General features: G+C 71.2%; 64 protein-coding genes and 1 tRNA gene (2 of these 65 only partly in view). 38 read left to right on the top strand and 27 right to left on the bottom strand.

The features are described from left to right. Positions 1 to 722, bottom strand: partial view of a citrate synthase gene (locus FB388_RS07485; RefSeq protein ID WP_142098726.1) — the 5' portion only. The gene continues 478 nt to the left of window position 1, outside the view; the window shows 722 of its 1,200 coding nt (coding positions 1–722); it begins with the start codon at positions 720 to 722; its stop codon lies beyond the left edge, outside the window. Between the two features lie 67 nt (positions 723 to 789). Between FB388_RS07485 and FB388_RS07480 the strand changes: the two genes are divergently transcribed. Next, a complete protein-coding gene (locus FB388_RS07480) occupies positions 790 to 2,007 on the top strand; it encodes a LeuA family protein (RefSeq protein WP_142098723.1) in 1,218 nt (405 codons plus the stop codon). A 13-nt stretch (positions 2,008 to 2,020) separates the two neighbouring features. On the opposite strand, the gene FB388_RS07475 is transcribed toward FB388_RS07480, so the two are convergent. Then, positions 2,021 to 2,980 carry a bile acid:sodium symporter family protein gene (locus FB388_RS07475; protein WP_142098720.1) on the bottom strand — a complete coding sequence of 320 codons (960 nt, stop codon included), beginning with the start codon at positions 2,978 to 2,980 and terminating at the stop codon, positions 2,021 to 2,023. A gap of 198 nt (positions 2,981 to 3,178) precedes the next feature. Here FB388_RS07475 and FB388_RS07470 point away from each other — a divergent pair, with 198 nt between their 5' ends. From FB388_RS07470 to FB388_RS07435, 8 genes are all read left to right on the top strand, one after another. Further along, a complete protein-coding gene (locus tag FB388_RS07470) occupies positions 3,179 to 4,234 on the top strand; it encodes a TRAP transporter substrate-binding protein (protein WP_142098717.1) in 1,056 nt (351 codons plus the stop codon). Positions 4,235 to 4,247: 13 nt separating this feature from the next. Next, positions 4,248 to 4,751: a TRAP transporter small permease gene (locus FB388_RS07465; protein WP_142098715.1), complete on the top strand. Its 504-nt coding sequence runs from the start codon at positions 4,248 to 4,250 to the stop codon at positions 4,749 to 4,751. Positions 4,752 to 4,766: 15 nt separating this feature from the next. Next, positions 4,767 to 6,071 (top strand): TRAP transporter large permease, encoded by a 1,305-nt coding sequence (locus FB388_RS07460; RefSeq protein ID WP_142098712.1) that lies wholly within the window; start codon positions 4,767 to 4,769, stop codon positions 6,069 to 6,071. Positions 6,072 to 6,085: 14 nt separating this feature from the next. After that, complete coding sequence (gene kduI, locus FB388_RS07455; RefSeq protein ID WP_142098709.1) at positions 6,086 to 6,916, top strand: 5-dehydro-4-deoxy-D-glucuronate isomerase; 831 nt, start codon at positions 6,086 to 6,088, stop codon at positions 6,914 to 6,916. 25 nt (positions 6,917 to 6,941) lie between these two features. Continuing rightward, positions 6,942 to 7,712, top strand: a complete 771-nt coding sequence (locus FB388_RS07450; protein ID WP_142098707.1) for an IclR family transcriptional regulator — start codon at positions 6,942 to 6,944, stop codon at positions 7,710 to 7,712. 22 nt (positions 7,713 to 7,734) lie between these two features. After that, on the top strand, positions 7,735 to 8,523 hold the full coding sequence (locus FB388_RS07445; protein ID WP_142098704.1) for an SDR family oxidoreductase: 789 nt from the start codon (positions 7,735 to 7,737) through the stop codon (positions 8,521 to 8,523). A 120-nt stretch (positions 8,524 to 8,643) separates the two neighbouring features. Continuing rightward, on the top strand, positions 8,644 to 8,931 hold the full coding sequence (locus tag FB388_RS07440) for a YciI family protein (protein WP_142098701.1): 288 nt from the start codon (positions 8,644 to 8,646) through the stop codon (positions 8,929 to 8,931). A 171-nt stretch (positions 8,932 to 9,102) separates the two neighbouring features. Further along, positions 9,103 to 10,470, top strand: coding sequence for an APC family permease (locus tag FB388_RS07435; protein ID WP_211361811.1), 1,368 nt, complete (start codon positions 9,103 to 9,105; stop codon positions 10,468 to 10,470). A gap of 778 nt (positions 10,471 to 11,248) precedes the next feature. Here FB388_RS07435 and FB388_RS39840 read toward each other — a convergent pair. Beyond that, entirely contained in the window at positions 11,249 to 11,779 is a 531-nt protein-coding gene (locus FB388_RS39840; RefSeq protein ID WP_211361810.1) for a hypothetical protein, read from the bottom strand. Between the two features lie 328 nt (positions 11,780 to 12,107). On the opposite strand from FB388_RS39840, the gene FB388_RS39835 reads away from it, so the two are divergent. After that, positions 12,108 to 13,112, top strand: a complete 1,005-nt coding sequence (locus tag FB388_RS39835) for a hypothetical protein (protein WP_211361809.1) — start codon at positions 12,108 to 12,110, stop codon at positions 13,110 to 13,112. Positions 13,113 to 13,122: 10 nt separating this feature from the next. On the opposite strand, the gene FB388_RS07425 is transcribed toward FB388_RS39835, so the two are convergent. After that, a complete protein-coding gene (locus tag FB388_RS07425; protein WP_142098696.1) occupies positions 13,123 to 14,010 on the bottom strand; it encodes a bifunctional helix-turn-helix transcriptional regulator/GNAT family N-acetyltransferase in 888 nt (295 codons plus the stop codon). A 178-nt stretch (positions 14,011 to 14,188) separates the two neighbouring features. On the opposite strand from FB388_RS07425, the gene FB388_RS07420 reads away from it, so the two are divergent. Beyond that, positions 14,189 to 14,449, top strand: a complete 261-nt coding sequence (locus FB388_RS07420; protein ID WP_170225513.1) for a DUF1540 domain-containing protein — start codon at positions 14,189 to 14,191, stop codon at positions 14,447 to 14,449. A gap of 30 nt (positions 14,450 to 14,479) precedes the next feature. Here the strand turns inward: FB388_RS07420 and FB388_RS07415 are convergent, their stop codons facing one another. Beyond that, positions 14,480 to 14,635 carry a hypothetical protein gene (locus FB388_RS07415; RefSeq protein WP_246121716.1) on the bottom strand — a complete coding sequence of 52 codons (156 nt, stop codon included), beginning with the start codon at positions 14,633 to 14,635 and terminating at the stop codon, positions 14,480 to 14,482. Positions 14,636 to 14,743: 108 nt separating this feature from the next. After that, positions 14,744 to 15,640: an NADP-dependent oxidoreductase gene (locus tag FB388_RS07410; protein ID WP_142098693.1), complete on the bottom strand. Its 897-nt coding sequence runs from the start codon at positions 15,638 to 15,640 to the stop codon at positions 14,744 to 14,746. 56 nt (positions 15,641 to 15,696) lie between these two features. Between FB388_RS07410 and FB388_RS07405 the strand changes: the two genes are divergently transcribed. Then, positions 15,697 to 16,062 carry a hypothetical protein gene (locus FB388_RS07405; RefSeq protein ID WP_142098690.1) on the top strand — a complete coding sequence of 122 codons (366 nt, stop codon included), beginning with the start codon at positions 15,697 to 15,699 and terminating at the stop codon, positions 16,060 to 16,062. A gap of 27 nt (positions 16,063 to 16,089) precedes the next feature. Here the strand turns inward: FB388_RS07405 and FB388_RS07400 are convergent, their stop codons facing one another. Further along, positions 16,090 to 16,488 (bottom strand): nuclear transport factor 2 family protein, encoded by a 399-nt coding sequence (locus tag FB388_RS07400; protein WP_142098687.1) that lies wholly within the window; start codon positions 16,486 to 16,488, stop codon positions 16,090 to 16,092. A gap of 82 nt (positions 16,489 to 16,570) precedes the next feature. Here FB388_RS07400 and sigJ point away from each other — a divergent pair, with 82 nt between their 5' ends. Beyond that, on the top strand, positions 16,571 to 17,440 hold the full coding sequence (gene sigJ / locus FB388_RS07395) for an RNA polymerase sigma factor SigJ (protein ID WP_142098684.1): 870 nt from the start codon (positions 16,571 to 16,573) through the stop codon (positions 17,438 to 17,440). Between the two features lie 63 nt (positions 17,441 to 17,503). After that, positions 17,504 to 18,301 (top strand): alpha/beta fold hydrolase, encoded by a 798-nt coding sequence (locus FB388_RS07390; RefSeq protein ID WP_142098681.1) that lies wholly within the window; start codon positions 17,504 to 17,506, stop codon positions 18,299 to 18,301. On the opposite strand, the gene FB388_RS07385 is transcribed toward FB388_RS07390, so the two are convergent. The 5 genes from FB388_RS07385 to FB388_RS07365 form a co-directional block, all read right to left on the bottom strand. Next, the gene (locus FB388_RS07385; RefSeq protein WP_142098678.1) at positions 18,287 to 19,015 is read right to left on the bottom strand and encodes a DUF899 domain-containing protein; all 729 of its coding nucleotides are present in this window, start codon (positions 19,013 to 19,015) and stop codon (positions 18,287 to 18,289) included. The two genes, FB388_RS07390 and FB388_RS07385, sit on opposite strands and share 15 nt — an antisense overlap. A 12-nt stretch (positions 19,016 to 19,027) precedes the next feature. Further along, complete coding sequence (locus tag FB388_RS07380) at positions 19,028 to 19,357, bottom strand: ArsR/SmtB family transcription factor (protein WP_142098675.1); 330 nt, start codon at positions 19,355 to 19,357, stop codon at positions 19,028 to 19,030. Continuing rightward, positions 19,347 to 19,778, bottom strand: coding sequence for an SRPBCC domain-containing protein (locus FB388_RS07375; protein WP_142098673.1), 432 nt, complete (start codon positions 19,776 to 19,778; stop codon positions 19,347 to 19,349). The genes FB388_RS07380 and FB388_RS07375 overlap by 11 nt, the downstream gene beginning before the upstream one ends. A 42-nt stretch (positions 19,779 to 19,820) precedes the next feature. Continuing rightward, positions 19,821 to 20,840 carry an RNA polymerase subunit sigma-70 gene (locus FB388_RS07370; RefSeq protein ID WP_281290383.1) on the bottom strand — a complete coding sequence of 340 codons (1,020 nt, stop codon included), beginning with the start codon at positions 20,838 to 20,840 and terminating at the stop codon, positions 19,821 to 19,823. A 90-nt stretch (positions 20,841 to 20,930) separates the two neighbouring features. Beyond that, a complete protein-coding gene (locus FB388_RS07365; RefSeq protein ID WP_142098668.1) occupies positions 20,931 to 21,752 on the bottom strand; it encodes a mycofactocin-coupled SDR family oxidoreductase in 822 nt (273 codons plus the stop codon). Between the two features lie 85 nt (positions 21,753 to 21,837). Here FB388_RS07365 and FB388_RS07360 point away from each other — a divergent pair, with 85 nt between their 5' ends. Then, positions 21,838 to 22,557: an HD domain-containing protein gene (locus FB388_RS07360; RefSeq protein WP_142098665.1), complete on the top strand. Its 720-nt coding sequence runs from the start codon at positions 21,838 to 21,840 to the stop codon at positions 22,555 to 22,557. Here FB388_RS07360 and FB388_RS07355 read toward each other — a convergent pair. Then, positions 22,487 to 23,788: an MFS transporter gene (locus FB388_RS07355; RefSeq protein ID WP_142098662.1), complete on the bottom strand. Its 1,302-nt coding sequence runs from the start codon at positions 23,786 to 23,788 to the stop codon at positions 22,487 to 22,489. The two genes, FB388_RS07360 and FB388_RS07355, sit on opposite strands and share 71 nt — an antisense overlap. Before the next feature lie 91 nt (positions 23,789 to 23,879). Here FB388_RS07355 and FB388_RS07350 point away from each other — a divergent pair, with 91 nt between their 5' ends. Next, the gene (locus FB388_RS07350; protein WP_142098658.1) at positions 23,880 to 24,566 is read left to right on the top strand and encodes a LysR family transcriptional regulator; all 687 of its coding nucleotides are present in this window, start codon (positions 23,880 to 23,882) and stop codon (positions 24,564 to 24,566) included. On the opposite strand, the gene FB388_RS07345 is transcribed toward FB388_RS07350, so the two are convergent. Beyond that, complete coding sequence (locus FB388_RS07345) at positions 24,528 to 25,211, bottom strand: GNAT family N-acetyltransferase (protein WP_211361807.1); 684 nt, start codon at positions 25,209 to 25,211, stop codon at positions 24,528 to 24,530. The two genes, FB388_RS07350 and FB388_RS07345, sit on opposite strands and share 39 nt — an antisense overlap. A gap of 45 nt (positions 25,212 to 25,256) precedes the next feature. On the opposite strand from FB388_RS07345, the gene FB388_RS07340 reads away from it, so the two are divergent. Continuing rightward, positions 25,257 to 25,928 (top strand): hypothetical protein, encoded by a 672-nt coding sequence (locus FB388_RS07340; protein WP_246121713.1) that lies wholly within the window; start codon positions 25,257 to 25,259, stop codon positions 25,926 to 25,928. On the opposite strand, the gene FB388_RS07335 is transcribed toward FB388_RS07340, so the two are convergent. Further along, positions 25,925 to 27,130 (bottom strand): erythromycin esterase family protein, encoded by a 1,206-nt coding sequence (locus FB388_RS07335; RefSeq protein WP_142098652.1) that lies wholly within the window; start codon positions 27,128 to 27,130, stop codon positions 25,925 to 25,927. The genes FB388_RS07340 and FB388_RS07335 overlap by 4 nt on opposite strands. Positions 27,131 to 27,594: 464 nt before the next feature. Between FB388_RS07335 and FB388_RS07330 the strand changes: the two genes are divergently transcribed. From FB388_RS07330 to FB388_RS07320, 3 genes are all read left to right on the top strand, one after another. Beyond that, positions 27,595 to 28,707: a M23 family metallopeptidase gene (locus FB388_RS07330; RefSeq protein WP_142098649.1), complete on the top strand. Its 1,113-nt coding sequence runs from the start codon at positions 27,595 to 27,597 to the stop codon at positions 28,705 to 28,707. A gap of 233 nt (positions 28,708 to 28,940) precedes the next feature. After that, complete coding sequence (locus tag FB388_RS07325; RefSeq protein WP_142098646.1) at positions 28,941 to 30,065, top strand: hypothetical protein; 1,125 nt, start codon at positions 28,941 to 28,943, stop codon at positions 30,063 to 30,065. Positions 30,066 to 30,486: 421 nt separating this feature from the next. After that, entirely contained in the window at positions 30,487 to 32,076 is a 1,590-nt protein-coding gene (locus FB388_RS07320) for an alpha/beta fold hydrolase (protein WP_142098643.1), read from the top strand. 366 nt (positions 32,077 to 32,442) lie between these two features. Here the strand turns inward: FB388_RS07320 and FB388_RS39270 are convergent, their stop codons facing one another. The 4 genes from FB388_RS39270 to FB388_RS07305 form a co-directional block, all read right to left on the bottom strand. Further along, entirely contained in the window at positions 32,443 to 32,613 is a 171-nt protein-coding gene (locus FB388_RS39270) for a hypothetical protein (RefSeq protein ID WP_170225512.1), read from the bottom strand. Positions 32,614 to 32,732: 119 nt separating this feature from the next. Then, positions 32,733 to 33,167, bottom strand: a complete 435-nt coding sequence (locus tag FB388_RS07315; RefSeq protein WP_142098641.1) for a hypothetical protein — start codon at positions 33,165 to 33,167, stop codon at positions 32,733 to 32,735. A gap of 321 nt (positions 33,168 to 33,488) precedes the next feature. Further along, complete coding sequence (locus FB388_RS07310; protein WP_142098638.1) at positions 33,489 to 34,577, bottom strand: hypothetical protein; 1,089 nt, start codon at positions 34,575 to 34,577, stop codon at positions 33,489 to 33,491. A 9-nt stretch (positions 34,578 to 34,586) separates the two neighbouring features. Beyond that, positions 34,587 to 34,814: a MerR family transcriptional regulator gene (locus FB388_RS07305; RefSeq protein ID WP_142098635.1), complete on the bottom strand. Its 228-nt coding sequence runs from the start codon at positions 34,812 to 34,814 to the stop codon at positions 34,587 to 34,589. Positions 34,815 to 35,253: 439 nt separating this feature from the next. Between FB388_RS07305 and FB388_RS07300 the strand changes: the two genes are divergently transcribed. The 11 genes from FB388_RS07300 to FB388_RS07250 all read left to right on the top strand — a co-directional run bounded on the left by FB388_RS07300 (position 35,254) and on the right by FB388_RS07250 (position 42,288). After that, on the top strand, positions 35,254 to 35,463 hold the full coding sequence (locus FB388_RS07300; protein WP_246121712.1) for a helix-turn-helix domain-containing protein: 210 nt from the start codon (positions 35,254 to 35,256) through the stop codon (positions 35,461 to 35,463). Between the two features lie 254 nt (positions 35,464 to 35,717). Beyond that, entirely contained in the window at positions 35,718 to 36,305 is a 588-nt protein-coding gene (locus tag FB388_RS07295; RefSeq protein ID WP_142098632.1) for a toprim domain-containing protein, read from the top strand. Further along, the gene (locus tag FB388_RS07290; protein ID WP_170225511.1) at positions 36,302 to 36,460 is read left to right on the top strand and encodes a hypothetical protein; all 159 of its coding nucleotides are present in this window, start codon (positions 36,302 to 36,304) and stop codon (positions 36,458 to 36,460) included. The genes FB388_RS07295 and FB388_RS07290 overlap by 4 nt, the downstream gene beginning before the upstream one ends. Positions 36,461 to 36,526: 66 nt before the next feature. Beyond that, positions 36,527 to 36,709: a hypothetical protein gene (locus FB388_RS07285; protein WP_142098627.1), complete on the top strand. Its 183-nt coding sequence runs from the start codon at positions 36,527 to 36,529 to the stop codon at positions 36,707 to 36,709. Positions 36,710 to 36,917: 208 nt separating this feature from the next. Then, a complete protein-coding gene (locus tag FB388_RS07280; RefSeq protein ID WP_170225510.1) occupies positions 36,918 to 38,057 on the top strand; it encodes a DUF3631 domain-containing protein in 1,140 nt (379 codons plus the stop codon). A 407-nt stretch (positions 38,058 to 38,464) separates the two neighbouring features. Continuing rightward, the gene (locus FB388_RS07275) at positions 38,465 to 38,767 is read left to right on the top strand and encodes a hypothetical protein (protein WP_142098621.1); all 303 of its coding nucleotides are present in this window, start codon (positions 38,465 to 38,467) and stop codon (positions 38,765 to 38,767) included. Further along, positions 38,764 to 39,309 carry a hypothetical protein gene (locus FB388_RS07270; protein WP_142098618.1) on the top strand — a complete coding sequence of 182 codons (546 nt, stop codon included), beginning with the start codon at positions 38,764 to 38,766 and terminating at the stop codon, positions 39,307 to 39,309. The genes FB388_RS07275 and FB388_RS07270 overlap by 4 nt, the downstream gene beginning before the upstream one ends. Positions 39,310 to 39,537: 228 nt before the next feature. Further along, positions 39,538 to 40,230: a recombinase family protein gene (locus tag FB388_RS07265; protein ID WP_142098615.1), complete on the top strand. Its 693-nt coding sequence runs from the start codon at positions 39,538 to 39,540 to the stop codon at positions 40,228 to 40,230. Beyond that, entirely contained in the window at positions 40,230 to 41,516 is a 1,287-nt protein-coding gene (locus tag FB388_RS07260; RefSeq protein ID WP_142098612.1) for a tyrosine-type recombinase/integrase, read from the top strand. Before FB388_RS07265 ends, FB388_RS07260 begins: the two co-directional genes overlap by 1 nt. 20 nt (positions 41,517 to 41,536) lie before the next feature. Continuing rightward, positions 41,537 to 41,890 (top strand): hypothetical protein, encoded by a 354-nt coding sequence (locus FB388_RS39830; RefSeq protein WP_211361806.1) that lies wholly within the window; start codon positions 41,537 to 41,539, stop codon positions 41,888 to 41,890. Between the two features lie 179 nt (positions 41,891 to 42,069). Beyond that, a complete protein-coding gene (locus FB388_RS07250) occupies positions 42,070 to 42,288 on the top strand; it encodes a hypothetical protein (RefSeq protein ID WP_142098609.1) in 219 nt (72 codons plus the stop codon). Positions 42,289 to 42,299: 11 nt separating this feature from the next. Here the strand turns inward: FB388_RS07250 and FB388_RS07245 are convergent, their stop codons facing one another. After that, positions 42,300 to 42,794: a hypothetical protein gene (locus tag FB388_RS07245; protein ID WP_142098606.1), complete on the bottom strand. Its 495-nt coding sequence runs from the start codon at positions 42,792 to 42,794 to the stop codon at positions 42,300 to 42,302. Between the two features lie 121 nt (positions 42,795 to 42,915). After that, positions 42,916 to 43,134: a hypothetical protein gene (locus FB388_RS40255; protein ID WP_246121710.1), complete on the bottom strand. Its 219-nt coding sequence runs from the start codon at positions 43,132 to 43,134 to the stop codon at positions 42,916 to 42,918. Between the two features lie 115 nt (positions 43,135 to 43,249). Here FB388_RS40255 and FB388_RS40250 point away from each other — a divergent pair, with 115 nt between their 5' ends. Further along, on the top strand, positions 43,250 to 43,444 hold the full coding sequence (locus tag FB388_RS40250; protein WP_246121708.1) for a helix-turn-helix transcriptional regulator: 195 nt from the start codon (positions 43,250 to 43,252) through the stop codon (positions 43,442 to 43,444). Between the two features lie 170 nt (positions 43,445 to 43,614). On the opposite strand, the gene FB388_RS07235 is transcribed toward FB388_RS40250, so the two are convergent. Beyond that, positions 43,615 to 43,689: transfer RNA gene (locus FB388_RS07235), tRNA-Ile, on the bottom strand. Between the two features lie 114 nt (positions 43,690 to 43,803). Continuing rightward, positions 43,804 to 44,805 (bottom strand): DoxX family protein, encoded by a 1,002-nt coding sequence (locus FB388_RS07230; RefSeq protein ID WP_246121706.1) that lies wholly within the window; start codon positions 44,803 to 44,805, stop codon positions 43,804 to 43,806. 86 nt (positions 44,806 to 44,891) lie between these two features. Here FB388_RS07230 and FB388_RS07225 point away from each other — a divergent pair, with 86 nt between their 5' ends. From FB388_RS07225 to FB388_RS07215, 3 genes are all read left to right on the top strand, one after another. Continuing rightward, positions 44,892 to 45,836: an ROK family protein gene (locus FB388_RS07225; protein WP_142098601.1), complete on the top strand. Its 945-nt coding sequence runs from the start codon at positions 44,892 to 44,894 to the stop codon at positions 45,834 to 45,836. Between the two features lie 80 nt (positions 45,837 to 45,916). Continuing rightward, a complete protein-coding gene (locus FB388_RS07220; RefSeq protein WP_142098598.1) occupies positions 45,917 to 47,524 on the top strand; it encodes an alkaline phosphatase D family protein in 1,608 nt (535 codons plus the stop codon). 10 nt (positions 47,525 to 47,534) lie between these two features. Further along, on the top strand, positions 47,535 to 48,056 hold the full coding sequence (locus FB388_RS07215; protein ID WP_142098595.1) for a GNAT family N-acetyltransferase: 522 nt from the start codon (positions 47,535 to 47,537) through the stop codon (positions 48,054 to 48,056). Here the strand turns inward: FB388_RS07215 and FB388_RS07210 are convergent. The 3 genes from FB388_RS07210 to FB388_RS07200 all read right to left on the bottom strand — a co-directional run bounded on the left by FB388_RS07210 (position 48,037) and on the right by FB388_RS07200 (position 49,784). Beyond that, the gene (locus FB388_RS07210; protein WP_246121704.1) at positions 48,037 to 48,615 is read right to left on the bottom strand and encodes a hypothetical protein; all 579 of its coding nucleotides are present in this window, start codon (positions 48,613 to 48,615) and stop codon (positions 48,037 to 48,039) included. The two genes, FB388_RS07215 and FB388_RS07210, sit on opposite strands and share 20 nt — an antisense overlap. Before the next feature lie 114 nt (positions 48,616 to 48,729). Then, positions 48,730 to 48,951 (bottom strand): hypothetical protein, encoded by a 222-nt coding sequence (locus tag FB388_RS07205; RefSeq protein ID WP_142098593.1) that lies wholly within the window; start codon positions 48,949 to 48,951, stop codon positions 48,730 to 48,732. An 86-nt stretch (positions 48,952 to 49,037) separates the two neighbouring features. Continuing rightward, entirely contained in the window at positions 49,038 to 49,784 is a 747-nt protein-coding gene (locus FB388_RS07200; protein ID WP_142098590.1) for a maleylpyruvate isomerase family mycothiol-dependent enzyme, read from the bottom strand. Between the two features lie 73 nt (positions 49,785 to 49,857). Here FB388_RS07200 and FB388_RS39825 point away from each other — a divergent pair, with 73 nt between their 5' ends. From FB388_RS39825 to icmF, 3 genes are all read left to right on the top strand, one after another. After that, positions 49,858 to 50,133 (top strand): hypothetical protein, encoded by a 276-nt coding sequence (locus tag FB388_RS39825; RefSeq protein ID WP_211362087.1) that lies wholly within the window; start codon positions 49,858 to 49,860, stop codon positions 50,131 to 50,133. Positions 50,134 to 50,186: 53 nt separating this feature from the next. Beyond that, positions 50,187 to 50,783 (top strand): phosphotransferase, encoded by a 597-nt coding sequence (locus FB388_RS07195; protein ID WP_246121702.1) that lies wholly within the window; start codon positions 50,187 to 50,189, stop codon positions 50,781 to 50,783. 90 nt (positions 50,784 to 50,873) lie between these two features. Continuing rightward, positions 50,874 to 54,071 (top strand): fused isobutyryl-CoA mutase/GTPase IcmF, encoded by a 3,198-nt coding sequence (icmF, locus tag FB388_RS07190; protein WP_142098585.1) that lies wholly within the window; start codon positions 50,874 to 50,876, stop codon positions 54,069 to 54,071. Positions 54,072 to 54,096: 25 nt separating this feature from the next. Here icmF and FB388_RS07185 read toward each other — a convergent pair whose 3' ends face one another. Further along, positions 54,097 to 54,839, bottom strand: the 3' portion of a protein-coding gene (locus tag FB388_RS07185; protein WP_142098582.1) for an MFS transporter. It continues 505 nt past the right edge of the window; 743 of the gene's 1,248 nt are visible here — the last part of the coding sequence; its start codon lies beyond the right edge, outside the window — the gene reads right to left on this strand; its stop codon occupies positions 54,097 to 54,099.

Here is a 54,839-nt window from a genome sequence, read left to right as displayed (position 1 = left end):
TACGGGTCGGCCCGCACCGAGGCCGCCACGCGGGCGGCGAGCGTGGAGGCGGCCAGCTCATGGTCGGCGAGCAGCACCATCGTGGCCTCGAGGACGTCGAGCAAGCCGTCCGGCGGGCGCGTGGTGAGCCGGCACCAGAGCCGCCGCGCGACCGAGCCGTCGAGCCGCGAGCCGCCCTCGGGGATCGGCAGGCCCTCGACCAGCCCGGCCACGATGGTCTGCCCGGCAGCGACCACAGCGGGCGGGTCGAGCTGGAAGCGGAGCGGGTCGAGACCGGCCAGCACGGTGACGATCACCGGCATGCGGTCGAGCGGCAGCAGGTCATCGGGCAGCCCGCGCTGTGCGTCGCGCGCCGCGGCCGCCGCATCGGGTGCCACCTGCCAGCGCTGCACCGGATCCGTCAGGGCCTCCGGCTCCCCCGTCCAGAGCCAGGCGGCCACCTGCTCGTATCGGGCGGCGCCGGCCAGCGCCAACACGTCGTGTCCGCGGTAGTAGGGGCGGCCACCGACGAGCGCCGTGATGCCCGACTCGACCACCAGCTCGGTCTCGGGCGCACGCCGCGGCCTGCCCCGGCGGGCGAGCAGCTCCACCTCGGCGGCGTCGAACGTGCTCCGCCGCCCGTCGCTCCTGCGACGGAGGACTCCCCGGCTGACGTAGGCGTACAGCGTGGCCGGCTTGACCCCGAGGCGGCGCGCGGCCTCCGCCGCGTCGATCTCCTCCACACCCACCCCTGTGTATTGACTAAAATCAATATTGATACACGTTGAAGACGTGTGTCAACGTCGCCGTATGCCACGAGTGCATTTCCTGGACGTCACCAACCGCGACGGCGTGCAGACCGCACGCATCGGCCTGTCCAAGTTCGGCAAGACGGTGGTCAACTGGTACCTGGGCCGGCTCGGGGTGGCGCAGTCCGAGATCGGCTTCCCGTTCCTCCACCACGAGGTGCCCTACGTCCGGGCGCAGGTGGCGTTGGAGAAGGCGGGCGCGTTCGGCGACCTGCGCCTCGCCGGCTGGTGCCGCGGCGTTGCGGCGGACGTCGAGAAGGCCGTGCCGCTCGGCCTGCGGCACTACAACCTGTCGATCTCCACGTCCGACTACATGATCAAGAACAAGTTCCGCGGGAAGCTGGACCGCGACGCGATCATCCGGGAGACCACCGCGGCCGTCCGCGTCGCGAAGCAGGGCGGGGCCGAGACGGTTGGCGTGAACGCCGAGGACGGCTCCCGCACCGACGACGGCTTCCTCCTGGAGTTCGCCCTCGCCGCGAAGGAGGCGGGCGCCGACCGGGTGCGCTACTGCGACACGATCGGCGGCGACACCCCCGGCCGCATCCGGGAACGGTTCGCCGGGCTCGCCGCCGGTTCCGGCATGCCCGTGGAGACGCACTGCCACAACGACCTCGGCATGGCCGTCGCCAACTCCGTGTCAGGGGCGCTCGGCGACCTCGACGCCGGGCAGGACGCCTGGATCAACACCTGCGTCAACGGCATCGGGGAGCGCTCGGGCAACGCCGACCTCCTATCGACGATCCTCGCCTTCGAGCACGGCTTCGGCGTCGACGCCGAGATCGGCGACGCCCTCGACCTCCGCTGGGCCCGCCGTTTCGCGCTGTGGGCGAGCTACGCGTTCGGCCAGCCACTCCCCCACAACCAGGTGGGCGTGGGCCGCAACGCCTTCGCGCACGAGTCGGGCATCCACGCCGACGGCGCGCTCAAGGACCACGGCAACTACGAGCTGTACGACGAGGCAAGCCTCGGCCCGTTCCCCGACGACTGGCACGCGCGCTCCGGCCGGGTCGTGCTCACGGGCGAGTACGGCGGCAAGGCCGGGTTCCGCCACGTCATGGAGGGCCTCGGCCTCGAACCGGTCGACGAGGAGCGCTCGTTCGAGCTGGTGCAGCTGTGCAACGCGATGACCGGCCGCCCCCTGACCGACGACGAGCTGCGCCTGATCGCCACCTACCCCGCAGAGCTCTCGCTGCTGTTCCCGGGCCGGCTCGACTGACCGCGGCCGACCGCTACGGCCTGGAGTGCGCCCGGTCCCGCGTGGCGGCGACCGGGCGGCGCGCCCAGTAGCCGGCGAGGATCGACCCGCTGACGTTGTGCCACACCGAGAACACGGCAGCGGGCAGCGCCGCGACCGGGTTGAAGTGGGTGGTGGCGAGACTCGCGGACAGGCCCGAGTTCTGCATCCCGACCTCGATGGAGATGGCCCGGCGGGCGGTCTCGTCGAGCCCGGCGAGCCGGGCGGCGAGGTACCCCAGCCCCAGGCCGAGCACGTTGTGCAGCACGACGGCGACGCCGATCACGAGCCCGGACGCCAGCAACGCCGACGCGCTGCCCGCGACCACCGCCATGACCACCGCGGTGATCCCGACGACCGACACGAGCGGGAGCGCGGGCACGACCTTCTCGACCTGCCGCTCCGCGAACCGCCGCAGCAGGAACCCGAGCACCACGGGCACCAGCACGATCTGCACGATCGACAGGAACAGCGCCCCGGGCTGCACGGGCAGGAACCGACCGGCCAGCAGCAGCACGAGCATCGGCGTGACCAGCGGCGCGAGCAGCGTCGACGCCGATGTCATCGCCACCGACAGCGCGGTGTCGCCCTTGGCGAGGAAGACCATCACGTTGGACGCCGTGCCGCCCGGCGCGCACGCCACGAGGATCACGCCGACGGCGAGCTCCGGGCTCAGGGGCAGCGCCGTGGCCAGCAGCCAGCCGAGCCCCGGCATGATCACGAACTGGGCGACGACACCGATGACGAAGGCGACGGGGCGGCGCGCGACGTAGGCGAAGTCGACCGGCCGCAGCGTCAGCCCCATGCCCAGCATGATCAGCGCCAGCAGCCACGGCACCGCGGCGGACCAGCCGCGGAAGGCGCCGGGGACGGCCAGCGCGATCGCCCCGGCCACGATCACGACCAGCGGGAACCACCGGCCGGCGAGCTCGCTGACCTGCTGCAGACGGCGCACGCGTCGCCCCTCCTTCCACGGCCGCGCCCGACGCCCGGCCCGTGGTCACCATACGTAACCGCGATCGGGGCTCCAGCCGGTCCCGCTCCGGCAAGCGCTTGCCAAACCCTCTTGTGCGCCGCGACCGTCGCCAGTAGCGTGACCTTGTTCCGTCGTGCGGAACTTAGTTCCATAATCATGCCGACAAGGGAGTCCGCCATGGGTCGAAGGAAGGCAGCCGCGCTCGCGGGCGTGGCCGCGGCAGCGCTCCTGGTGAGCGCGTGCAGCGCCGGCACCGGGTCCCCCGGCACCGTCGGGGGCGGCGCGGCCGCGGGCGGCTCGGCCGCCGCGTCCGCCGAGACGGTGTTCCGGGTCGCGTTCAACCAGCCGGAGAACCACCCGCAGTTCATCGCCATGCGGGCCATGGGCGAGCGGCTCGCGGAGCGCACCGGCGGCCGGTACGGCATCGAGGTCTACCCCAACGAGACCCTCGGCGCCCAGCGCGAGACGATCGAGCTGGTCCAGTCCGGGGCGCTGGACATGTCGATGGTCGCCAGCCCGCTGCTGGAGAACTTCAACCCCGACTTCGTCGCCTTCAACCTGCCGTTCACGTTCGACTCGCAGGACCACCAGCGCCGGGCCGCCAACGACCCCGCGATCGTCTCCGAGCTCTACTCCTCGCTCGCCGGCCAGAACATCCAGGTGCTGGGCGCGTTCCACGGCGGCATCCGCTCGATGTACAACCCGCGGGGCCCGATCACGACGCCCGCCGACCTCGCCGGGATGAAGGTCCGCGTCATCGAGTCCGACACGAACATCGCGATGATCCGGCTGATGGGCGGCAGCGGCACGCCGATGGGGATGGGCGAGGTCTACACCGCCCTCCAGTCAGGCGTCATCGACGCCGCCGAGAACAACGAGCTGACCTACTTCAACTCCAAGCACTCCGAGGTCGCGCCGTACTACAGCTACACCCGCCACCTCATGCTCCCGGACTACCTGATCGTCAACCCGGCGGTCCTCGAGGGCATGTCCCCCGAGCACCGGGCAATCTTCACCGAGGAGGTGCGCGCCGCCATCGAGGAGGAGGGGCAGCTCTGGAAGACCGAGATCGCGAGGGTCACCCAGGCCGCGAAGGACGCGGGCGCGCAGTTCAACGAGGTGGACACCGAGGCGTTCGCGGCGGCGATCCGCCCGCTGGTCGACCAGAAGCTCACCAGCGACGTCGCCCGCCGGATCCACGAGCAGGCCCGCGCGGCCGCCTCGGCCGGCTGATCGGGGTTCGACGATGACCGCCGTCAAGACGGCCCTCGACCGCGCGCTGACCGCGGTGTGCGTGGTGCTGTTCGCCGCGCTCGTGCTCGACGTGACGTGGCAGGTGTTCTCCCGGCAGGTCCTCGGCAGCCCGAGCGGCTGGTCCGAGGAGCTCGCCAAGTACCTGTTCATCTGGCTGGGCCTGTTCGGCGCCGCGCTCGTGTTCGGCGAGCGCGGCCACGTCGCCATGGACGTGGTGGTGCGCCGCCTGTCCCGGACGGCACAGGTGGTGCTGGCGATCGCCGTCCAGCTCTCGATCCTGGCGTTCACCGCGCTCGCGCTGCTGTGGGGCGGGTTCCTGGTCTCGCAGCTGGCCTGGAACCAGAACCTGACCGGCCTGCCGATCACCGTGGGCCCGCTCTACCTGGCCCTGCCGATCAGCGGCGCCCTGATCGCCTTCTACACCCTCTTCCACCTGGTCCAGATCCTCACCGGCGCCGAGCGCCCGGTGGAGGACACCGAGCTCGAGCTCGTCTAGGGAGGAGAAGGAGCCTTGGACCCCGTCTCGCTCGCCGCCCTCCTGCTGCTGGTCGGGATCGCGGTGCTGCTCGTCATCGGCGCCCCGATCAGCGTGGCCGTCGGCCTGTCGTCGCTCGCGGCGATGTTCGTCTTCCTCGGCACCGAGGACGGCGTGCTCACCGCGGCCCAGCAGATCTTCCGCGGGATCAACTCGTTCCCGCTGCTCGCCATCCCGTTCTTCGTCCTGGCCGGCGTGATCATGAACAACGGCGGCATCGCACTGCGGCTGGTCGACGCCGCGAAGGTCCTGGTGGGCTGGGCACCGGGATCGCTTGCGCAGACGAACGTGGCGGCCAACGCCCTCTTCGGGGCCGTCAGCGGCTCCGGGGTGGCGGCGGCCGCCGCGGTCGGCGCCGTGATGACACCCCTGCAGGAGAAGGAGCGCTACGACCGCAGCTTCGCCGCAGCCGCCAACGTCGCCTCGGCGCCGTCGGGAATGCTCATCCCACCGAGCAACCTGATGATCGTCTACTCCCTGGTGTCGGGCACGTCGGTCGCCGCGCTGTTCGTCGGGGGCTACCTGCCCGGCATCGCATGGGCGCTGGTCTGCATGGTGTGCGTGCACCTGTACGCCCGCAGTCGACCCGAGCTGCGGATGACCGGCCGGATCGGCCTCGCGCAGTCGCTCAAGGTGCTGCTGGACGCGGTGCCGGCGCTGCTGCTGATCGTGGTGGTGATCGGCGGGATCCTCGCGGGCCTCTTCACCGCGACCGAGGCGTCCTGCATCGCCGTGCTGTACGCCTTGCTGCTGTCGTTCCTCTACCGGGCGATCTCCGTGCGGCAGCTGCCGGGAATCCTCATCGACGCCGCGAAGACCACGGCCGTCGTCATGTTCCTGATCGGCGTCTCGACGGTCATGGGCTTCGTCCTGTCCTTCGCCCGGGTCCCGCAGACGGTTTCCGAGGGGCTGTTCGGCCTCACCACGAACCCGGTGCTGATCCTGCTGCTCATCGCGCTCGTGCTGCTGGTCGTCGGCTGCTTCATGGACGCGACGCCCGCGGTGCTGATCTTCACGCCGATCTTCTTGCCGATCGTCGAGAGCTTCGGGATCCACCCGGTCCACTTCGGGATCATGATCGTGCTCGGCGTCTGCATCGGCACCATCACACCGCCGGTCGGCACGATCCTGTTCGTCGGCGCGAAGGTAGCCGACCTCGGGATCGAGCCCGTCGTCCGCAGGCTCGTCCCGTTCTTCGCCGCCCTCGTCGTCGTGTTCATCGTCGTGATCTTCACGCCGGGGCTGTCGCTCTGGCTGCCCGGCCTGCTGGGCCTCCTCTAGGAGAAAGGACATCCATGGAGCAGCGCTACGCCACCTCCCCGGAGCAGATCCCCGGGATGGACACCGCACAGCTGCGCCGCCGCTACCTCGTCGAGGACCTGTTCGTCGCCGACGAGGTGCGCGCCGTCTACACCCACCACGACCGGGTCGTGCTCGCCGGCGTCCAGCCGGTGACCGACGCCGTCGCGCTTCCCGGGTTCCCGGAGATCCGCAGCGACCACTTCTTCGAGCACCGCGAGGCCGGGATCGTCAACGTCGGTGGGGCCGGCACGATCACCGTGGACGGCAGCGACCACAAGGTCGGCAAGGGCTCGTGCCTCTACGTCGGCCGCGGCGCGCAGGAGGTGGCGTTCGCGTCCGCGGACGGCGCCGACCCGGCGCGGTTCTACCTGTTCTCCGCACCGGCGCACACCGCGTACCCGACCACGCTCGTCGAGGCGGGTGGCGGCACGGTGCGCGAGCTCGGCGACGGCGTCACCTCCAACCGGCGCACCCTCAACCAGTACATCCACGAGAACGGCGTGCGCAGCTGCCAGGTCGTCATGGGCGTGACCACGCTGCACGACGGCAGCATGTGGAACACCATGCCGGCCCACACCCACGACCGGCGGATGGAGGCCTACCTGTACTTCGACCTGCCGGCCGACGCCCGGGTCGTCCACCTCATGGGCGAGCCGACCGAGACCCGGCACCTCCTGGTCGCGGACGGGCAGGCCGTGATCTCCCCCAGCTGGTCGGTGCACTGCGGGTTCGGCTCGGCCAGCTACAGCTTCGTCTGGGCGATGGCAGGGGAGAATCAGTGCTTCGACGACATGGACGGCGTCCCCATCACCGGGATGAGGTGACGCGCTGAGCCCGGACAGGTGAGACATGCCCCCCGAGACCCCTGCCACCGGTGAACGTGCGAGCGCGAGCGAGAAGACCCTGCTCGTGCTGTCGGCGGTGCTGAGCCATCCACGGTTCACCGACGTGGTGGAGGCGACCGGGCTGGCGAAGGCCACCGTGCACCGGATCCTGTCCACCCTGGTGGACCGGGGGTACGTCGCCGTGGGCCCGGACGGGCAGTACCTGCCGGGACCCACGATCCTGTCGCTCGCCGGGCGCGCGCTGCAGCAGATCGACATCTCGGCGATCGCCCAGCCGATCGTCGACGAGCTGGTGGCCCAGGTGCACTGCACGGTGCACGTGGGTGTCGCGAACGGCGACGAGATCATCTACCTGATCCGCGCCGACTCGGACAAGCCCTACCGGATGCCCTCCCGGGTGGGCCTGGCCATCCCGATGCACTCCTCGGGCATCGGGAAGGTCGTGCTCTCCGGTTTCACCGACGAGGGGCTGGCCCGCTACGCGGAACGCACCGGGCTCGCGCCCCGCACCGAACGCACGATCACCGACCTGGAGACCCTGCGCCGGGTCGTCGCCACCGTGCGGGAGCGCGGTTTCGCCGAGGACGACGGGGAGAACGCCCCGGGCGTGCGCTGCGTCGCGGCGCCCGTGCGGGACCACACCGGAACCATCAAGTACGGGCTGAGCATCTCCACGCTCGGCCTCGAGCACACGCCCGAGCAGGTCGCGGCGATGGCGCCGTACGCCGTCGCGGCCGCCGACAAGATCTCGGCCGCGCTCGGACACACCCCCTGACGAGTAGGAGCACCACGTCGCCATGACCCACGCGACCACCCCCGCCGCCTACGCGGAGAGCCTCTTCGGCCTCGAGGGCCGGCTGGCCGTGGTGACGGGGGCGAGCCGCGGGATCGGCTTCGCCGTCGCGGACTGCCTCGCCGCGGCGGGCGCCGACGTCATCGGCGTCGGCTCCGGTCGCCCGGACGGCGACAGCGAGGTCCGGGCGGCCGTCGAGGGACGCGGCCGGAAGTTCATCGCCCTGTCGGCCGACCTCGCCGACCGCGAGCAGGTCGCCGCGCTCGCCGCGGACCTCGCCGCCCGCGACGTCGACATCCTGGTCAACAACGCGGGCACGATCCGGCGCGCTCCCGCTGCCGAGCACCCCGACGCGGACTTCGACCACGTCGTCGACGTGAACCTGCGGGCCACGTTCGTACTAGCCCGCGATGTCGGGCGGGCGATGGTCCGCCGCCGCCGCGGCAAGATCGTGAACACCGCCTCGATGCTCAGCTTCCAGGGCGGGGTGCTGGTGCCCGGCTACGCCTCGTCCAAGTCGGCAGTGGCCGGGCTGACCAAGGCGCTGGCCAACGAGTGGGCCGGCAAGGGGGTCAACGTCAACGCAGTGGCGCCCGGCTACGTCGCCACGGCGAACACGCTCGACCTGCGCGAGGACCCGGTGCGCAGCCGAGCCATCCTCGAGCGCATCCCGGCCGGGCGCTGGGCCGAGGCCACCGACATCGCGGGCGCCGTGCTGTTCCTCTGCTCCCGCGCCGCCGACTACGTCCACGGAGCGGTGCTCCCGGTGGACGGGGGCTGGCTCGCCCGCTGACCTGCGGGTTTCGCGATCACGAGTCGATGGAGGAGGGAGGCGGGGCCTGGCTGTTCGTGATCGTTGCGAGAAGGGGACGTGGATGTTCGAGCATCACCGGAACGGAATGAGGAAAGCGACTTGAGCCTGTTCGCCGTGTTCTACACCTATGCCGATGGTTCGGACGACAAGCGGGACGAGCACCGGCCCGTCCACCGGGCCTTCCTGCGGGAGCTGCACGAGGCCGGGAAGCTGAAGGTGTGCGGACCGTGGGGCCCCGAGGAGGCCCCGGGCGGGATGCTCATCTTCGAGGGCGAGAGCGCGGCCGAGATCGGCGAGCTGCTCGACCGCGACCCGTTCGCGGAGGTCGGGGTGGTCGCGGAACGCTCGATCAAGTCCTGGGGGATCGTCATCGGCGAGCTCGGCTGACCGTCGGTGCCGGCGTGCTCGGGCCGCACCACCGCCGCTGAGCACGCCGGCGAGCTCGCCCGTCCCATACCGGTACGGGGCGGTCGCACGATCGGCACTCTCGTGCGACGGGTCTGGACGAGAGTGCCGATCGTGCAGTTCGCTGCTCCCACGAGGCGAGAGGAGCGTGGCGTGGACGAGCGCGACGGCGTGGAGGAGTTCGGGTACCGGCAGGAGCTCAAGCGGTCGCTCACCTTCACCGACCTGCTGGTCTACGGCCTGATCTTCATGGTGCCGATCGCGCCGTTCGGCATCTTCGGCAGCGTCTTCCAGGCCTCCGGCGGGATGGTGGCCCTGGCCTACGCCATCGGGATGCTGGCGATGGCCTTCACCGCGGCCTCGTACTCGCAGATGGCCAGGGCCTTCCCGATGGCCGGCTCGGTCTACACCTACGCGGGGCGGGGCATCGCGCAGCCGGTCGGGTTCCTGGCCGGCTGGATGGTGCTGCTGGACTACGTGCTCGTACCGGGCCTGCTGTACCTCATCGCGGGCATCGCGATGAACTCGATCCTGCCCGCGGTTCCGGTCTGGTTGTGGATCGTCGCGTTCGTCGTGCTGAACACGGTGGTCAACTACCTCGGCATCGAGATGACCGCGCGGGTCAACAAGATCATGCTCGTCGCGGAGCTCGTGGTGCTCGCGATCTTCCTCGTCATCGGGATCGTCGCGCTGGCGAGCGGCGCCGGACGCGGGTTCGACTTCAGCCCGGTCTACGACAGCAGCACGTTCTCGCTCGGCCTCGTGTTCGGGGCCGTCTCGATCGCCGTGCTGAGCTTCCTCGGGTTCGACGGGATCTCCACGCTCGCCGAGGAGAACCGGGAGTCGGCGCGCTCGCTGGGCAAGGCGATGATCGGTGCGCTCGCGCTGGCCGGCACGCTGTTCATCGTGCAGACCTGGGTCGCGGCGCTGCTCGTCCCGAACCCGGAAGCACTGGTCGCCGACGGTGACCCGGGAGGCACGGCGTTCTACGACGCAGCGGCGGTGGCCGGTGGCGCGTGGCTCGCCTCGCTCACCGCCGTCGCCACCGCGATCGCGTGGGGCTTCGCCAACTCCCTCGTCGCGCAGGCCGCGACCTCCCGGCTGCTCTACGCCATGGCCCGCGACCGGCAGCTGCCCGCGCTGCTGGCCAGCGTGCACCCGGTCCGCCGGGTGCCGGTGAACGCCACGCTGCTGGTCGCCGCCGTCTCGCTCGTCCTCGGCATCGCCATGAGCGCCCGCGAGGACGGCATCACGCTGCTGTCCACCCTGGTCAACTTCGGCGCGCTGTCGGCGTTCCTCGTGCTGCACGTCTCGGTTGTCGTGCACTACGCCGTCCGGCAGCGCAGCAGCGACTACTGGCGCCACGTCGCCGTGCCGGTGATCGGGTTCGCGATCCTCGCGTTCGTGGTGGTGAACGCGCAGGTCGCAGCGCAGACCCTGGGCTTCGCCTGGCTCATCGTCGGGGGCGTCCTGCTCGCCGTCCTGCTGGCGACCGGACGCCGGCCGCCCGTGATCAGCTGACCTTCCGGAGGCGGGACCCCGCCCGCGCCGGACCGATCCACGGGTGCGCGATGGGCGCGCGGGACGGCGTGCGAAGCTGGAGCGGCACGCCAGGGCGAACCGGGCGTGATCCGGCGCACAGGCACTGGGCGAGCCGCCACCGAGCCGTCCACCGTCCGATCGCCCCGTACCGGGGCGACCAGGACGTGGCCGACGGGGGAGGGACCTGGATGGACGCAACCGGCGCGGGCACCAGCACCGGGCAGCCCACCGGGTCCTCCGATGTCACCGGGAGTGGCGAGGACGTCACCGCTGGTTCATCCCGCCCGGCCGGGCCTGCCGACCCCACCGGGCCGCTGCCCGCCCACAAGCCCGCCGATCCCACCGGCCCGTTGCCCGCCCAGGAGGCCGGCTCCTGGTTCGCCCCCGGCGCCGAGGACACGGCGGCGCAGCCCGTTGTCCCGACGGGGTCCCCGGCGTCCTGGTTCGCGACCGGACCGCTCCCCGCTGTCCCCACCGCACCTGACACGGCCACCCCCGACAACGCCGCACCCGACAACCCGGCACCACAGAGCGCAGCACCCGCCGCCGTGCCCGCTCCCCCGGCAGCAGCGGGGACACCCGCCGGCCTCTTCGACCCGAGCCTCACCGCTACGGCCCCCAGCACGCCCCCTGCCGGTCTCTTCGAGTCCGCGAACGGCGGGCCCGCGGCTGCTGTGCCCGCGACCGCGCCGCATCCCGCCGTGCCCCCGGTGACAGGAGCCGTGCCGCCCGCGGCCCCGCCGACCCGACCCGTCGGTCACATCTCCCCAGCCCCGGCGCCCGCAGCCGCACCACCGACCCGACCCGCCGGCCCCGTCGCCCCGGCGACCGGCCCCATGCCCGTGGTCGCTCCACCTCCTCCGGCAGGTCCGGCCCACGCCGAGCCCCCCGCGCCGACGGGCGCCGTCCCGCTCGTCGGTCCATCGCCGCAGAACGGCCACCCGGCCGCCACGCCGCCACCGGTCGGGCCACGGCCGCCCGCTCCGACCGGGCCGCCTGCGGCACCGACCTCGCCCGCCGGTGCGGCCGACCTCTTCACCCCGGCCGCACCGCCGCCCAGCCCCGGGCCGCAGGCGGCTGCTCCGGTCCCACCGGCAGACCTCTTCGCGCGGGCGAACCCGCCCGCACGTCCGGCGCCGCAGCGGTCGCCCGCCGGCCCCTCCGCCGCGCCCGCAGCGCCGTCCCCCGCCCCGCCGGCCCCGGCCCCCGTCGACGCACTGACGTACCCGGTGGACGCCACGGGTCCCATGCCGGCGATCAGCGCGCCGACCGAGGTCGCAGCGCCCACGGCGACCCCGGCCGCCGCCGCCCCGCCGCCGCCCGCCCCCGCGCCTCAGCCGCCCGCCCCCGCGCCTCAGCCGCCCGCCCCCGCGCCTCAGCCGCCCGCCCCCGCGCCTCAGCCGCCCGCCCCCGCGCCTCAGCCGCCCGCCCCCGCGCCTCAGCCGCCCGTCCCCGCGCCGAAGCCGCGTACGGACGCCTGGTCGTTCGACCCGGAGCCGCCGCGGCCACCTCGCACGGACTCCTGGTCGTCGCCCTCGGACGACAGGCGTGGCGGCGCGCAGTCGTGGCCGCTCCCCAGGCCCACCGGCGGCGGCCATGCCCCGACCGTGACCGTGGTGCCCGGGCTGAGCGGGACCACCCCGCCTGCGAAGCGGCGGGCGTGGCCGCTCACCGTCGTCGGGGTCCTCGTGGCCGTCGCCGCCGGGATCGCGCTGGTGTTCTCGGTGGCCCGCACGAACCCCGCCGACCTCGCCGCCACCGCCGCCACCGACGCGGGCAGCTGGCCGGGCGCCCGCTACCAGGGCGAAGTCGCCGCGAACGACGGCGGCGAGATCCGGTTCGACCTCACGGTCACTCCCGAGGGCGGCTCGGGCACCCTGTCGCGTGACGGCGGAGGGGCCACCGCGGAGCTGCTCTGGGACCAGGGCGGCGCGCTGATCCGCGCCAACCGGGAGTGGTGGCTGTACCACCACCCGACCCGGGCCGACGACCTCGCCGGTATCTGGGTGGCCGAACCGTCCACCGAGCTGCAGGAGATCGGCCCGGTCCTGCACCTGAGCGGGCCAGCGCTCGCCGCGTACGTGCGCGGGGAGCAGCCCGCGCAGTGGCAGGCCCTCGAGCAGCAGCTCGTCGACGGGCGGTCCGGGATCGTGCTGTTCGACGGCGCCCGGCGCGTCGTCGTCGGCAGTGAGGACTCGCACCCGCTGTTCGCCGTCGACGTCGCGCCGAACGCGAAGACGCCGCCGGTGCCGGTCGGCAGGCCGACCGACGAGGAGATCGCAGCGGTGGCCGGTGCCGCCGCCCGGGTGCGGCAGGAAGCGGCACCGAAGACGCTGGCCCAGCTGCTGCAGGAGCGCCCGAACGTCGGGATCCAGCTCCAGCCGGATCCGCTCTGCGTCGCGGAGACGTGCAACGTCACCGTCACGGTGACCAACTCCGGCACGGCGCCCGCGCGCGGCCACCTCGAGGTGTCCGCCGACGGCAAGGTCGTTGCGAACCACCCCCTGGACGTCCAGCCGGGCCAGGTGGCGACGTTCACGGCCACCGCGCCGAACCCGCAGTTCGCCCAGCCGGGCGCCACCGGCCGGATCCTGTGGGAGACGCGCGCCGTGGACGACTGAGCTTCCCGGCTCAGTCGGCGAGGTGCTTCTCGAACCAGTGGTGGGCGTACGGCTCGTCGTTGAACGCGTCGACCTCCGTGTAGCCGGCGGAGCGGTAGAGGGCGATCGCCTCGACGAGCGCGCGGTTCGTCTCGAGCCGCAGCACGCGCGCCCCGGACGCAGCGGCGTGCGTCTCGAGCTCGCCGAGCAGCCGCCGCCCGAGCCCGGTGCCGCGCACGGTTGCCGACACCCACATCCGCTTGATCTCGCACACCCCGTGCGCCCCGAACAACAGCGCCCCGCACCCCACCGGCTCGGCGCCGAGCCGCGCGACCAGCAGGATCCCGGCGGGCGGGCGCATCCCGTCGTCCGACGCCGGGTTGCTCCGGTCGACCTCGAAACCGGCGTCGAACCGACTGTCGAGCTCCGCGAAGTACGCGCCGAGGCAATGGCGGGCGGCCGGGTCGCCGGGATCGGCGACCGTGACCTCGATCATGCCGGCCCATAGCAGCCGCTCGACCTCGGCCATCGCGGCCGCCAGGCGATCTCGCTGAGGTGGCGCGAGCGGCGTGAGCAACGCGGCGGCCACCTCGTCGCTTCGCCGGTCGAGGGCCTCCCGCTCGGCGGCGCCCTCGGGGGTGAGCCGGGCCAGCCGCACGCGCCGGTCGTACGGGTCGGCCTCCACGGTGATCAGGGAGTCGGCCTCGAGCGAGCGCAGCAGCCGGCTGAGATAGCCCGAGTCGAGGCCGAGGTCGGTGCGCAGCGTGCGTACGTCCCGCCCCTCCGGTCCGATCTCCCAGAGCACGCGCGCGGCGCCGAGCGGCCGCCCGCGTCCGAGGAACTCGTCCTGGAGGGCACCGACCCGTTGCGTCACGGTGCGGTTGAACCGGCGCACCTGCGCCACCATCGCCCCGTCCATTCTCTGACCTTAGTCAGAGAACGGACACACGTCACCTGATCAGCTACATTTTCCGCCCCGTTCCCGCCCCGCTGCGACGGCGAATCCCTTGCTCAGCCCGCCAACAGGCCGTCCCGGGCACGGGCGAGGCCTCCTCCGTTGCGTGGCACGAGCCCGATGAGCAGCTCAAACTCCCGCAATGACCTCCGGCCACGACGACGTGCCGCAGGTGCAGAGCTGCTCGCACCCCGAGTCGACGAGCTGCCACGACGGCGCCATCACGATCCGCGGCGACCACGCGCACTGCTGCACCTTCGTTGAGCTGACCCTCCGCATGGGCACCGACCCGGCGACGCTGGCGGGCGCGTGCCACCGCCGCGACTGCCGGATCGACGACCTGTTCGGGTGCCCGGCGTCCTCGCTGGGATGGGTGCCCGAACCGAGGGGGCCTTCCGAATGACCGGTCCCCCACCGGGCGCCCGCCAGGACGTCAGGCCTCCAGGTTCTCCTTGCGGATGTACCAGACGTGCCAGGTGATCAGGAGGGCCAGCGACCCGAGCCAGGCCACCGTGGTGACCAGGGAGATGAGGTCGATCGGCAGCGTGTAGACGAGCACGACGTGCACGACCGCGTGGATCAGCAGCACGGCTCCCCAGACGGCCGTGTCGATGCGCAGCCCGCGCCGGAACCGGGCGTCGGTCTCCCAGCGGGCCGCCCACCGGCCGCGCCCTCCGCGCCGCGCAACGACGGGGGCCTACTCGATCCGCAGGACGACCTTTCCCAGCGCGTGCCCGCCCTCGACGACGGCCAGCGCGCTCCCGGCCTCGTCGAACGGCCGCACCTGCGTGACGTGCGGGTCGAGGGCACCTTCGGCCACCAGGCGCGCGACAGCGGCGAGGCGCTCACCGCTGCGGACCCGCGCAACGGCCTGGCCGCCCAGCATCGCGACGCCCGCGCGGTCGGCCGCCGAGACGATCGCGGACGGGCTCCCGCCGAGCCCGGCGACGGCGCTGCGCAATGCGTCGCCGCCGACGAGGTCGAGCACCGCGTCGACCCGGCCGGGCACCTCGGCGCCGGGCGCGAGCGGGGTGGCGCCCAGCTCGGCCAGCAGCTCGTGCTTGCCCGCGCTCGCGACGCCCACGACGTCGACCCCACGGGCGACGGCGAGCTGCACCGCCGCCAGCCCGACCCCGCCGCCCGCGCCGATCACGAGCACCCTCGCGCCCGGCGGCGGTGCCAGCTGGACGACCGCGTCGTACGCCGTGGCCGCGGCGACGGGCAGCACCGCCGCGTCGGTGGGGGCGACGTCCGACGGGCGCAGCGCCGCGAACGACGCCGGCACCCGCGCGAACTCCGCCCACCCGCCCGCCGAGCCGACGGTGCCCCCGAAGACCTCGTCGCCCGGGGAGAACCCCGACACGCCGGCCCCGACCCGCTCCACGGAGCCGGCCACCTCGCGGCCCAGCGCCACCGGCGGTTCGAGGGGTAGCTCGGCGCGGCGCAGCCCGGCACGCACCTTCCAGTCGGCCGGGTTCACCCCCGACGCCGTCACCCGCACGAGGAGCTCGCCCGGCCCGGGTTCGGGCACCGGGAGGTCGAGGAACGCCTCGTTCTCGGGGCCGCCGTACCGGGTGAAGCCGTATGCCTTCATGCGGGCTATTGAAGCGTCCGCGTAACGCCGGCAGGGGCCGGGCACGAGCGTCCGGCATGCCGACGATCGCACTCGCCATGCCCATCCCGCCCCACAACTACGAGACATGGCGGGCGGCCGTGACGTCCTTCGCCGGCGAGCGCCGGTCCGAGTACGACGCCTCCCGCCGCAGGCTGGGCGTGCAGCGCTCGACGTCGTGGGTGCAGCAGACGCCGCAGGGCCCGATCGAGATCCTCGTCGTGGAGGCCGCCGACCCGGCACGGTTCTTCGAGGGGCTCGCAACCTCGCAGGAGCCGTTCGACGTCAAGTTCCGGGCGTTCGTCCAGGACGTCTACGGGCTCGACCTCACCCAGCCCCTGCCGGTACCGCTGCCCGAGCTGGTGCTGGACTGGTCGGCGACCCCGACGTCGGCCCCGGTCTGACGCGCGCCGCCGAAGGGAGCGGCCCGCTCAGAACATGCCGTGCGGGTTCGCGGGTTCGTCGGGAACCGGCTGCACGACGTCCCAGTGCTCGGCCACGAGACCGTCCTGGATGCGCAGGATGTCGACGGCGGCGACATCACCCGTCGGCAGGGCGATGCGGTTGTGCACGGCGACGAGAGGATCGTCGGCGACGATCCGCCGGACGTCCGCCCCGGCCGCCAGCAGGGCCTTCCCCGCGGGCGCGCGGAAGAAGTCGGCAAACGCCTGTAGCCCGGTGGCCGTCGCGGGATCGTGCGCCACCCGCGGGTTGTGCGAGACGAAGTCCGGGTGGAGCAGTGCGAGCGCGCCGTCGAGGTCGCCTGCGTCGAGCCGCCCGAAGAGCTCCGATGCCAGGTTGCGATTGGCGTCGACCGTGGACGAGGTCATGGGTTCCTCCCTGTTCGGTTTCGACGACACGACGCGCGGCGGCGCCCGGACGTCACACGCCGGGGGTGGTAGACGTCGAGGTGTGACGATCGACTCGGTCTTCGAGCGCCATCGGCAGGCCCTCTTCGGGGCGGCGTACCGGATGCTCGGCACCCGGGCCGACGCGGAGGACGTCCTCCAGGAGGCGTGGCTGCGCTGGGACCGGGTCGACCGCGCCGAGGTCGAAGAGCCGCGCGCGTACCTGTTCCGGCTGGTCACGCGGCTGGCGCTGGACCAGCTCCGGCGCGTGAAGGCCAGGCGCGAGGCGTACGTCGGCCCGTGGCTGCCGGAGCCCCTCCTCACCTCGCCGGGGGCCGAGGAGAGCGCCGAGCTGGCCGAGTCGCTGTCGATGGGCCTGCTCGTCGTGCTGGAGACGCTCACGCCGGTCGAGCGCGCGGTCTTCGTCCTGCGCGAGGCGTTCGGGTTCTCCCACGCCGAGATCGCGGAGATGACCGGCCGCACGGAGCGGGCGGTGCGGCAGCTCGCGTACCGGGCGCGCCGGCACGTGGATGCGCGCCGGCCGCGGCGGGAGGCCGCCCCCTCCGAGCACCGCGAGGTGACCGAACGGTTCCTGGCCGCGGCCATCGGCGGTGACCTCGCGGCGCTGCTCTCCGTCCTCGCCCCCGACGTCACGTTCGTCGCCGACGCCGACGGCAGGTCGGAGACGCCCAGGCAGCCCGTGCGCGGTGCCCGCGAGGTGGCCGAGTACTTCGTCTCGGTGGTCCCGTTCTGGCCACCGCACCTCGGCGTCGAGATCACCACGGTGAACGGCGGCCCTGGTGCGTTGGTCACCACGGACGGGCGGCCGTTCCTGGTCTTCTCCTTCGACATCGACCCGGCCGGCCGGTTGCGGGAGATCGACGCGGTGCTCAACCCCGCCAAGCTCCCGGCCGGCAACCGGGTGCAGCGATGATTCCGGGCGGCCGCGTGCGACTCCCCTCCTGACCGATTCCACGGACCCTTCAGGAGGAACGCGATGTCGACCCTCACCGTCCCGGGCGCGCGCCTGCACTACGAGGTGCGTGGCTCCGGCCCGCTCGTGGTGCTCGCGGGCGCGCCCATGAACGCCGACGCGTTCGCGCCGGTCGCCGACCTGCTCGCCGCCGACCACACCGTGGTCACCACCGACCCGCGTGGCATCAACCGCAGCCCGCTGGACGACCCGGGTCAGGACTCGACCCCCGAGCTGCGTGCGGACGACCTCGCCCGCCTCATCACCCACGTCGACGCGGGACCGGCCGCCGTGTTCGGTTCGAGCGGTGGCGCGGTCACCGTGCTCGCCCTCGTCCAGTCCCGCCCGGAGCTCGTGCGCACGGCCATCGCGCACGAGCCGCCGTTCTACGCGCTCCTGGACGACCGCGAGCAGCTCACCGCCCAGAACGAGGACATCATCGCCACCTACCGGTCGGGCGACGCGATCGGAGCGTGGAAGAAGTTCATGGAGATGACCCGCATCGACCTGCCGGACGGGATGATCGAGCAGATGTTCGGCGGCGACCGGGACCCGCAGGCACTGGCCGATGAACGCCGCTGGTTCGACCACGAGCTCCGCGGCACCGCCTACTGGGAGCCCGACCTCGCGGCGCTGCGCGCCGCGGCGTCCCGGCTCGTCATCGGGATCGGCGAGGACTCGACCGGCCAGCACTGCGACCGGACCTCACGTGCCCTCGCCGGCGCCCTCGGCATCGAACCGGTGCTGTTCCCGGGCGACCACACCGGTTTCGTCTCGGACCCCGAGCGGTTCGCGCTCCGGCTCCGCTCAGTCCTCGAGTAGCCCCGACCCCACGGCCCGGCGGACCTGCTCCTGCCCCGCCGTCGGCCCGGTGTCGCTGTACGCGTCGTGCCAGTTCCACCACTCGTACGGCTTGGTCTGCGGGTAGCCCTCCGGCGAGTCCTCCCACTCCTCCTGGCGACCCAGCGCCGTGATGTCGAGGTAGGCCCACGCACTCCCCAACGCCTCGTCACCGCGGCCGTTGACGAAGTACGTGCGGAACACCCGCTCGCCGTCGCGGATGAACACGTTCGTGCCGTGCCACTGGTCGACACCGAAGTCCGCGTCGAAGGAGTCGGTCATCGTGTACCAGGGCATCGTCCAGCCCATTCGCGCCTTCACGCGCTCGATGTCCGCCTGGGGCGCGCGCGACACGTTGACGAAGGTCGTGTCGCGCGCGTTCAGGTGGGCGACGTCGGCCACCTGGTCGGCCATGATGGAGCAGCCGACGCAGGCGTGGTCGGGCCAGCCGTGCACACCCGGCTCGAAGAAGGCCCGGTAGACGATCAGCTGGCGGCGTCCTTCGAAGAGGTCGAGCAGGGTCGCCCGGCCACGGGGACCCTCGAACACGTACTCCTCCTCCACCGCCAGCCACGGCATCCGGCGGCGCTGCGCGGCCAGCGCGTCACGGGCCCGAGTCAGCTCCTTCTCCTTCACGAGCAGCCGGGCGTGGGCGGCTTCCCATTCGTCCTTCGGGACGACCGGTGGTGTCCTCATCGTCGATGCCCCTCATCGGTTGAGATGTTCCTGCAATGCGTCGAGGGAGCCGTCCCAGTCGCGGGCGAGCGCAGCGAGGAACTGCTGCGCCACCCGCATCGGAGCGGAGCGGAGCCGGTACCGCACGCGCCGCCGCTCCCCCGGCTGCGCCGTCACCAGGCCCGCCTCCGACAGCAGGGCCAGGTGCTTGGCGATCGCCTGCCGCGTGATCGGCAGGCGTTCGGCGAGGTCCGTCGCGGTGGCCGGCCCCTGCGACGCGAGCGTGGCCAGGATGGCCCGCCTGCTCGGGTCGGCCAGTGCGACGAAGACCTGCTCGGCGATCCCCTCGGCGTCAGGCGGCATCGAGGTAGTCGACCAGCTCGGCCAGCTCCCGGCCCCAGCCGTCGGTGTTGCCGTCGAAGGCCTTGTGGTAGGCGTCGTCGGAGAGCTGCGCGAAGCCGCTCTCGACCACGGTCAGCCTGGTCCCCGCCCCGGCCGGTTCCAGCGTGAACTCGACGTAGGTGCGGCGCGGGTCGTCCTCGGGGAGTCCGTAGATGTGCCAGGTGAAGGCGAACACCGCCGGCTCCTCGACTCGTTCGACGCGCAGGTCGGCCGACGCGCCGTCGTCCCACATCAGCCGCGCCGAGCCGCCCGGCCGCAGGTCGATCGTGGCCCCGTTGCCGAACCAGGTGCCCAGGCCTTCGGCAGTGGTGATCGCCGCCCACACCTTCTCCGGAGGATGGGTGAGGTCGATGGTCCGCTCTATGCGGTCGGGGAACGCCATGTCGGCCTCCATCCAGTAGCAACCGTTCAGTTGCCACTCACGTTATAGCAGCTCGTGGGTTGCGTCAACGCTGCCCGCTGCACGGTTGAACGTCGGCACGAGGCTCGGGTCGTTGAACGCCGTGATGCGCGCGACCTTGTTCCCGATCAGGGTCAGGACGTGGACACCGTGCGGCTCGTAGCGGCCACTGCCCGTGCACTCGTGGACGACGAACGCCGGTTGGCCGTTGGCGCTGGTGGGCGCCAGTCTCAACTGCCCTGCCCGGCGCAGCACGCGGTTGCCGAGGAACCCGGCGACGGCCGGCAGGCCGCTGAACCAGACCGGGGTCGGCGGCATCTCCAGCTCGACGTCGGCCCGCAGCAGGGTCACCAGCGCGCCGGCGTCGGCCCTCGTGAAGGCGTCGACGAAGTCGTCCAGGAGGGCTCGTCTGATCTCCCCGTCCGGCTCGGCGAGGTCGTCCTCCACCGGACCGGCGGCGGCAATCTGGGCTCGCGCGCGGCGCAGCGCGCTGTCGACGGCCGCAGGCGTCGCATCGAGGATGTCGGCGACCTCAGCCGTCCGGAACGCCAGCACGTCGCGCAACGTCAGCACGGCCCGCTGCCGGGCGGGCAGGTGCTGCAGCGCGGCGATGAAGGCGAGCCGCACCCCCGCCCTTCCGGCCACGACCACGGCCGGGTCGAACAGCGCGTCAGGTGCGGGCTGGAGCCACTCGACCGCCGGACCGTCGACCGGAAGGGCGACCCGGTGATCGTCCGACGGGGCGGCGAGCCCGGAGGGAAGCGGACGGCGGGAGCGCGTCTGCAACGCCGTCAGGCACGCCATCGTGGCGATCTTGTACAGCCAACGCCGCACCGACGAACGCCCCTCGAACCGGTCGAACGCCCGCCACGCCCGCAGGTACGTCTCCTGCACGAGGTCCTCGGCGTCGTGGATCGACCCGAGCATCCGGTAGCAGTGCGCGAGCAGCTCCCGCCGGAACGGCTCGGTCACGGCGGCGAAGTCGGCATCCGACGGCATCAGGGTCTCTCTACGGCGGTCGGCAGGTGATCGGGCATCGGACACTCCGGAGGTGGTCGGTTCGGTTTCGGATCGAGACCGCCGCCGGTCCGGGAATCCGTCAGTTCTGCACGTGGCCTGCGTCACATCCGATGGCTATTTGACCGTCATGCCCGCGTCGACGGGGAGCGCCACACCCGTCACGTAGCGGGCCTCGTCGGACACCAGCCAGGCGACAGCGGCGCTGACGTCCCGCGGCTCGATGAGCTGCACGTCGAGCAGGTTCGTCATGTCGGGCCCGTCGGCCGGCAACGACGCCAGCACCCCCTGCAGCGCCTCGTTGAGGATCATCGGCGTGCTGACACCGGTGGGGTGGACGGAGTTCACGCGGATGTTGAACCTCGCCAGCCAGTTCGCCCAGGTCCGGGTGAGGCCGACGATGGCGTGCTTGCTCGCCACGTAGCCGTCCGCTCCCCCGTTCCCGCTGCCGCCGCGTCCGATCAGTCCCATCGTCGAGCCGGTCAGCACGATCGAGCCGCCACGGCCCTGCTCGATCATGATCGGTGCCGCGGCGTGCACGGTGTTCCACACGCCGACCAGGTTCACGTCGAGCACGTCGCGGAACGCCGTCGGCGGGGGGATCTCGGGGTCGACCATGCCGATGCCGGCGTTGGCCAGCACGATGTCGACCCCGCCCAGCTCCCGGGCCCCGTCGGCAACGGCAGCGGCCATCGCCTCCGCGTCCCGCACGTCCACCTCGGCGGTGACGACCCGGCGGCCCAGCGCCTCGACCTCGGACGCGGTCCCCGCCAGGTCGGCGGAGGTCGCGAGCGGGTAGGGAACGGTGTCGATCTGGCGGCAGATGTCCAGGGCGATCACGTCCGCGCCCTCGGCGGCGAGCCGCACCGCGTGGCTGCGCCCCTGCCCGCGCCCGGCCCCGGTGATCAGGGCGACCTTGCCGTCGAACCGTCCGGTCATGTGTCCCACTCTCGTCGACCTAGGCCTTTGTGACGGGTTCATCACGTACGGATCACCATCTTGGTGGGTCGGGTTACTTTGGCCCATGGACGAGCTGACGCCGAGGTACCTCTTGTCCCTCCCGCTGCACGTCGTCACCGAGGTCTACGGGGAGCAGGGACTGCGCAGGCGGTTCCAGCTCGAGCTCGCGTCGTTCACCGAAGCCGAACGGGCGGTCCTGCAGAAGGCGTTCCGGCTCACGGAGCGGCTGCACCGCGACGACCGGCGATCCCGCGAGTCCGTCCTCAACCACCTGCTGCGCGTCACCATCCGGATCATGTGCCACTACCAGGTCCGCGACGTCGACGTGCTCGCCGCCGCTCTGCTGCACGACGCCGTCGAGGACCACCCCGAGGAGCTGGCAGGTGGCGCGCCGGAGAAGCCCACCACGGCGGCGCTGGCCGTGCTGGCCCGCGACTTCGGCCGGCGGGTTTCCGAGCTGGTCGCCGCGGTGACCAACCCCGCGTACGACCCCGGCCGGGACAAGGACGACCAGTACCGGGAGCACGTGGCCACCAGCCTGGACCGGAACCCGTGGGCTCGGCCGATCAAGGTCTCCGACTTCACCGACAACGGCGTCGGCATCCTCTACACGGTCGGGCCCAAGGTGCGCAGGGCCGCGGTGAAGTACGGGCCGCTGGTCCCGATGCTGCGCGAGCTCGTCGCACGGCCCGACACCCCGCTGACCGACGAGGTCAAGGTGAAGATCGCCGGCCAGTTCGACCTCGCCGAACAGCGCTTCGCTGCGATCCTCGAACACAGCTGACCGCTGGACCGGAACTCGGCGGCCGGAGGTCGGCGACGAGTCGCGTGAGCAGCAGCGGGCTGGCGAGGACGAGCAGTCCGGCCACCGCGATGGCCGTCCGAGGGCTGGTGGCGGCGGCGAGCAGGCCGCTGAGCGCGCTGAGGACCGCGATGGCGGCGCTGTTGCTGATCGACCAGGCCGAAAGGGTGCGGGCGATGCGGTCCTCGGGGGTGTGCTGGAGCCGATAGGTGGCCAGAACCGGGGTGAACAGGCTCATGCAGATGATGAGTCCGAGCTCGACGGCGATCACGGTCACCAGGCCGGCGACGCCGGGCTGGACGAGGACGAGGCCGATCGGCCAGACCGCGCGCAGCGTGCCGACCGTCCGGAGGATCCGGTGCTGCCCGTACCGCGTCACGACGCGGCGGGCGAGGCGCGAGCCGATGAGCCCGCCAACACAGGGGGCGGCGAAGGCGAGACCGTACTGCCAAGGCGCGAACCCGAGCTCGCCGAGCATGAGCACGGCCAGCAGCGGCTCGGTGGCCATGATCGGTCCGGCGACGAGCAGGTTGTTGAGGTAGAGCGCACGAAGGCCGGGGTGGGTCAGGATGTGCCGCCAGCCGTCGAGCAGCTCGCCGGCCCGGACCCGGCCCGTTCCGATCCGCCCCGGTCGTTCCTCCCGGCCGCGGATCGCCGCGATCCCCAGCGCGGAGAGCAGGTAGCTGAATGCGTCGGCCACCACCGTGGCCACCGGCCCGAAGAGGCCGATCGCCGCCCCACCCAGCGGCGGCCCGACGGCGATGGAGCTCCACGTCGTGGACTCGAACCGCGCGTTGGCCACGAGCAGGTCGTCCGGCCGGACGAGACCCTTGAGGTAGGCGCCTGCTGCGGCGGTGAAAGCGATCTTGGCCGCAGCGACCACGGCCGATACGACCAGGAGCTGGGCGAACCCGAGCTGGCCGGCGGCGTAGGCGACCGGAACGGACAGCACGGCCGCGAACCGCGCCAGATCCATCGCGATCATCACCGGGCGCTTGCGGTGGAACTCCACCCACGGGCCGAGCGGCAACGCGATCAGCGCGCCCACCGCGGGTCCCACCGCGGAGAGGGCGGACACCTGAGCCGGGCCGGCGTGCAGCACGAGCACGGCGATCAGCGGCAACGCCCCGAACCCCAGCCCGGAGCCGTACGCGCTGACCGCGTACGCCGCCCACAACCACCCGAACTGCCGGCCGAGGGATCGTCTGGGCACCCCGATGATCGAAGCGGCGCGCAGGAGGCGGATCAAACAACGGAGCAGGCGGCGAGCCACAACCGCGGGTTGTGCAGTTATGGTCCGGCGCGTGGATCTCGCCGCCGTGCGCACCTTCGTCGCGGCGGCGGACGCCGGTCAGTTCCAGGAGGCCGCGGCCGTCCTCTCGATCACCCAGCAGGCCGTCTCCAAGCGCATCGCCGCACTGGAGAGGGACCTGGAGGTGCGGCTGTTCGTCCGCACGGCCCGCGGAGCCCAACTCACCATCGACGGCCAGGCGTTCCTGCCCCACGCCCGTGAACTGCTGCGCGCGGAGGAACGGGCCGACGCGTCCGTGCGTCCCGGCCGGCGCGCGCTGCGGGTGGACGTCGTCAGCAGGCGGGTCGCATCGGCAGCACGCGTGCAGGAGTTCTACCGCGCCCATCCCGAGATCGAGCTGGACGTGGTGGCCCTCAACGCCGACGTCGAAACGGCGATCGCGGCGGTCGAGGCCGGGACGATCGACGCCACGTTCCACGCCGTCCCGGTCCCCGTGCCGGCGACGATCACCTTCGTCGGCGAAGGCTCGCGATACATGTGGCCGGACCGCTACGACCTGCGGCGCATCCCGGTCCGCGACCCGGCGCCCATCTACCCGATGTCGCTGATCTGGCGCGCGGACAACCCGCATCCGGCGCTCGCCGCGCTTCGCGACCACCTCGCCTCCCGACGGGTGGGCGCACCCGACACCGAGGTCTGGCTACCGAAGTGGACGCACCGGCCCGCCAGGAGCACGTGAACCCGGCCAGTCCCGTTGCAGCAGGACGCACACCGCGTGCGGCGCGTCGTCCTGCTCGCCTTCGACGCCGTCGACCATGCCGCGGCTGCGGATCTCACCCGCGTACCGCATGCCGATGCGCTCCATCACGGCCCGCGAACGCACGTTGTGCCGGACCGTGCAGGACACCACGGCCTGCACCCCGAGGACGTCGAACGCGAACGCCAGCCCGGCCCGCCCGATCTCCGAGGCGTAGCCGCGACCCCGGAACTCCCCCCGCAGCGCCCAGCCGATCTCGAGCCAGTTCGCGTGCGCGACGAAAGGGCGCCGAATCCTGTGCGCTGCACGCACCCACGGCTCCGCCGGGAGGAACGCGTAGATCTGCCCCCAGTCGTCATCGACGGGCGTGCGCGACAAACCGCCGCGGCCGACGACCTCGCCGCTCACCCGGTCGTACGCGATCCACTTGTGCACACCGTGGAAGCGCCACGAGTCGGCCATGGACGTCGCCCGCTGCTGCGCCTGCTCGGGGCTCGGCCTCCCGTTCTCGTACCAACGCCACACCGCGTCGTCGCTGTGCACGAGCCACAGGTCGGCGGCGTTGGCGGGGCCGACGGGCTCGAGCCGCAGGCGCGCCGTGACCACGGATCCGCGCAGATCTTCCACGGGACACAGCGTCGCACCGGAAACGCTGTCGGATCATCGGATCCCATGACGGCGACCACGAGATCGACGGCGATGCTGCGGGCCCGGCTCCGGAACGTCTACTGGATCGGCGGCGGAAGTGGCGGGGGCAAGTCGGCCATCGCCCGGCGCCTCGCGGCGACGTACGGCCTGTCGGTGTACGCGACCGACGACGTCATGCTCGACCACGCTCGCCGGAGCACACCTGGAGATGCCCCGGAGCTCGCTCGTTTCATGGAGATGGGGATGGACGAGCGGTGGGTGAACCGATCTCCGGACACCATGCTCGACACCTTCCACTGGTACCGCGGCGAGGGTTTCGCCCTGATCGTGGAGGACCTGCTGCGGCTGTCGGCGGATGGCGGTGTCGTCGCCGAGGGCTTCCGGTTGCTGCCCCACTTGGTGGAACCGCTGCTCGAGGACCGGAATCACGCCGTCTGGCTGCTGCCGACGCCCCGGTTCCGGTGGGCCGCCTTCAACAGCCGCGGTACCGCGTGGGACATCGCGAACAGGACGAGCGACCCGGAACGCGCCCAGCGCAACCTGCTGGAGCGGGACCGGATGTTCACCGATCGCCTCGTCGCCGAGACCCGGCGGCTAGGGTTGCCCGCCGTCGAGCTCGACACGATGAGCGAGGACGTGCTGTTCAGGATCGTTGCGGAGAAGTTCGCGCTCGAACGAGCATCCACGAGTTCCTAGCTCTGCCGGACGTCCTTGACGAACACGATCCCGTCGGTCCCGGCGACGTGGGCCGGGTCCAGCGGGGAGTAGCCGTAGAAGGGGCTCTCCCGAGAGGTCGGCTGCGCGTCGCCGAGAGCGGCGACCAGCCGGCGGGCGTCGACGACGAAGCGCTCCTCCGGGAGCGCGTACAGGAGTCCTTCGACGGTGTCCGGGGGCGGCGCGTCCACTCCCTGGTGCGGGATCGTGCCCAGGGCCGTGGCCAGGAAGGCGTACCCCTCACCCAGGTGGGCGCTCACGAGCGCGCCTGCGCCCCACCACTCCAGCTGCAGGCCGCCCATCCGCATCGTGCTCTTCGCCCGCTGGAGATGGCCGTTGTGGGAGTGGACCAGCACCGGTCCCCGCTCGGCGGCGGCGAGGAGGTTGCCGGCCATCATCTGGGCCCGCAGGCTCGCCAGCCACGTCCAACGGCTCGGTGACGTGTCGGCCATCCAGAAGTGGTAGCGCAGCAGGCCGGTGGCGGTGCGCCCGTACAGGCGGGCCCGGTCCCAGTCGTCCCGCGAGGTCGCCGTGATCAGGTGCGGCGTCTGCGCGTCGAGCAGCGCCACGAGGTCGTCGGCGAGCAGCCGCAGCTCCCCGGCCTCGGCCGACCGCCCCACGGACTGCGCCGGGTCCATCATCGCCGCCGGATCGGTCCACCGGTCGTCGGCGCCGAGCAGGCGGTCGAGCGTCTCCGCGGTGCAAGGGAGCAGGCCCGCGTCCACCGAGGCCGACAGGTAGCCGTGCAGCGCGGTGAGGGCCTGCCGGGGGCTCGCGGCAGCGGTCATCTCCAGCGGGCCGTCGAACCCGGCGAAGCGGAGCCGCTCGGCCGCGGGCCGGCCGTCGTTGTAGGCGCGCATCCAGCGCACGAGATCGCGGTTGCCGGCAGAGCCGTTGAACCACCGGTGGCTGAACCCGCGCTCCATGACCTCGTCGAGGTCGCCCGTTCCCGAGGTGACGTGGTCGTCCACGACCAGGCCCATCATGCAGTCGCTCTCGATCGCGATCGTCCGGTAGCCCTCCTGCTCGACGAGTTGCCGGAAGAGCTCGTTGCGCAGGTCGAGCAGGGTGCCCTCGCCGTGGGTGGGCTCGCCGAGGGCGAGCAGCCGCGGCCGGGCCGGTAGCAGTCCCATGACGGCGGAGGCGTCGACGGCATGGGCGGTGCTCTTGATGTCAGAAACCACGCATTTGACGATATCGTTGAACAGTCCAGTGAAGCTTTCCGCAATATCACCAGCGCACGCGGACGAAAGCTTCAAACGCCGTTCACCTGAGAGAACTGCACGCGGCGGCCATTCAGTCGCCGAAGATGCTCCGACTCGCGGCCACGGCGACCTGGCTGTGTGCGGGAAACTGGTCGGTCCCGCGTCGCCGCGCGTGGCCGGTTCCAACGGCGTCGTAGGGCACACGGGCGTCGGGAGGAGATGGTGGCGAACCCTCCCGATGGAAACCGGTGAAGGGCACGAAGATGGCCAGACTGTGCCGGCTGATGGTGTGCATCGGATCATCCGTGCTGCTGGCCGCGGCCGGATGCTCGACCGGTGGGGATGCGACGCCGACGTCGGCTCCCCCGCCTCGATGTGGATCCGCCGAGCAGGCCGGTCCCACGGCCTCGCGTGACGAGATCTCGCCGCTCGTCGTCACAGGTGTGGCGCCCGATCCGATCCCGGTGAAGGGCACCGACGGCAAGTACCACGTCGCCTACGAACTCGCGGTGCTCAACGCGGCGCCCCGTACCACCACGCTCGACAAGGTCGAGACCCTGACCGACGACGCTATGCCTCGCGTGCTGACCACGTTGCAGGGCGACGAGCTCGTGACCCGGACCTTGCGCGTGGGTTCGTACCCGCGGGAGCCCTCGCCCGTCACCTCGATTCCCGCCGGGCAGACCGCGATCCTGCTCCTCGACGACGTCTACGACGACCGCGGCGCAATCCCGCCGACCGTCACGCACCGGGTGGAGGCGAGCTTCGCGCCCCCCGCCGCGGACCAGCGGGAGGTTGCCGGGGTTTATCCGGACCAGGTGAGCCACATCGGCGGCTCGATCTGCCACAGCAGCCGGGAGCCGCTCGTGATCGCCCCGCCGCTCCAGGGCGACAGCTGGGTGGCGTTCAACGCCTGCTGCACAGCATCGCCCCACCGCAACGCGATGCTGCCGCTCGGCGGACGGATCAACGGGACCGAACGCTTTGCCGTCGACTGGGTGCGATTCGACCTGTCCGCCCAGCCGCTCGTCGACGTGCAGACCGGGGTGGCGGCCACGTTCAGCGGCGACCCGACGCGGAACGAGAACTATCTGGCCTACAACCAGCCCTTACTGGCCGTCGCGGACGCCACCGTCGTCTCCGTCGTCTCCGACGTGCCGGACCAGCCCCCGCACGTGTTCCCGACCGGGCTACGCCTGGACCAGTACGGCGGTAACCAGATCATCCTCGAACTCGACGCGGCCACCTACGCCTTCTACGCGCATCTGAAGCCGGGTTCCGCGTCCGTGCGAGCAGGTGACCGGGTGACGAAGGGGCAGCAGATCGGGAACCTGGGCAACTCGGGCAACAGCAGCGAGGCCCACCTGCACTTTCACCTGATGAACTCTCCGCTGCCGCTCACCGGGGAGAACCTCCCCTTCCAGATCGACCGCTTCGAGTTCCTCGGCACCGTCACCCTCGACGGCCTGAAGACGAGCTCACCGCAGGGCCCGCGCACCAACGAGCTGCCCCTGGCCGAGAGCACCGCCAACTATCCCGTCGGGCCGGATCGATGAGCCACGACTGCGGTCGGCGGCGGATGTCGACTCGGTGAGCGGCACCGAGCGCAGGAACTGGCTCCTCCCGTCCCGGCGATCACCGATGCCGGGTGTCGAAAGGCCGCGGGCAGCGTGACCTGGGCATTTCACGGCCACGTCAGCACCACCGAAGCCACACCCGCATCGTTCCGCCATGGGACGAACAGTTTCCTGACCAGGCCGGCAACGGCCCGCCCTGCGGAGGCCGTGCCATGCCGACATCCACGAAGATCGCATCACGAGGCCTGCGAGCAACCGTGCTCGCCCTGATCGCGATCGGGCTGGCCATCGCGGTGGCCGTTGCCACAGCAGGCCCGGCCAATGCGCTTCAGCCCTCTGGCGACCCGGACGTCAGCGACAGCGGCGAGGCTGCCGACCCATCGGCCGCCGCGACGCCGGCCCCACAGGCCGCCCCGGAGCCGGACCCGCGAGTCGAGACGCGGGCCGCCCCGGAGCCGGACCCGCGAGTCGAGCATCCGGTTCCGACACCGGACACGGCGTCTGCGACTCCGACACCGGATCCCCGTGTCACGAACCCGGGCCCGGCCACTACCGACGCCCCCGTCCCGCTCTCCGAGGATCCCCAGCCGACCGACGCCACAGCCGGCGGCCCGCACGCTTCGGCGCCGACTGCGAACCTGCGCAAGCTGGCCGACGCGCTGGTCGTCACGAAGAACAGCCCCACGGTGGAGGTCTCTGCGCCCGCGGGGCTCGACGTGGGCATCGTGGAGATCAGCATCCTGTTCGGCGCCGACCGGCTCACCCGCAACTACAACAACACATCGGGGTCCCGGTTCGAGGTGCACGCCCCGCCCGGTGACGGGACGGCGCGACAGGACAACCTGGACATCACGCTCACCGAGCGCAACCCCGGCGGCCCCCACCACTACTCGATCCTCTCGAGCGTGAGCATCGCACCCCTGTTCACCGTCACCGTCTCGCCGTTGACCGTGAACGCGTTCGGCGGTTCCTGCGATCTCGTCGGTCAGGCCGACCCGACGATCTTCTGGGTCGACCCGGCCGGCGTGCCCCACCGGTACGACTTGAGCAGCGCCATCGGTGAGATCTCCGCGTTCGGCGGGACTTGGACCGATGTCAGCACGAGCAGCGGTCTGACCATTCCGACGCTCGAATGGGTCGACCGCGACCCCGGCGGGTTCGGCTCGATCGGCGAGAACGCACTGCCCCGCGGGGCCGCGCTCCTTCCCCTGCCGGGTTACCTGCCCCAGGCCGGCACCATCGAGTATCCGTTCAGTGACCGGTACGCCGACGCGGGCGGCGACAGCGATTGCTTCGCCGACCTGGCGTACACCGTGACCCTCGACCCGCCGCAGTAGCCCGGGACGGCCGGGGTGGACGAGCGACGTGGGCATTGTGCGCCCCCGTGCAGGACGTGTGGTCCGCGGCTGGTCCCCACCTTGGAAGTCCTCAATCAACTAGGGGTTCCAGGGCTCAACATCGACGTCCGCCCGCCAGCATCTTGCCCAACTCGGTGTTGTGCCGACGGACGGGTGCGCAGGCCAGCGTCGGTGAGCGTCTACCGCGGATGGCTGATGCGACGTGGACGGACGGCGGGGCGTTTCAGCCGCTTATCCGGTAGCACTTCCGTGTTCGACGAATCTCCATCCCCCGTGCGAGCTACAGAATCTGTCCACTCCGCGGTGACGTGAATCGCGTCCCGTTATCGATAGCTTCGTCGCCAGCAACACGGGCCGCCGGGCGAACGCGTCCGCCGAGCCGGATCGAAGGACGAGGGCGATGAACAAGACACGTGGTGTCGGGGTACTCGGCCGGTCACGGGGCCGCCGGTTCGCCACGGCCCTGATGGCCGCGACACTGGCTGTGGCCGGCGCGACCGCCTGTAGCGACGCCGCGCACGAGGAAGACGGCCCGGCGCCCGCGGACCAGGCCGAGACCGCCGCGATCGAGTGGGGACCCTGCCCGGAGGCGGCGAAGGGAGTGGCCCGGGATCCCGAGCTGACCTGCGCAACGGTCGAGGTCCCGCTGAACTACGACGAGCCGGACGGCACGTCGATCGAGGTGGCGATCTCCCGGCTGGCCGCCGCCGACCCCGAGAAGCGGCACGGCGTTATGCTGCTGAACCCGGGCGGTCCCGCCCTGTCGGGTCTCGACATGCCCGGCACGATGGCACCGACGCTGCCGAAGCCCGTCCTGGACGGCTACGACCTGATCGGCTTCGATCCGCGCGGCGTCGAGCACAGCACCCCGCAGAGCTGCGGCCTCGAGGTCGCCGGCGTGCCAGGCCATTTCCCCTATCCCGCCGCGAACGGCTCGATCGACGCGAACGTCGAACTGGCCCGCACCGAAGCCCAGAGGTGCGCCGCCACGGCCGGAGAGAACCTGCGGTACTTCAACACCGCCAACACCGCTCGTGACCTGGACCGCATCCGCGAGGCGCTCGGCGAGAAGAAGATCTCCTACTGGGGCCGGTCCTACGGCACCTACCTGGGTGCTGTCTACAGCTCGCTGTACCCGGAGCAGACCGACCGCATGATCCTCGAAGGCAACGTCGACCCCACCAGGGTCTGGTCCGGCGAGGCGGAGGGCTGGGGCAAGAGCATGGTCGAACGGTTCCCGGACGCGGCCGCCGTCGCCGCGGCGCAGAACGGCGCCCTCGGGCTCGGCGGCACCGTCGACGAGGTCACCCGGACCTATCTCGCGCTCGCGGATCGGCTCGACCGTGAGCCGGCGCCAGTTCCGGGCACGCAGCAGTCCATGAACGGAGCGATCCTGCGCACCGTCACCTATGCGCTGCTCCTCGACAACAAGACCCTGCCGATCCTCGCGCAGGTCTGGAAGGCCGCCGCGGACCTCGCGGACGGTCACCTCACCGCGGCCGACGGCGAGGTGCTCGAGCAGGTGTTCGCCGAGACGCCGCCCACCCCGGGCGTCCCCGCGGACAACCAGGCGACCATGTTCCTGGCACTCACCTGCGGTGACGCCGAGTGGTCCCACGACGTTGCCGACTACGCCACCCGCAGCGCCGCCGACCGCAAGGCCTGGCCACTCACGGCGGGCATGCCGGCCAACATCTGGCCATGCGCCTTCTGGAAGGCCCCGATCGAGAAGCCGGTCACCGTGACCGACACGGGCCCCGGTGACATCCTGATCCTGCAGAATCGCCGGGACCACGCCACACCATGGGACTCCGCACAGGGGCTGCGCAAGGTCCTCGGCGACCGTGCCGCCTTCGTCGGTGTCGACAACGGCGGGCACTACGTCTACGACGAGGGCTCGGCCTGCGCCGACGGGGCTACCGTCGATTTCCTGAACACCGGCCATCTGCCGGACGAGGACGTCTTATGCACCGACATCGAGCAAGGCTGACAAGACCGGCGCTGCAGTAGAGGGTGATTGTCGACCGGGTCGTCCGGCTCGACTGGCGGATCTGGAACGCCCGATTCGCGGACGGCCGAGGCAACGCCAGTGTTCCGAGCTGCGGATGTGTGGGGCGGGTGGGGCTCGAACCCACGACCTGACGGATTATGAGGACGAATTTTCCGCAGAAACGCCAACGCCGCTACCAGCGCGTTCGCGGTTCCGAACGCCACAAAGACGCTGGTAGCGGCTAGTTTTCAGGCCTGCCCGGTCAAGCCGGGTTCGGCGCGGCGGACCCTCGCTAGGCCCCGCCAGCGGAGGGGATTTGGAGGGGGCGGGAAGCGTCCGAAGTAGACACGCTGGCGGCTGCGAACCCTAAGCTCCGAACGCGGGCAGCGGCTCGCCGCCGTCCCCGTCCGGCCCGCCGTCGTCCCACTCCTTCAGCTCATCCTCGGGCGGGTTCAGATGGGCCAGGCGAGCGCTCGCGTACCGGACGTCCGAGCGGCGCCACGCGCGCTTCGCGGAGCCGCGGTGCGCGGGGATCACGGCCAGTCCGCCCCCCGATCGGGGGGTTGGGTGCCAGCGGCACGGTGCCGCGTTTCGGCACGGCTCCCCGTCGCTCAGGCGCGGCAACCCGCACAGCGCGGAGTCCCGCAGCACGCCCCTCATGACAGACCCGCGAGGCAGTACGCGCAGACCTTCATCCGCACGACGACCGCAGCGACATCGAAGACGACTGCGCCGAGGGAATCGGCTTCGCAGTGGCAGAAGTCGCACTCCAGAACGTCGCGTCGGCGAGCGTCGCGGATCAGCTCCCGCATCCGCTTCGGCGTGCACTCCGCGAGGCAGTGCGCCACGTTCGGCTGCGAGCCGAATACGGTGTGGACTTGGGACCAGCCGCCATGCGGGCACTTCCGCGTGATCGGAACGGATAGCTCCATCGCGAACCGGGACGCCCACGCCTTGACAACTTCCGGCGTGCCGTCGTCTTCCGGATGGAACGCGAGTGCGGCTAGGCGCCGGCCGTCGCGTTCGACAATCTGGCGCGCCTGCGCGATAGCGGCTTCGTATTGGTCGACTCGGGGGTTGGCGGTGGCCATGAATTCCTCCGTTGGGGAGCTGTGGGGGAACGCCCCGGCTGGCCCTCGTGGCGCGCGACAACCAGCCGGGGCGCGGTACGCCCGCTCGGAAAGGGACAGAAACGAGCGGGGCGGCTTACTTGACGGCCTTCTTGGATTCGATGCCGACGATGCCCTTCAAGAGCACCCGACGGCTGTTGCCGACGCGGATCTGTGTTCCGGCCTTCACACCCACGAAGTCCCCGCCCCGCCCGACGCGCACCGTTGTCGAGCCGGGCACAACCGTCGGGCGGAACCGGCCCCGGGAGTCGCGCGGGTGCTTCGCGGGGTTGAATCGTGCCACTACAGAACCGGCGGCGTGTAGGTAGTGCTGGTGGTGATCTGCATGACGGCCGCCGCGCCGCGATGCCGAACGCCGACCCCGAAGGCGCGGGTGTAGAACGCCTCCGTCAGCGGGTATTCGGTCTGATTACCGGGGAGAAGGCGCAGACCCTGGTGCGCGGCGTTCGGGTGCTGCCGGAAGCCCACAGGATTGAGGTCGGAGTTGGGTCCGTCCGTCGCCACCGCCAGCAGGTAGTCCGGCGGCATGACGTCCGTCGCGACAATCCACATCGGACCGTACGAACCGCTGATCGGCAGGCGCCCGATCTCGGCCGGTGCGATGTCCCCGATGATGGTCTGATCGGTGAGGTACGCCGGGGCGGCCGCGCCGGGGAGGTAGTCGTACTGGGCCTGCAGCGTGCCGCTGCCCGCCCGAATCGCCACGATCGGTGGCAGCTCGTCCGGGTTGAGGAAGAGGACCAGCTGCGACCCGGCCTGCGTTCCGTACCCGTGCTCCCGGATCGTCGAGATCAGCGCGTCGAGATCCGCACCGTCCGGCGTCGCGGAGCCGGTCGTGAGGTAGTGCGAGTGGTTGGCTGGGAAGGTCCGGAAGGCGTAGTGCGGCGGGCGCATCCCGTCCGTGCCAGTCCAGAGCCCGTAGACGGTCTTGCCATCCGAGTTCTCGCCGGGCGTCGGGTCGAGCAGCCGCTTCAGGATCTCCGTGTTGACGAGCTTGTTGTCTGCGGCCAGGGCGCGGCGGTGGATCGCTTCGATCTCCGCAGCGGTCGCATCCCGCAGGTAGCGGGCAGTGAACCGCGTCGCCAGGTCGTGGTCGTTGAAGTCGTACCCCATTGTGACGACGTCCGGCGGCGCCGCGAGGGAGACCGGCTCGCCGAACTCGGACGCGCGCTCGAACCCGTCCTGGTCCGTGGTCTGCGCCACGCCGTCCGCCGACCGCACGGTCGGGAAGCTCAGGAAGTTGGCGACGGCCGTGCGCTCTTCGTTGCGGATTGCCAGGGTCGCCTGGAACTCCCGAAACATCGCCTCCAGGTCGGCCCCGTCGATCGACGCGGCGACGATATCGCCGGCCGTACTGATTCCTCGTGCCATTGGGCTCTCCTACTTTCCGGCCGCGACGCGGCGACGCTGCTTGGGGGCGGGGGTGTTGACCATCGACGCCATCCAGGCGTCCAGATCGGACTTCGTGAAGTACCAGCGGCCCTCCGGTCCGGTCTGATAGCCGCGGAGGCGCGGCGGGTCGAGCTTCGCGGCGTGCCCGATCGCGCTTGTGGGCATGCCCGTGTACTCCGCCGCCTTGCGGATCGTGAGCTTCGGCTCGCGCGCCATCACGGCTCCTTCCTGTCGGGGTTTCTGATCATGATCAAGAGTAGATCGCGTTGATCAACTAAGTCGAGTTTCCGCGAACGCAGGCCGCCTGACCTGCGGAAACACTGATTGCACTAATAGACGCCAATTGCGTCTATTACGCGTGTTGAGTACCGCCGCGGCAAGCTCGGCTTTACTCCGGGCTACTCGGGAGGTAACGTTGACCCGGCAAGACTCGCTGCCCCGAACGTGACACCCAGGGAGCCCGCTCAGAGACGCGGAAGCCATCGAGGATCACCGGACGCGTAAGCGGCTGATGGATAACGGAATGTAAGCGTGCCCGCGCGGAGCCGGCAACGCCTCTCGTCCGATCAGCCGAGCAGCACCCGACACCAATTGTGGGTGCGTGGCTCGGCTTTTCGCCGTTCTAGGCACCCCTCCTGACTACCCGGAGGGTGAGATGTCCCTGGCACGAAAGCGCCAGATGCTGTCGATCGAGCAAGCCGAGGAATACACCGGCTACTCAGATCTGATCATCAAGCGCGCCATCAAGCGCGGGGAGCTGAAGGGCGAGCGCCCCGGCGGTAGCAAGTTCGCCCGGCTCTACTTCGAGCAGGCCGAGCTAGACCGCTGGCTCGCGGCCATCGAGGTCGACGCGGAGGCGCAGTGAAGCGCCGTTGGATCCGCGATGCCATCTATGGCTACCAAGACCCGAACTCTCGGCGATGGGCATTTTGGCGCGAGAAGTTGGTGACGCCGGACGGCCGCAAGACCTTCCGGACGCTTGTGCCGGCTGTGCCGTACTCCGGGCTCTACCGACGCAGCACCGTCGCCGACCCGCCTCCCGTCGCGCCGCAGTGCCTGTATCGGCTTACGCCGCTCCGCGCGGCCCTCTCCCCCCGATCGGGGGGTGGTGACGTCCTGGTGGCCGAAGGCGAGAAGGACGCCAACGCGGGCGCCCGCCTGCCAGGGGTCGCGGCCGCCACGTCGCATTGGGGCGGCGCCGCGGTCGGGATGACCCCGGAGCAGGCGCAACACCTCGCCCCGCTCGCCACCGCGGCAAGCCGCCGGTCCGGGCGTCGGGTCGTGATCGTGGTGGATCGGGATGACCCCGGATACGCGAACGGCCTCCACACGTGGGAGCTGCTGCGCGTGGTCGGCTTCCGCCGGTCCCAACTCGCCGTCGTGCGCCCGGCGGACGGCGTGATCTCCGGCGGGGCGGTGTGTACCGGGGTGTGCGATTGCGAGCCGGTCTGTCCACCCCCCGGTCGGGGGTGGGAGAAGGCCGATCTGACCGATCACGTACGCGCGGGCTACGGCCTCCGAGACCTCGTGCCGGTCTCGGAAGCGGACCTCCGGGTGGCGGCGGACCGCTGGGCCCAGGAGCGAGCAGCAGGGGCCGAGTACGGGGCTCCCGTGCCGTCCGAGTTCACCCCGGAGTTCGAGGCGGAGCTACGCGCGCTGGCGGCGGAGTGGCCGGGGTGGCCGGCGCGGCGGAAGAAGGCGGCATGAACGCCGCAGAGCTGATCCGGCGGTGTCGCGCGGAGGCGTGTTTGGCGGTGCGGGCCGCGCTCGCCATCGCCACGGCAGAACGCCAGATCAACAAGCTCCAAGCCATCCACAACCGACAGGAGCCGACCGGCTCACACGCACGGAAGGCGAACTGATGTTCAAGCCAGAAACCAAGCGCCAGAGGCTCGCGCGCCTAGCGCGGAAAGGGAAGGTAGTTCGCAATGGCCGGATCCAAGAAGTGGCGGGCTCCGACGGACTTCGAGCCGATCGGGAAGCGGACAAAGATCGAGCACGAGGCCGCGCTGGAGAAGTCGCGGAAGCGCCAGGAAGCGGAGATGCGGGCACTGGAGGAGAAGGAAGCTCTGGAGCGGGACGGGATGCGGTGGAGCCCGAAGCGCCAGTAAACGCGGAAAGCGTCAATAGCGCACAGCACCCGTGAAAGCGTAGCCTAATACGGGTCCCAGAAATGACAAGGCCGCGCCGACGGTTCGGAGGCGTAGGCGCGGCCTTCTGTCATGAACTACCCGGAGCCCGCTCCCCCTGGAAAGGAACGAACGTGTCCAGCTCTCCCGAAAGGAACGAACGTGTCCAGCTCTCCCGAAAGGAACGAACGTGACTAAGCACCCTCCGAAAGGAACCGACGCAACGAAGCGTACCCCGAGAACTCAACGGGCGTCTACCCGGTCGAAGAAGGCTGACGGCGCTGCGCTTCTCGATCGCGTTGAGACGGTCCTGCGGCGCTTCGTGATCCTGCCCTCTGAGAGTGCCTATGCAGCGGCGGCACTGTACATCGCGGCTACGCACGGACAGAAGCTTTGGCAATGCGCGCCGCGTATGGCCATCATCTCGCCGAAGGAGGAGACCGGCAAGACGCGCCTCATGGAGATCATCGAGGCGCTTTGCTACAAGCCGTTCAAGACGGGAAACTCCACCCCCGCCGCCCTGTTTCGCTCGATCACCCCGGATCCGCCGACGATTCTGCATGACGAGGTCGACTCGATCTTCAGCAGCACCCGGCACCCGACGCCAGGCGCAGAGGAGCTGCGCGGCTTCTACAACGCTGGCTTCTCCCGTGGAGAGCAGTTCTGGCGTTGCCTACCTAGCGGAGACCCCGCCCCCTTCAACACGTTCGCCATGGCCGTCCTGTGCTCCATTCATGACCTGCCCCGGACGCTCATGAGCCGTTCGGTTGTAGTCCGCATGCGACGCAAGTCCGAAGCAACCAAGCTCGAATCGCTGCGGGTGTCGAAGCTGAAGGAGCGGAGCGCGAAGCTCCGGGGCGAGCTAACGAAGTGGGTGCGCACCATCCCGGCCGACTTCCCCGAGCCGGAGATGCCCGTGTTCAACCGCGCTGCGGACGTCTGGGAGCCGCTGATCGCGGTAGCAGATCACGCGGGCGGGGAGTGGCCGGAGCGTGCACGACTGGCAGCCAAGGAACTCACTGAGGCCAAGATCGAAAACAGCATCATGCCGGACGACCTGAAGCTGCTCTCGGACATTCGCGATGTCTGGCCAGCAGATGAACCCCGCATCCACACTCGCGATCTGCTGGTACGGCTCAACCAGGAATCGGATCTTGGCTGGAGCACATATGAGCGGGGCGGGGAGCTGGGGCCGATGTTGCTGGCCAAGCTGCTCCAGCCGTATGAGATCAAGTCAACTCAGGTCCGGATTGGTTCTGACAACCGCCAGGGCTTCTACCGAGCCACATTCGACGAGGCCTGGAGCAGCTACCTCGTAGGGCCTTCGTAGGTCCGGCGTAGGGGGTGCAAACCCACGCCGACCAGCGCCGTAGGGACCGTAGGGGCTTTGCAGGATAGGGAGGGCGCCGGCGGGTCTCTTTGTATAAAAATAAATAATGGTTCCGAATAGAGAATCAAGGTCCCTACCTCTCGGTACTCCGGAAACCCCCTACGGTCCCTACGCGCCTGGTAGATGGGCTGCAGACCCCCTACGGAGACCCTACGAAGGCACTACGGGCACTACCCCCTACGGATCGAAAGGAGAGCAAGATGAGTGAGGAAGTTGGCGTGTGGAAGGACGGCCGGACGCCACGCCGGAGATGTAGTGCGAAGAGTTCGCAGACGGGGCTCCCTTGTAAACGCGCACCCATCGAAGGGGGCACGGTCTGTGGGACGCATGGTGGACGGGCGCCTGCGGTGAAGCGGGCGGCGAAAGCGCGTCTGGAGAACGCGAGTCTGATGCTGGCGAAGGAACTTCTCGGCATGGCGACCGATGAGAACCTGCCGCCCGCCGTGAAGCTCGCCGCCATCAAAGATGCGCTCGACCGAGCGGGCCTGAGCGCCACGCAGGCCGTCGCGCTGACGCACGACATGGGCCCGCGCTATGAGCGGTTGTTCGACCACATCCACTGGGAAGCGCTGGGCCGGTCGGAAGCCCCAGAGGTCGTAGACGGGGAGATCGTCGGGACGGCGCAGTTCGACGACGGGCGCGAGCCGTGAGCGGGCACGTCTGTGCCTCCTGCGGGCGCGCTTGCGGGCCGTGCGCGGAAGCCGCCGAGCGCGGCCACCCCCTCCCCCACACGATCCGCGAGGCGTGGTGTCGGTGGTGCGCGTCTATCTACGTCGACAACGCCCCGGACCCGGAGACCGGCCGCGTCCACTGCGCGGGGTGCGACGGCGCGCTGCCCGGTCTCGCGGAGTTCATCGCGAAGAGGCTGGAGAAGTACCCGAAGCTCTGCCGCGATTGCCGGGCGGACCGGCGTCGCGCCGAGCCCGCGAGCGACGCGGACGCGTCGGGAGCCACCAGCAGCCCGCCCCCCGATCGGGGGGTGCAGTCGGCAGGCGAGCCGCCACCGCCGGGCGCCGACCCGCGCGCGCCGGTGGCGCCGACAACAGCGGCTGAGCGCGAGCGGCGGGCGGCGGAAGAGGCGGAGGCGAGCTGGCGCCGGGGCGGGTTCGTCCCGCGCACCGGGCCGGAGACGACGAAGAGCGAGCACGGCAACGGCGCGGTGGCGTGGAGCGGCACGCGGCGACGCATGTAGCGCTGACCTGCACAGACGCCCCTAGCGTCTTAGTTGAACGTTCAAGTAACGTCGGCTCCGCGCGGTCTATCTCGGTAGAGCGCGCGCCCCTGGTAGCCGCGTTGGACCCCGGAGGAATCCATGCCGACCCGAACCCCGCCCCGAACGCCCACGAGCCGTCCCGGGGGTACCCGAGCCGCGACCCGACCCCGCTCGACAGCGAGCGGCAGCGCTAGGCCCCTTCTCGGGGTGCTCTTGATCGCGTACGTCCGGGTCTCGACCGAGCGGCAGGCCGAGCGGTTCGGCCCGGCAGCGCAGCGGGCGGCGATCCGGGAGTGGGCGAAGGCGACCGGCGCGCGCATCGCCCGGTTCGTCGAAGACGCCACGAGCGGCGCGCTGTCCGAGCGCGAGGGCCTGGGCGAGGTCCTGGCGGAGATCCGCGCGGGGACGGTGGCCGGCGTGGTCGTGGCGCGGCTCGACCGGTTCTCCCGGGACATGCTCGTCCAGGAGCACCTCATGAGCGACGTGTGGGGGCTCGGCGGTGAGGTCTACTCCACCGCCCCTGACGAGAACAACTTGCGCGACGACCCGGACGACCCGAGCCGGAAGCTGATCCGGCGGATGCTCGGGGCGGTGGTCGAGTACGACCGCGAGATGACGCTGTTGCGGCTGCGGAACGGGCGCCGCGCGAAGGCCAAGGCGGGCGGGTTCGCGTACGGCTCGCCGCCGTTCGGCTACACCGCCGTGAACGGGAAGCTCCGCCGCTCCAAGGACGAGCAGGCCACCCTCCGCCAGATGCTCGCGCTAGCCGCCGACGGCGCCTCCACCCGTGCGATCGCGGACCAACTCAACGCGGCGGGCCGACCCGCGAAGCGCGGCGGGCCGTGGAGCTCTGCCGCTGTCGCCCGCGTACTCCGCACCAACACCCGGAAGGCGTCCTGATGGCCCACATCCGCAAGATCGAGACCAACCAGCGCCGCAACGGCAAGCCCGTCGCGCACTACGAAGTCCGCTGGACCGAGACCGTCGTGACGGCCGACGGGCGCCGACGGAAGAAGTACAAGCAGGAGACCTTCCCGACGAAGGACGCCGCCGACGACCGGCTGCGCGAGATCGAGTCCGAGCGCGCGGCGACTGGCGCCGTCACCGGACGCGAAGCGCGTCTAGAACCGTTCGCGGCGTTCGCCTACGCGTGGCTCGACTCGCTGTCGGGGACGGTGAAGGCGCGGACGCTCGCGGAGTACCGGCGGTTGTACGAGACCTACGTGGCCCCGGAGTTCGCAACCCGCCCGGTCGGGGGGATCACGCCCGCCATGGCGCGCGCCTTCCGCGCGGACCTCGTGGGGCGGGGGCTCGCCCGCGGCACCATCAAGCACGCGTTCGACGTGTTCCGGCGGACGCTCGATCTCGCGGTTCAGGATGGCGCGATCCCGAGCAACCCCGCCGTGTCGGTGCCGCGGTTGCGGACCGGGGACGTCGAGCCCTTCGCACCCCACCCCCTCACCTCCGATCAGGTCGGCGCGGTCGCGGCGCACATCGAGAAGACCTATCCGGTGTACGGGCTCGCGGTGCTGTTCCTCGCCGCGACGGGGCTACGCGCAGCGGAGCTGGCCGGCCTCGAAGTCGCAGACCTCGACCTCACCAAGCGCACCATCCGCGTAACTCGCACGAAGCGGAAGGTCCGGGGCGGGTGGGAGACCGGGACGCCGAAGTCCCGGAAGTCCCGGCGGGTGGTGCCGCTGGACGGGTGGCTCGTGGACGACCTCCGCGCGTACCTCGCCACCCACCCCCGCCGCGACGACCCGAGCGCGCCGCTGTTCCCGGCCAGGTACGGCCGGAACGCGCCGGTCCCGCGCGAAGAGGCGGCGAACACCTACAACTGGGCCGTGCCGGTCGAGCCCGGCACCTTCTACGCCAACTACCTCAAGCCCGCGCTGACCGCCGTTGGGCTGCCGGCGTCGGCCCCGGGCGTTCGTGGCGTGCGGCTCCACGACCTCCGCCACACGTTCGCCGTGCTGTCGCTCTCCGCCGGGGCGCACTACATGCAGGTGTCGAAGTGGCTCGGGCACGAGAGCTACGTGACGACGTTGACGATCTACGCGGACTACATCGACGAATCCGAAGGCGGCAAGGCCACACCGCTCGCCCGCCCGACCGCACCTTCTCCCGCCCCCGACCGGGGGGCGAACGTCATCAACCTCGCAGACCGGCGCCGTAACGCGGGATAGACGCCGGAGGAAGAAGAGGCATGGCGACGACGAAGCCGGACGTCCAGTACGTCCAGATCGAGCGCGTGCAGTTCTGGGCGGACAAGGAGAGCGGAGACATCCACATCACCACGGACGACCCGGATGCGAAGGACGTCTTCAAGCACACGACGATCTCCAACAGGGAGACGTCCAAGCGCTACCACCCGACGTTCTACCGGCAACTGGCGACGCTCCTCGCCCAGCACGGCAAGACCGTCCCCGGGTGGGACCTTTTCTGCGAGCGCTGCGGAGGCGAGATCGTCCTGATGTCCACGAGCACGACGGGGTACCGGCACAAGCCCGGCCTGCCCGAGTGCGACACGAAGCCGCCGGAGCCCCAGCGCGCAGGCTGATCTGCTCCCTACGCCCACGAGAGCCCCGGCCCGTCTACTCGGACGGTGACCGGGGCTCTCGCACGTCTACGGGCAGATGCGGCTCGTGTAGCCTGTGCGCACCACCCCTGCCAAGAGTTCCGAACGGCACTGAACGCCCACCCTAGGCGTCTGGTGCCCCTGAACTTGGTAGGTGTTTGGTGACGCACCTTTCCCCGCTCCTGGGCGTCGGTTTGCTGCTGGCCTATCCGGCCTACCTGCTGCTGATGGCCGCCGTGATGCGGATCTGCGGCGTCCCAAAGGCGGAGGTGGCGATGTGGGTCCTGCGGCAGGCTGACCGCCAGCGCCTCACCGATCTCATCCGTGCCGCGCGCGGGCTGCCGGAGCCGCCACCGAAGCAGGACGCCCTCGGCGGCTAGCTCAGAGGCATCTACGCGGTGTCCTCGTCGTAGTCCTCGCACCGCTCAAGTTCGCTGATCTTCCGACGGACCCATGGCTGATCGGTGATCGGGAAGGTCTCGCAGTCTCGCCGTCGGCATGAACACCCGTTCCGGGTTGGCTGGTGCTGCTTCGCCACGTCGGCGAGCACGCGGATGTACGCGTCGCGGGAGCGGAAAGCTGCGATCATCCTGTCCCGCGTGTCGCCCATCTGGACCTTGATCTCGTCGACCTGCGCCAGCGCAGCCTTGGTCTCGGCGTCCTTCTGCTCGGCGAACTCCCAGTACCACCGTGCGTGATCTTCGGCGATGCGGATTCGGGTCTCGGCATCGTCACCCCGATGTGGTGCGCATCTGCTGCACCGTTTCGGCACGGTGTTCGATTGGTGCATCCGATGCTCGACGTTCGGACTCACAGGCCGCTGGATTGGATAGAAGAGCCCGCAGCAGAGGCACACGTAGTGGCCGCCGGGCACGCTGATGGCCAAGAGGGCTCCTTGATCGAACTGGTGTTCGGGTAATCGAATCACAACAGTCCGACAACGAGTACGCGGCACGCCGACGCTGCGTCCCCACTGCCAGTCGGAGATCGACTATGGCGTCCGGCGGCTACGGCCGGAGCTTCTGCTGCACGCGGGCCTGCCGCGCCGCGTCGGCGAGCGTCCACAGCGCGCACGGCCAAGACGCGCGGGGCGTCCCCCGCCCCGGCGTCGTGCACTCGACGCACAACCCGGCGGCGTTCGGGCGGTGGTCCGCCATCAGCCGCTCGATCACGTCCCGCCGCGTCGCCAGCTCCGCGACGAACTCCACCCAGGTCCCCTGCGTCACGGCGCGTGACGCTACCCCGAAACGGACAAGTGAGCTAACACGTCCAAGCGGTCTAGTTGTACCGAACGTGCTGCTGAGCGGGTTTCGAGCGGACTGGTGCACATACCGTCGCGACGTGGGACGTCCGGCCGAGAAGTTGCTCACCACCGCGCAGGCGGCGGAGCACCTCGGCATCTCGCGGGGCACGCTCGCCCGCTACGCCCGGGATGGGCTCCTGAAGCCGACGCTGAAGCTGCCCACGGGGCACCTGCGCTGGAGCCTGGAAGACCTCCGCCGCCAGATGCGGGAGCTGCGGGAAGGCGACCGGTAACACCGCGCTCCACGTCGGCGAGCAAGCGCTTACACGGCCCGCCGCTGAACCCCCTCCTCAGCAGCGGGCCGTGCCTTTCACGACCCGCCCGTGGAGGGGATTTGAGGCGGACACGATCTTGACTGATCAACTGGCGGGCCGGATAACCGGCCCTGACCAGCGAGTTTCTGTGGGGCGGGTCGGGTTCGAACCGACGACCTGACGGATTATGAGTCCGCTGCTCTGACCAGCTGAGCTACCGCCCCGGCCCCGCGAGGCTACCGAACGCCCCGGGGATGAGCTCTGCCGCCGTGATCGTCATCGGACACAGCGGCACGTCCGTCCGACAGGTCTGGACGAACGTGCCGCTGGTCGGGCCGTCAGTGGTGGGTGAGGGCGGTGGCGCGCTTGCGCGCGTCCTTGGCCAGCCCGCCGGCCTGGTGCACGACCTCGGTGCCGACGGCGGAAGCGCGGGCGGCGACGTCGTGGCCGAGCTTGCCCGCCTGGGCGGCGAGGGTGGGGCCGGCCTTGTCGAAGCGCTTCTGCAGTTCGGCGTTGCGCTTCGACGCGCGCTTCTGCAGCTGGGTGCTGCGCTTCTCCGCGGCCTTCTGCAGCTGGGCGGCGCGCTTCCCGGCCACCTTCTGCAGCTTGGCGCCGCGCTTCTCCGCCCGGCGGCGCGTCTTGGCGGCACGGCGGCTCAGCTCTGCGGCCCGCGACGAGAGGTCGGATGAGCTCACCCGCGAGGAGACCGCCCTGCCGGCGGCGGGCGCGAGCCCGGCCAGCCCGGCGGCGAGGCCGGCGACCGTGCCACTGGCCTGGGTCGCGGAGCCGGAGAGCTTGCCGCCCGCGTCGTGCACCGCGCCCGTGACGCGCCCCGTGACGTCGGCCGCGGCGCCCGTCACCACGCCGGCCTGGGCCGCGGCGAGCCTCGCCGCGCGGCGGCCGCGCCAGCCGATCGACGGCTTGCCCTCGGTGTCGGCGGCTGCGATCAGGAGGCCGCCGAGCATGCTCACGTTCTTGAGGAAGTGGATCTGCTGCTCCTGCTTGCGCTGCGGGTCGGTCTCCTCCCAGAACCGGTGGCCCGCCAGCGTCGTCGGGATGAGGGTTGCCGCCAGCGCCGTGGAGGCCAGGCGGGGGAACTTGCCGAACGCGAGCAGCGTCCCCGCGGCGATCTTGACGCCGGCATCGATCTTGATCAGCAGGACGTCGTCCGGTCGCTGTTCGACCGGGGCGACCTCGACCGCCTTGTCGACCGCCGGTGCCATCGCATCGAGCACCGGCTTCGCGGCCTGTGCGTGCGCCTCCGGAGCGCGGAGGGCACTGATGCCACCTTGTATGAACAAGGCGGCGAGCATGGGTCGGGCGACACGTCGAAGGAGCATGTGAGCGCATCCCCGGCTTGAGATGCAACCAAACGCTGATTCGACCGAACGCTGTATCGATCAACGGGTGGTGCCATCATTCGGGGGTGACGACCCCAAGACTGGCCATCGGGCTCGACATCGGCGGCACCAAGATCGCGGGCGCCGTTGTCGACGAGCACGGCTCCGTGGTGACGGAGATCGTGGAACCGACACCGGAGGAGTCCGACGCCGAGTCGGTCACCACCGTGCTGCTGTCGATGATCGAACGGCTCCGCGCGGAGCACGACGTCGTCACGATCGGGGTCGGCGCGGCCGGGATCGTCGAATGGCCAGCGGGCAAGATGCTGTGGGCGCCGAACAACGCCTACCGCGACTGGCCGGTGCGCGAACAGCTGGAGAAGGTCACCAACCTGCCGGTCACCGTCGACAACGACGCCAACGTGGCCGCGCTCGCGGAGGCGCGGCTCGGGGAGCCGTACCCGAACATGGTGCTCGTGACGGTCGGCACCGGCATCGGGGGCGGCCTCGTGATGGACGGGAAGATCTACCGGGGGCCCACCGGACTCGGCGCCGAGCTGGGTCACATCATCCTCAACCCGGACGGCCCCCGCTGCGGTTGCGGCAACCACGGCTGCTTCGAGGCATACGCATCGGGAACGGCGCTCACGCGGATGGCGCGCGATGCCGCTGAGGACGACCCGGACGGGTTGATCGCCCGGATCGGTGCTACCGACGGTGAGGTCACGGGGCACACGGTCCTCGAGGCCGTCCAGCAGGGCGACGAGGTGGCGAAGGCCCTGTTCGCCCGGCTCGGCCGCTGGCTCGGGGTCGGCATCGCGTCGCTCGCGAACATCTTCGAGGTCGACGCCGTCGTCGTCGGGGGCGGTCTGGTCGAGACCGGGGAGCTGCTGCTCGCGCCCGCCAGGGCAACGGCACGCGAGTACGCGTACGCGCCGACGGCCCGCGGCGTCCCGCCCGTCGTCGCGGCGACGTTCGGTGGCGACGCCGGGAAGATCGGCGCGGCCCTCCTCGCGCTCGACCACGCCTGACACCCGCCGCACCCGCTGGTCGCGAGCGCCCCCGGATCTGCCGGCGGCGGCGGGGGCCCGTCACTCACTAGGGTGGGTGCGTGTCCCTGGTACTCGGGCCGGTTCTGCGCCACGTCGGCGAGACGACGGCGTCCGTGTGGGTCCAGACCGAGCGGGCGGCCACCGTGTCGGTGCTGGGGTGCACCACCCGGACGTTCGAGGTTGCGGGGCACCACTTCGCGCTCGTGCCCGTCACGGGGCTCACGCCGGGCAGCGTGACGCCGTACGAGGTGGCGGTGGACGGCGAGCAGGTGTGGCCGCAGGCGACCACGCCGTTCCCGCCCAGCGTCATCCGCACGCGCGGCGGCGCCGAGGCCCACCGCGTCATATTCGGGTCGTGCCGCTACGCGAAGGTGACCGACCCGAAGCTGACGGTGCAGCTCGGGATCGATGCGCTCGACGCGTACGCGGCGCGGATGGCCGGCCGGCCGCAGGAGGAATGGCCCGACGCGCTCCTGCTGCTCGGCGACCAGGTGTACGCCGACGAGCTGACGCCCCGCACCAGGCGGCGGATCGCGGCGCGCAGCGACCGGCACCCGGACTGGCCCGACGACGAGATCGTCGGCTTCGACGAGTACGTGGGCCTGTACCGCGACTCGTGGAGCGACCCGGAGGTCCGGTGGCTGCTGTCCACGGTGCCAACCGCGATGATCTTCGACGACCACGACGTGCGCGACGACTGGAACACCTCGGCCCACTGGCGCGCGGAGATGAACGAGAAGCCGTGGTGGCGAACGCGGATCCGCTCCGCGCTGGCGTCGTACTGGGTGTTCCAGCACATCGGCAACCTGGCCCCCGACGAGCTCGCGTCCAGCGCGGACCACCGCAAGATCGTGGAACACGACGGTGACACGTGGCCCGTGCTCGCGGAGCTCGCCGATCGCGCCGACGCCGAGGTGGACGGCGAGAAGGGTGTGCGGTTCAGCTTCCGCTGGGACATGGGCCGCACGCGCCTTCTGATGGTCGACTCCCGCAACGGGCGCATCCTCGACGACGGCAGGCACCTCATCCTGGGCGAGTCGGAGTTCTCCTGGCTCGAGCGCCAGGCCGCCGCGCCCGGCGCGGTCGACCACGTCCTGATCGGCACCTCGATCCCATGGCTGCTGCCGCACGCGATCGGTGACCTCGAGACCGTCAACGAGATCGCGGCGGCCCGGCCCGGGTGGCGCGGCCGGCTCGCCGAGAACGTCCGCCAGGCCGCCGACCTGGAGCACTGGGCCGCGTTCCGGGCCTCGTTCGACCGGCTCACCGCGATGATCGACCGCGCCGCGGCGAGCGGGGTCGCCACCGTCACCGTGCTCTCCGGCGACGTGCACCACAGCTACGCCGCGCGGGCCGACCTCCCGGGTGCCCCGCCGGCCCGCGTCCACCAGCTGACCTGCTCGCCGGTGCACAACCGGATCCACTGGTTCGTCCGGCCCGGGTTCCGGCTCGGGTGGTCCCGCGCGGCACGCCGGTTCGCGGAGCGGTGGGCGCGGCGCGTCGGGGCGCCGCCCATGCCGCTGACCTGGCAGCGCCTGGTCGGTCCACTGTTCGGCAACACGATCGCCACGCTCGAGCTGAGCGGGCGCCGCGCGGAGGCGATCTTCGAGCAGCCGCGGTCGTCGGCGTCGCTCGTGGAGCGCGCCCGGCTCGATCTCACTCGATGAAAGGGCACCGATGACGGTCATCGCCACCGAACCGCCGTCCGCGATCGCCGGCCAGACAGTGGTGCTGCGGCCGACCACGCCCGAGCACGTGCCCATGTTCCTCGAGATCCTGCGCCACCCCGAGATCGTGCCCTGGTGGGGCGGTTACGACCTGGAACGGGTGCGGCGCGAGCTCCTCGGGCCACACGGCTACGCGATCGAGCTGGCGGGCGAGGTCGTCGGCCTGATCCTCTACCGCGAGGAGACCGACCCCGACCACCGCCACGCCGCGCTCGACCTCGCGTTGCACCCCGACCAGCAGGGCCAGGGCCTCGGCTGCGACGCACTGCGTGCGATGGCGCGGTTCCTGTTCAACGGCCGCGGCCACCACCGCGTCACGATCGACCCCGCCGCCCACAACGAGCGGGCGATCCGCAGCTGCGCCCGCGCCGGGTTCCGACCGATCGGGGTGATGCGCCGCTACGAGCGGTCGGCCGACGGCGGGTGGCACGACTGCCTGCTGATGGACCTCATCAGCGACGATCAGCCCTAGCCCGCGATCCGCCGCTCTCCCACAGCGGGCCGGCCACGAGCCAGATTCCGACCACGACCCACACCCGCCCGATCCACCAGTGGAGCGTGCCGGACTGCTCGGGCGTCGCCACGAACAACACGAGCCCGCCCAGCACCACCGACGTGATGACGGCGGCGACGACCACGCGGTTCCACTCCCGCCACAGGTGCGCGACGCGCTCCGGGGTGCCCTTCGCCGGCTTGACCGGGGGCGGGCCGCCCGCGAAGCGGTGCGCGAACCGGACGTCGGCCCAGCGGACGATGCTCGGCCCGAACGCGACGCTGAACCCGAGGTAGACACCGGCGAGGCCGTGCACCGACCGGGGCTCGGCCCCGTGCAGCAGGTCGAGGGTCACGGCGACGACCAGCACGACGTCGAGCAGCGGGATCGCGGCCAGCAGCAGTGTGCTGAGCATCCGCAGCCGCAGCAGGTAGCGGGCGACGAGGCCGAGACCGAGCAGGACCCACAGCCCGATCTCGCACGCGAGGATCAGGGCGACAATGGGATTGTCGTGTGCCAGCTGCACGATGTTCTCCACGATTCGAACGGTAGGTGTCCGCCGAACGTCACGAATCCGGAGAAATGACCAGGTGCGGGTCGGCAGAAAGGATGACGGCCCGCCGCACGGGAACGCCCCGCCGGACGAGCGCGCTCAGGGCGCCGAGCGGCCCGGCTTGCGCCGCCGCTCCCCCACCATCGACCGCAGCACGAGCAGCACGCCGACGACGCCCATCGCGATGCTCGCCGGCAGGTGCAGCGCGTCGGGAAGCAGGTGCAGCTGTAGCCACCAGCCCTTCGACCCGCTTTCCGCGAGGCGGTTGACGAGCCCGCCCACTCCTTGCACGAACAGGACGATCCCGATTGTTTCCAGCATTTCTCGAGATTCGCACGAGGTTGCCGTATCCCACGTCGGGAGCGGGACGGATCCTGGCGTCGTTCCTTCGGCGGACGCGACCACGCTCAGAACGGCGTGCGCTCCAGCCAGGTGCGCCACACCGTCTCGTCGCCGAGCACCTGCAGGCGCGGGTCGTCGGCCGGGATCCGCCGCGTCACCGCCTGCAGGATGTCCGCGGCACGCCCCCGCACCGCGACGGCACCCTTGCCGTGCCCGTGCTCCCACGCGAGGCGGCCGTCCGCGGAACGCACCAGCCACTCGCCGTCCGTCCCGAGGCCGTCGTCGGTGGCGTGCAGGTGCAGGGTGGCACCGTCGGCGAGCGCAGGCCCGGCCTCGGGTGCCGGGCGGGCGGCCAGGACGTCGAGCCACTCGGAGACGGCGTCGGCGGCGAGCGCGGGCTCGATCGCGAACGGCACGCCGAGCGCGATCGAGGCGTCGGCGCGGTGCACGGTCGCCTCGTGCAGCCGCCGCCGGATCCACCACACCGCGGGCTTCGGGCCGGTGAACGTCCACACCGGGACGTCCGGGCCCGTGGCGGCCACCGCGTCGACCAGCAGCCGGGCGCTGCCGGCCAGCCAGCCCACCGGGTCGTCCGCGGAGGGCTTCCCCTCCGGCACCGCGCGGATGTCGACCCGCTCCTGGGCACGATCCCGCACGATCATCGCCGCCCACCGGTCACCGCGGCCGACGTGCGTGAGCAACTGGCGCAGCGTCCAGCCCGGGCAGGTCGGGACCGAGACCTCGGGATCGGCCGTGGCCAGAAGTTCACCCAGTCGCAGGTTCTCGTCGACGAGCGCATCCGCGGGGTTCATACCCTGACGCTAGACCTTTAGGGGTAGCGGGGGTGCGCGCATGGTTGAAGACCGGACCGGGTAGGAAACGCATATGGCGCCAGAGAAGCGGGAATGGTCGGTCCCCGGCCCGATCCGGGCACTCCTGTGGTGGCCCGGAGTCGCATTCGTACTGGTCATGGTCGCGCCCGAGGCCGCGGCGGCGGGTATCGCCGCCTCCGGCGCCGCGCTGATGATGCTCGGCGCCGTCGTCCCCATCGTGTCCCGGCGCCTCCGGCGCCCCCGTCCCACCCCGCCGCGGAGCATCGACGACCGCCCGACGGTCGAGATGCCCACCGTCGAGATCCCCCCTGTGGGGCGGGTCGCCTGAAGCTCCTCGGATCCGGCCGCACCGCCGACGTCTACGCCCTGGACGACCACCGGGTGCTGCGCCGGTACCGCGAACGCGGCCGTGGCGAGGTCACCCGCGAGGCCGCGGCGATGGCGCACGTCACCACCCACGGTTTCCCCGCACCCGCCGTGTTCACCGCCGTCGGGACCGATCTCGTGATGGAACGGCTGTACGGGCCGGTCCTCCTGGACGCGGTGGCGGCGGGCGACCACGACGCGGGTGCCGCCGGCCGCGTCCTCGCCGACCTGCACACCAAGCTGCACGCCGTCCCGCCCCGGGCCGGCACGCCGGACGAGCGGGTGCTGCACCTCGACCTGCACCCCGCGAACGTCGTGCTCACCGCACGCGGGCCGGTACTGATCGACTGGACGAACGCGACCGATGGCCCACCCGACCTCGACGTCGCCCAGACCGCCGTGATCCTCGCCCAGGCCGCGGTAGAACCCGGACACGTCCACGGGCAGGCCGCCAGGGAGATGCTCGTCACGTTCCTCGGGGCAACGGACGGACAGGCGCTGCCCGAGCTGGACCGCGCAGTCGCGCGGCGCGCGGCCGACCCCTCGCTGACCACGACCGAGGTGGGCCTGCTCGACGAGGCCGCCGCCCTCGTCACCGCAACCGCCCGCTGACCTTCCGTAGCGCAGGTCACTCCTGGGGTAAGTTGCACCTCCGATACTCGGAAGCCAAACTAAATCGAGGTGCGGGTGAGAGGACGACCCATGGCAGAGCTGCACGTGCCGGTCCACCCGGTGCGCTTCGTCACCGCCGCGAGCCTCTTCGACGGCCACGACGCGGCGATCAACATCATGCGACGCATCCTGCAGCGGCAGGGCGCCGAGGTGATCCACCTTGGGCACAACCGCTCCGTCGACGAGGTCGTGACCGCGGCCATCCAGGAGGACGCGCAGGGCGTTGCGGTCAGCTCCTACCAGGGCGGCCACATCGAGTACTTCACCTACCTCGTCGAGCTGCTGCGGGAGCGCGGCGCGGGGCACGTCAAGGTCTACGGCGGGGGCGGCGGTGTGATCGTCCCGCGCGAGATCGAGCTGCTGCACGAGCGTGGGGTCGCACGGATCTTCTCCCCCGAGGACGGCCAGCGACTGGGGCTCCCCGGAATGATCAACACGATGATCCGCGACTGCGACGTGGATCTCGCGGCCGCTCCACCGGAGTCCTTCGACGGCCTCTTCACCGGCGAGCCGGCCACGCTGGCCCGCGCGCTGACGCTTGCCGAGGCCGGTCGGTTGCCGGGCCACCTCGACCTCACGCCTCGGCGTCCGGTCCCGGTGCTGGGCATCACCGGCACCGGCGGCTCCGGCAAGTCGAGTCTCACCGACGAGCTCGTCCGCCGCTTCCGCCTCGACCAGGAGGACAAGCTGCGGATCGCCGTGCTCGCCGCCGACCCGACCCGGCGGCGTGGCGGGGGTGCGCTGCTCGGCGACCGGATCCGGATGAACTCGCTCGGCGGTGACCAGGTCTTCTTCCGCTCGATGGCCACCCGCGGCACGGAGAGCAGCCTGCCGGAGCGCCTGGGCGACGTGATCGGTGTGCTCAAGGCCGCCGGGTTCGACCTCGTGATCGTCGAGACGCCCGGCATCGGGCAGGGTGACGCCGGGATCGTGCCGTTCGTCGACCGCTCGCTGTACGTCATGACGCCCGAGTTCGGGGCGGCGTCGCAGCTCGAGAAGATCGACATGCTCGACTTCGCCGACGCCGTGGCGATCAACAAGTTCGAGCGCCGCGGGGCGGAGGACGCCCGCCGCGACGTCGGCCGGCAGCTGGTGCGCAACCGCGAGGCGTTCGGCGTGTCCTGGGAGGACATGCCGGTGTTCGGCACCAGCGCCGCCACGTTCAACGACGACGGCGTCACCGCGCTCTACCACCACGTGCGCGACCTGCTCGCCAAGGACGGCCTCGCCGTCGGCGAGGGCAGGCTGCGGCGCCCGGAGCGCAAGACGTCCAGCGACTACGCGGCGATCATCCCGCCGCAGCGGGTGCGGTACCTGTCCGACATCGCCGAGACGGTGCGGGGCTACCACGCCGAGACCGTGAAGCACGTCGAGGCGGCGCGGCGGCGCGAGCACCTGCGGACGGCGCGCGAACTGGTGGGCGATGCGGTCGACGAGGCGCTGCGGACGGCCGAGCAGGACCTGCCGGCCGCGTCCGCCGCCCTGCTCGACGAGTGGCCGCGGGTCGTCGAGGCCTACTCCGGCGACGAGATGGTGGTGAAGGTCCGCGACAAGGAGCTGCGCACGCAGCTCACCCGCGAGACGCTGTCGGGCAACAAGGTGCCGCGCGTCGCGCTGCCGCGGTTCAGGGAGGACGCCGAGCTGCTGCGATTCCTGCGCAGCGAGAACCTGCCCGGGCGGTTCCCGTTCACCGCGGGGGTGTTCCCGTTCAAGCGCGAGGGCGAGGACCCCGGCCGCATGTTCGCGGGCGAGGGCGACGCGTTCCGCACCAACCGCCGCTTCAAGCTGCTGTCCGAGCACTCGGAGGCCAAGCGGCTGTCCACCGCGTTCGACTCCGTCACGCTCTACGGGCGCGACCCGGACACCCGCCCCGACGTCTACGGCAAGGTCGGCACGTCCGGCGTCTCGATCGCGACGCTCGACGACATGAAGGCGCTCTACGACGGCTTCGACCTGACCTCGCCCACGACGTCCGTCTCGATGACGATCAACGGGCCGGCGCCCACGATCCTCGCGTTCTACCTGAACACCGCGATCGACCAGGTCATCGAGCGCTTCCGCGCGGAGGAGGGCCGCGAGCCGGACGCCGCCGAGCGCGAGGAGCTCACCGCCTTCGCGCTGCAGAACGTGCGCGGCACCGTGCAGGCCGACATCCTCAAGGAGGACCAGGGCCAGAACACCTGCATCTTCTCCACCGAGTTCTCGCTGCGGATGATGGCCGACATCCAGGAGTGGTTCATCCAGCACAAGGTGCGCAACTTCTACTCGGTCTCGATATCCGGCTACCACATCGCCGAGGCCGGGGCGAACCCGATCAGCCAGCTCGCGTTCACGCTCGCCAACGGGTTCACGTTCGTGGAGAGCTACCTCGCGCGCGGAATGGACATCGACGACTTCGCGCCCAACCTGTCGTTCTTCTTCTCCAACGGCATGGACGCCGAGTACTCCGTGATCGGACGCGTGGCCCGGCGGATCTGGGCGATCGCGATGCGGGACAGGTACGGGGCGAACGAGCGGTCGCAGAAGCTCAAGTACCACGTGCAGACGTCCGGCCGGTCCCTGCACGCGCAGGAGATGGACTTCAACGACATCAGAACGACGCTGCAGGCCCTCTGCGCGCTCTACGACAACGCCAACTCGCTGCACACCAACGCGTTCGACGAGGCCGTGACCACCCCGACCGAGGCGTCGGTGCGCCGGGCGATGGCCATCCAGCTGATCATCGGCAAGGAGTGGGGCCTGTCGATGAACGAGAACCCGCTGCAGGGCTCGTTCATCATCGAGGAGCTCACCGACCTCGTCGAGGAGGCGGTGCTCGCCGAGTTCGACCGCATCTCCGAACGCGGCGGCGTGCTGGGCGCGATGGAGACCGGCTACCAGCGCGGCAGGATCCAGGACGAGTCCCTGCTGTACGAGCACCGCAAGCACGACGGCACGCTCCCGATCGTCGGCGTCAACACGTTCGTCCGCGAGGAGGCGGGCGAGCCGCAGGAGATCGAGCTGGCCCGCGGCACGGAGGCGGAGAAGCAGAGCCAGCTCGACCGGCTGGCCGGCTTCCAGCGCCGCCACAGCGGGGAGGCCGCCGACGCGATCCGGCGGCTGCAGGACGTGGCGACGGGTGACGGCAACGTCTTCGACGAGCTGATGAGGGCGGCGCGGGTCTGCAGCCTCGGCCAGCTGACGGACGCGTTCTTCGAGGTGGGCGGGCAGTACCGGCGCAACATGTAGGGCGCCGGTGTCAGCAAAGCCACTTTCATGACGTCTGGTGTCCTGAAAGTGGCTTTGCTGACATCCCGGAGCGGCGGAGTGCGGGGGTCCATGCCGCGACCGCCGCGATGCCCACCACGCACATGAGGCCGCCCGTCACCGCGGCCACCCCCGCCGTGGTCGCACCGGCCACGAGGCCGGCCCGGAAGTTGCCCAGGTAGGGGCCGGCCATGCCCACGACGTCCTCGACGGCGGTGACGCGGCCGCGGTAGGCGTCCGGCGTGACGAGCTGCACGAGGGCGCCGCGGGAGATGACCGAGATCGTGTCGGCGGCACCGGCGACGGCGAGGCAGCCGAGCGCCAGCCACGGGTTCGGCGCCATCCCGAACCCCGCGAGCGCGACCCCCCACAGGCCCGCGGCGGCGAGCATGACCAGGCCCAGCCGGCCGGACCGCGTGACGGCCCCCGACCCGAGCCCGGCGACGATGCCGCCGACCGCGATCGCGGAGAGGAAGAGCCCGAGGGTCTGCGGGTCGCCGCCGAAACGCTCGGAGTTGACCACCGGGAAGAGCGCGATCGGCATCGCGAGCACGGTTGCGATCAGGTCGGTGAGGAACGCACCCGCCAACACCGGCCTGCCCGCGATGAACCGCCATCCCGCAACCACGGCCGCGAGGCCCGGCCGGGTGCCCGCGCCGTCGGGCGGCAGGGCCGGAAGGCGCACCACGCCGTAGAGCGCGGCGATGAACGTCAGCGTGTCGACGGCGTAGCAGGAGCCGACCCCCCAGC

Origin of the sequence: Pseudonocardia cypriaca (assembly GCF_006717045.1) — a bacterium.
GTDB classification, from domain to species: domain Bacteria; phylum Actinomycetota; class Actinomycetes; order Mycobacteriales; family Pseudonocardiaceae; genus Pseudonocardia; species Pseudonocardia cypriaca.
The sequence above is the reverse complement of the archived record's forward strand: the minus strand, read 5'-3'. Positions and strand labels throughout refer to the sequence as shown.

Bases quoted from the DNA above. Each gene is read 5' to 3' on its own strand.
- FB388_RS07480 (WP_142098723.1), top strand. From the start codon at position 790: ATGCCACGAGTGCATTTCCTGGACGTCACCAACCGCGACGGCGTGCAG.
- FB388_RS07470 (WP_142098717.1), top strand. From the start codon at position 3,179: ATGGGTCGAAGGAAGGCAGCCGCGCTCGCGGGCGTGGCCGCGGCAGCG.
- FB388_RS07465 (WP_142098715.1), top strand. From the start codon at position 4,248: ATGACCGCCGTCAAGACGGCCCTCGACCGCGCGCTGACCGCGGTGTGC.
- kduI (WP_142098709.1), top strand. From the start codon at position 6,086: ATGGAGCAGCGCTACGCCACCTCCCCGGAGCAGATCCCCGGGATGGAC.
- FB388_RS07450 (WP_142098707.1), top strand. From the start codon at position 6,942: ATGCCCCCCGAGACCCCTGCCACCGGTGAACGTGCGAGCGCGAGCGAG.
- FB388_RS07445 (WP_142098704.1), top strand. From the start codon at position 7,735: ATGACCCACGCGACCACCCCCGCCGCCTACGCGGAGAGCCTCTTCGGC.
- FB388_RS07425 (WP_142098696.1), bottom strand. From the start codon at position 14,010: ATGGACGGGGCGATGGTGGCGCAGGTGCGCCGGTTCAACCGCACCGTG.
- FB388_RS07420 (WP_170225513.1), top strand. From the start codon at position 14,189: ATGACCTCCGGCCACGACGACGTGCCGCAGGTGCAGAGCTGCTCGCAC.
- FB388_RS07410 (WP_142098693.1), bottom strand. From the start codon at position 15,640: ATGAAGGCATACGGCTTCACCCGGTACGGCGGCCCCGAGAACGAGGCG.
- FB388_RS07405 (WP_142098690.1), top strand. From the start codon at position 15,697: ATGCCGACGATCGCACTCGCCATGCCCATCCCGCCCCACAACTACGAG.
- FB388_RS07400 (WP_142098687.1), bottom strand. From the start codon at position 16,488: ATGACCTCGTCCACGGTCGACGCCAATCGCAACCTGGCATCGGAGCTC.
- FB388_RS07390 (WP_142098681.1), top strand. From the start codon at position 17,504: ATGTCGACCCTCACCGTCCCGGGCGCGCGCCTGCACTACGAGGTGCGT.
- FB388_RS07385 (WP_142098678.1), bottom strand. From the start codon at position 19,015: ATGAGGACACCACCGGTCGTCCCGAAGGACGAATGGGAAGCCGCCCAC.
- FB388_RS07380 (WP_142098675.1), bottom strand. From the start codon at position 19,357: ATGCCGCCTGACGCCGAGGGGATCGCCGAGCAGGTCTTCGTCGCACTG.
- FB388_RS07375 (WP_142098673.1), bottom strand. From the start codon at position 19,778: ATGGCGTTCCCCGACCGCATAGAGCGGACCATCGACCTCACCCATCCT.
- FB388_RS07365 (WP_142098668.1), bottom strand. From the start codon at position 21,752: ATGACCGGACGGTTCGACGGCAAGGTCGCCCTGATCACCGGGGCCGGG.
- FB388_RS07360 (WP_142098665.1), top strand. From the start codon at position 21,838: ATGGACGAGCTGACGCCGAGGTACCTCTTGTCCCTCCCGCTGCACGTC.
- FB388_RS07340 (WP_246121713.1), top strand. From the start codon at position 25,257: ATGACGGCGACCACGAGATCGACGGCGATGCTGCGGGCCCGGCTCCGG.
- FB388_RS07325 (WP_142098646.1), top strand. From the start codon at position 28,941: ATGCCGACATCCACGAAGATCGCATCACGAGGCCTGCGAGCAACCGTG.
- FB388_RS07320 (WP_142098643.1), top strand. From the start codon at position 30,487: ATGAACAAGACACGTGGTGTCGGGGTACTCGGCCGGTCACGGGGCCGC.
- FB388_RS07315 (WP_142098641.1), bottom strand. From the start codon at position 33,167: ATGGCCACCGCCAACCCCCGAGTCGACCAATACGAAGCCGCTATCGCG.
- FB388_RS07310 (WP_142098638.1), bottom strand. From the start codon at position 34,577: ATGGCACGAGGAATCAGTACGGCCGGCGATATCGTCGCCGCGTCGATC.
- FB388_RS07305 (WP_142098635.1), bottom strand. From the start codon at position 34,814: ATGGCGCGCGAGCCGAAGCTCACGATCCGCAAGGCGGCGGAGTACACG.
- FB388_RS07300 (WP_246121712.1), top strand. From the start codon at position 35,254: ATGTCCCTGGCACGAAAGCGCCAGATGCTGTCGATCGAGCAAGCCGAG.
- FB388_RS07290 (WP_170225511.1), top strand. From the start codon at position 36,302: ATGAACGCCGCAGAGCTGATCCGGCGGTGTCGCGCGGAGGCGTGTTTG.
- FB388_RS07285 (WP_142098627.1), top strand. From the start codon at position 36,527: ATGGCCGGATCCAAGAAGTGGCGGGCTCCGACGGACTTCGAGCCGATC.
- FB388_RS07260 (WP_142098612.1), top strand. From the start codon at position 40,230: ATGGCCCACATCCGCAAGATCGAGACCAACCAGCGCCGCAACGGCAAG.
- FB388_RS39830 (WP_211361806.1), top strand. From the start codon at position 41,537: ATGGCGACGACGAAGCCGGACGTCCAGTACGTCCAGATCGAGCGCGTG.
- FB388_RS07230 (WP_246121706.1), bottom strand. From the start codon at position 44,805: ATGCTCCTTCGACGTGTCGCCCGACCCATGCTCGCCGCCTTGTTCATA.
- FB388_RS07215 (WP_142098595.1), top strand. From the start codon at position 47,535: ATGACGGTCATCGCCACCGAACCGCCGTCCGCGATCGCCGGCCAGACA.
- FB388_RS07205 (WP_142098593.1), bottom strand. From the start codon at position 48,951: ATGCTGGAAACAATCGGGATCGTCCTGTTCGTGCAAGGAGTGGGCGGG.
- FB388_RS07200 (WP_142098590.1), bottom strand. From the start codon at position 49,784: ATGAACCCCGCGGATGCGCTCGTCGACGAGAACCTGCGACTGGGTGAA.
- FB388_RS39825 (WP_211362087.1), top strand. From the start codon at position 49,858: ATGGCGCCAGAGAAGCGGGAATGGTCGGTCCCCGGCCCGATCCGGGCA.
- icmF (WP_142098585.1), top strand. From the start codon at position 50,874: ATGGCAGAGCTGCACGTGCCGGTCCACCCGGTGCGCTTCGTCACCGCC.